Here is a 57671-nt window from a genome sequence, read left to right on the forward strand (position 1 = left end):
TACTTTCCCACAATTCTTTTTCCCTTCCTTATGACCCTTGGATAGTAAGGGGTTTGGGATATAGTAATTCTAGAAGTAGCAAAAGAAGTAATTATAAGTTGTGAATAAAGTGGGTGTTTTACCGCCTTGGCTAGTGTTAGATCCGCTATTGCGTAGCTGGTTGTTAGAAGATATTGGTCGGGGCGATCGCACAACGAATCCCCTCCTTACTTCAAATTTGACACTAGGAACAGCAAAATGGATAGCGAAAGCGCCAGGAATAATTGCTGGTTTACCAATTGCAGCAAGGGTATTTCAGTTGTTAAACGACAAAATTAGCTTTACAACTATTGTCTGTGAAGGTGTCTTCTGTGAACCAGGCGAAGTAATAGCTGAAATTCATGGCTCATTAGATGCACTACTCATGGGAGAACGAGTAGCCCTAAACTTAGCTATGCGGTTGAGTGGGATTGCAACTTTAACTTATAAATATGTAGAGAAAATAGCTGATTTCCCTGTTCAATTTGTTGATACACGTAAAACTACACCAGGCTTAAGACTCTTAGAAAAGTATGCAACTTCTGTGGGAGGTGCTATCAATCACCGTATGGGGTTGGATGATGCAGTGATGATTAAGGACAATCATATTGCTGCTGCTGGTGGGATTGGAGAAGCAATTACCCGAATTCGTTCTCAAATACCTTATCCGTTGACGATTGAAGTAGAAACAGAAACTATAGAACAGGTAAAAGAAGCTTTAGAGTATAAAGCCGACATTATTATGTTGGATAATATGGATCTGGATATGATTCGTGAGGCTGTATCTTTGATTCGCCAGCAGAACAGTCAAGTAAAAATTGAAGCTTCGGGGAATGTAACTTTAGACAATATTTATGATTTGGCTGCCACAGGTGTTGATTATATTTCTAGTAGTGCGCCCATTACTCAGTCAAAGTGGTTAGATTTGAGTATGAAGATTGTTTGATAACAGGACTTACGCAAGTATCACCAGTAATGGTAAGGCGTGATACTTGCGTAAGTCCTGGCTATTGCGAATTATTTTGGTTTTGATTGTTTGTCTTTAAATTAGTAGCGGCTGTATTTAGCCACTATAAAGATGTACTTGGAAATTTATTATTTTTAAGTATTTATAACTATTGCATATTTCTTAAATCAGAATTATTCTGACTTACATGAGCAGAATTTAATTAACCGCCCATAAATAAACTGCTAGAGAGGTAAATATGGCTGTGATCGATAGAGTTCCTGATGTTGTATTTAAAACCCGTGTGCGTGATGAGTCTATACCTGGGCCAAATCCTTACCGTTGGCAAGACAGCACTACGCAAGATATTTTCGGTGGTAAGCGTGTTGTAGTTTTCTCTTTACCTGGTGCTTTTACACCTACTTGTTCTACATCCCATCTGCCACGCTACGAAGAACTATATGATCAATTTAAAGCTTTAGGCGTTGATCAAATAATTTGTATATCTGTAAATGATGCCTTTGTGATGTTCCAATGGGGCAAACAACAAGGCGCAAACAACGTATTTTTACTTCCTGATGGTAATGGCGAGTTTACTCGCAAAATGGGTATGTTAGTAGATAAGTCTAACCTGGGCTTTGGGATGCGCTCTTGGCGCTACTCGATGGTAGTTGATGATGGCAAGATCGAAAAGATTTTCATTGAACCAGGCTTTTTAGATAATTGCCCCACAGATCCTTTTGAAGTTTCAGATGCAGATACAATGTTGGCTTACCTCAAAGAAGCTAAGACAGCTGTACCTGCCTAAATACAATAATTCGGACTTGATAATTCGTAATTCGTAATTAAATTAACAATTACGAATTACGAATTACGCATTAGTAATTATTCATGGGGGAGACATGAAGCACGATTTTGACTTATTAGTAATTGGTGCAGGTTCTGGAGGGATTGCCACTGCTAGAAGAGCCGCAGAATATGGCACTAGAGTGGGAATTGCCGAGTTTGACAGACTAGGTGGAACTTGCGTTAATCGTGGCTGTGTTCCCAAAAAATTGATGGTTTATGCTTCTCATTTTCCTGATGTATTTGAAGAATCTCAAGGATATGGCTGGAGTCCTGTTAAGAGTAATTTAGATTGGGAAAAGATGATTACGGCGGTGAACAATGAAGTGAGTCGCCTGAATGGAATTTACCAACGGATGTTGGATAACTCCAAAGTTGAAGTGTTGCAGGGATATGGTAAGTTTGTCGATTCGCATACTATTATTGTTGGCGATGCCTCTGGCGGCCAAAGCCAACGCCAAGTCACCGCAGACAAAGTACTGATTGCTGTTGGTGGAAAACCTGTCAGACCAAATATTTTAGGAATTGAACACGCTATTACTTCTGATGATATTTTTCACCTGAAAGAACAACCCAAGCGCATCGTCATTTTAGGTGGAGGTTATATTGGTTGTGAATTTGCCTGTATTTTAAACGGGTTAGGTAGTGAAGTTACACAGGTGATTCGTGGAGATAAGATTCTGCGTGGTTTTGATGAAGATATCCGTAGCGAAATTCAGCAGTCCATGATTAACCACGGTATTCGGATTCTCAATAACATTGAATTGATTGCTATTGATAAAACTTCAGAAGGTGTAAAAGTCACAGTCAAAGGTAGCGGTGATACTGAGGAAACAGTAGTTGCTGATGCTGTGAGTTTAGCGGCGGTTGGTCGCAAGCCTAATACCCAAAACCTTGGTTTAGAAAATACCAAAGTTCAGCATCGAGATGGGGCAATTCTTGTAGATGAGTACAGTCGCACTCATGAAGAAAATATCTATGCGGTGGGAGATTGTACAGATAGAATTAATTTAACTCCTGTTGCGATTAATGAAGGTCGGGCATTGGCAGATACGGTATTTGGTGGTAAGTCCAGAATTATGAGTTATGCCAATGTACCGACAGCAATTTTTACCACACCAGAAGCTGCAACTGTTGGGCTAACTGAAGCTGAAGCACGAGAAAAATATGGTGATGCAGTAAAAATCTATCGATCGCGCTTTCGCCCAATGTATTACACTCTAGCGGGTAAAGATGAAAAAACCTTGATGAAACTGATCGTTGATAGTAATACTGATAAAATTTTGGGAGCGCACATGGTCGGGAATAGTGCTGCCGAGATTATTCAAGGAGTAGCGATCGCTGTTAAGATGGGTGCTACCAAAGCTGATTTTGATGCAACTGTCGGCATTCATCCAACTTCAGCCGAAGAATTTGTAACAATGCGATAAAAATGAATCACTAGGGTTAAGCAAGCGTTCGCCTGTAACACATACCAAGCTTGCTCAACCCAGTTTGATTTTGGGCAAGTTGGGGGTCAAGTATGATTCGGAGGCGTTAACTTATGACCCAAACCCAAGCTGAACCAAAAATATACACCTTCGATGAGTTTATCGAATGGTATCCCGAACAATCAGAAGTTCGTTACGAATTGCATGATGGGGTGATTGTCGAAGTGCCTAAACCTACGGGCGAACATTCTGATTTAGCTTGTTTTTTGATTGAATAATTACTCATCACAATTAGAGCTATGGGTAAGCTGAAAAGACAATATACTGATTTTACGATCGCTTGATTTCCCTAAATGCGATCGCTACTCTTGCAGTAAAAATATTTTGATGTTTGTTTGTGAGAAAAGACTTAAGGCGATCGCTAAATGCTGTTTGGCGATCGCTCATGCTTATTTTAAAGTCCAGCTAAGAATAAGTTGCACATCGCGTCATATTTTAGGTACTGCAATACGATAATTGGGTACTCAAATACAATAACTGGGTACTGCAATACGATAACTGGGTACTCAAATACAATAACTGGGTACTGCAATACGATAATTAGGTACTCAAATACGATAACTGGGTACTCAAATACAATAACTGGGTACTGCAATACGATAATTAGGTACTCAAATACGATAACTGGGTACTGCAATATGATAATTGGGTACTGCAATATGATAATTGGGTACTGAAAAATGATACTTGCAGGCTTGCTAACGCAAGATGTTGAGTTTTGCTATAGCTTCTGTCAATCTAAGCCTGATGTCGCTTTAGATTACAGGTGTGAATGCTACATTAAATAAGCGTGTTTTCCCAGTGCAAAATAAAATTAATATAATGCTCCCATTATGAGCATCTACCAATCCCTAAAAAAATCTTACAGAAGAGACCGTTGGCGTAGCAATGACTGGCGATTGTTTTCGCGTTTAGTTCCCTATGCCCGTCGTCATCTCAAATTGCTGACTTTGGCAATGCTACTGCTTGTACCGATCGCTCTCTCTAATGCCATACAACCATTACTGATTGGACAGGCTATCTCATTAATTCGTAATGAACCCAGTACTTACGAGTTTCTCAGGAATCTTCCCTTATGGCAAGGGATAAATATCCTGGAAGGATTTATATTGGTGGCAATTGTTACCCGAATGTTCTTCACAAGTATTCAGGGTTATCTGCTACAGAAATTAGGACAAAATATCACAGCAGGTATTCGCCAAGACTTGTTTAAGCATGTCACATCTTTGGCAGTCCGCTTTTTTGACCGCACACCTGTAGGTAAATTAATTACCAGACTCACCAGCGATGTAGAAATTTTGGGCGATGTGTTTTCCACTGGGGCGATCGGCATAATCTCCGATATATTTTCTATGGTGGTGATTATTGGGATTATGTTGTCTATTCAGTGGCAACTTGCTTGTTTGCTGCTGTTAATATTGTTACCCATTACTTGGTTGATTATTCACTTTCAACAACAGTACCGTAAAGCTAATTATAAAGCGCGGGAAGAACTGTCTTTGTTAAATTCCCAGCTACAAGAAAATATTGTTGGTATTAACGTCGTACAGTTGTTTAGGCGAGAAAAAATTAATGCAGAGTTGTTCCGCAGCGTTAACAACCGCTACATTGCCCAAATGGATCAAACCATTTTTTATGATTCGGCTGTGTCGGCTACTTTGGAATGGATTGGTTTAGTAGCGATCGCAGGTGTATTGTGGATGGGTGGTTGGTTACTGTTGGAACAAAACCTGACATTTGGTGTATTATCGGCCTTTGTTTTGTACGCCCAGCGATTATTTGACCCATTGCGAGATTTTGCTGAAAAATTTACCGTGATTCAAGCTGGCTTTACTGCCATTGAACGAATTAACGATATTTTAGATGAACCAATAGAAATTCGCGATCGCAACAATCAACGCTTCTCAGTTTTTGATCATACTTTTGGTTACATAGATGAAATCATTGCTGAGATGGAATCACAACATTTCAACTCCACACCAGAATTAGGCGAAATTCGCTTTGAACACGTCTGGTTTGCATATAAAGACGATGATTTTGTCATCAAAGATTTAGACTTTGTGATTCGTCCTGGCGAAAAAGTCGCATTAGTCGGCCCTACAGGTGCAGGTAAAAGTTCCATTATTCGGCTTTTATGCCGCCTTTATGAACCCACCCAAGGACGAATTTTAATCGATGGTGTCGATATTCGAGAAGTGCCACAAGCCGAATTACGCCGCTATATGGCTGTCATTTTACAAGAAGGCTTTTTATTTGCTGGCGATGTCAAAAGTAATATCACCCTTGGAGACAGGTACACATTCGACGAAATCGAGTTAGCTGCACAAAATACTAATATTGCTCAGTTTATTGAAGAATTGCCCCAAGGCTACAATACTCAATTGCGAGAGCGTGGCACAAATCTTTCTAGTGGTCAAAAACAACTGTTAGCTTTTGCTCGTGCGGCTATTCGTAACCCCCAAATTCTCGTATTAGATGAAGCTACGGCCAGTTTAGATGTAAATACAGAAGCTTTAGTTCAACAGGCGCTAGATCAGCTATTAATAAAACGTACTGCCATTGTAATTGCTCACCGCTTATCAACAATTCGTAATGTAGATCGCATTTTTGTTCTCAAGCGTGGTGAATTAATCGAACAAGGTAGTCATGAGGAATTATTACAACAAGGAGGTATGTATGCAACCTTACACAACTTACAAATGTTAGGAACTTAATCGTTTGATTCTGTAGGATGGACATGAGCATGACTATCCTACATTCTTGATTTTTTCTTTTGCAGTTTTGACACAAGAATACTATTAATTGAATTTTTTATAAACCAACAAAAATATTGGTAGATGATTAACCCTAAAATCACTATTTACTCAAAGTTACCACCTTTGTTGATGTCAGCCAGACATTAGCAATAGTATATTTCACTAATACTGAAGTTTGATGAGCATTGCAAGCACTTTTAAGTTGAACAGACTTAGTATTATCCTTGATAATTTGAGCCTGATAAGTATATAAAGAACCATCAGGACTTTCACAGTTGATTTCACCCAGAAATGTCTGATTATCTAAACTTTGTTCCAGGATTTTGCCAGCAACTTTGTAATTAAACCAATCCCATCCATAATGGAAAATTAGTTCTCGTTCCAAAACTTGTAACTGACTTGGTAAAATTCCCCAGCCACGATAAACTTTTTCCAAGGATTGAATATCGCCAGCCCGTGTTATTATCGCCTTCAATGTTTCTTGGTCAAGAACACCATAATACCTTCCTTCTGGTAAGTCTATGGCTGTAGGTGCAAAACGATGTCCACCAAAATGACTTGACTTCCAAAGCCTAACATGAGCTAATTCCAAATCATTAATAGTATTAGCAGCATGGAAGTAAAAAGGATTACCATATCTAGCACAGCATTTATCATGACTACCGTGAGTACACACTAAAATATCTCTTGTTGCGTCTGTGTATACTGGATAATCAGCAGTTCTATTGGCTAACCATTTTTTGACAACACCTGCTACTTGCTCAATATTTGGCAAGTGAAATTCATACTTGCAATATCCATGACTTAAACCCTGTTTTTTCTGATAAATTAACAGTGTTGTTTGGTCAGCTTTATGTGATACATCATTAGCAATTAAAAGAAATCTAACTGGTAATTTTGCACGGGTGATTTCCTGTTCTAAACTTTGTAAGTTCTTAGGAACCCATCGAGAATTAAAAGCTTCTGTCGTCCAAGGTGGCGGACACTCGACTAAAATATATGTTTCATAATTGGTAGCACTACCAATTAAATCTTCTCCTACTTGTCGCGCATAATCAGAACAAAAAAAGGTACTCATCGAACTTATCTCATTTGTTGGCTTTACAGATAAAGGAGGCGTGAATAACAATTGTGTTTTTGACTACAATTTCTGCATCTCATCAAGATAAACAGAAATAACTTGCATTTATGGCTTAAAAGCAAACTGCCACTTTATAACATCATTTCTAGAGAAAAACTGTCTAATTAATAAAGTCTCCACAATATTGTCAGCCAAACTCCAACAAGTTATTGCTATACTTTTCCGGAAAAATTTTAAATTTTTGATTAAATTATGACTATCGCAGACGTAGATGTTTAGTGGCTTGTCGCTAGACATCACTGCTGTATGTATTTTGAACAGTTGTTTAAAGTTAAGGGCTTGTAAGCTCCCAATTCTTCTAGCCATATTTGCAAATATTTCTCAATATAAATATAAAAAAAGAGATTAAAAAATCCCTGAAAGTAAAATAATATACAATTTATGCCTCAAAATTTAACTTGAGCAGCATAATTCAACTCCAGGGAATATGTCTTGACTGTAGCTGAAGCCAATAAACAATGCAAGCTTTTGAGATGATTTATTACTTTTCCCTCCATTGATCAGTGTACGGCAGCAAGTTAATTTCATATTCCTAAACTGTCCACCACAGTCATCAAGATTTTAAATCTAATTGATAAAGATTTTCAACTGTTAGCTGTCAGAGATGTTGAATCTACTTCCCAACGAAATAGTCTAGGTAGTTGTGATACATCTATGGCGTAGTTGACAATCCATAGCACCAGTTCAAAAATCAATAAATATCGCACCCACAGCAGTTCAGGTTCTGAACCCAACAGTGTCGAACCTTCGTAAAGTTGCCAGAAACGATAAGGTAAGTAAATATAAGGCACTAGTACCCACACTACATTTTGTAGTTTTCTTAGGGTTACAACTTCAAACAAAATTTGCAAACCCAAGATAATAAAGTACCAACCCAGAACAGCTAATACGGTGCTATGTTTCCACCATACGCCCCACAACAACATAATTGGTAGTGGTAGTAGTACAGTACACCTAGTAGTTGGATTGATAAAAACCACCACTTGTACCACCAAGGGAATGGTAAAGGCAAAGTATATGGATTGGTATGTTTCCATACCTGACTTAAAATACCAGTCAAAGATGTAGCAACTGTCAAAAAAAAGAGATTTTCTAGAAGGAGATAGAGATTGATGTTCACACCGTTCATATCTTTATTCTGACTCTCTGGCGTTTCTAGTTCATTCTCCTAAAGAAAGAAATTTTAGCTAACGACCTAACCAAGCTCTGATTAAATCAAGAATACAGTAACCACACCAAGTCAGTGCAATTAAAATTGAAGTAGTCAAAATTGCTCCCACCAGACTCAGAACTAAACTACCTAAACTAATAGCAGCATCATCTTCATAACAGACCAAAACCAGTTACAAAAATACCCATTGCTGGTAATATGTTTGTCCCAGGAATGGGAATCATCATCGAAATTGACATTAAAGCGATCGCTATACCAATGGTCACTCTACCTGGGGTTGTTGTACAAACGAAAGTGGGACGAGAAGGTAAAGCCTGAAATTGCTTATCATAATGAACTGCACAAAAACTCTAATTTACTAGTTTTTGGCTTTGTTTTCTTGAATTAAATGCACAATAGAAGGCACTAAAGAAATAACAATAATTCCACCGATAATTGGCAATAAATATTTATCTATTTGTTCCGCTGGTAAAGTTTTTCCTAAAAAGAAACCTAACATCGTCATCCCGACAGTCCAAACAAACCCACCGATGAGGTTGTAAAACATAAAAGTCTGGTAGTGCATAGCACCTAACCCAGCAACAATGGGCGCAAAAGTCCGTACTATCGGCACAAACCTAGCTAAAACAATAGTTTTTTTGCCATGTTTTTGATAAAATTTTTGCGTTTTCACGACATGTTTTTTATGAAAAAATAATGAATCTTCTTTCTGAAATAACCTTCTACCAAATCTATGCCCGGTAATATAGCCAATATTGTCACCTAAAACCGCACAAACAAACGCGCCGATAATTAAAATCCAAATATTCAGCAAATGCTGAGAGGCAACAAATCCTGCGGTAAACAGTAAACTATCACCTGGTAGGAAAAACCCGATAAGTAATCCTGATTCAGCAAAAATTATTGCCCATACTCCGAAGTAACCGATTGATTTAATTAACTCTGGTAAGTCAAAATGCATAAAATCTCACTTTCTCAAGAATAAGCATTAAATATCTTAGCGTTCAGCAATATTGCTGCATGATGAATATTATGAAGTTTGCGTAAGTTGATCAATTATTTATGTAATGGAGTTTCAGGCAAAAATGAGCAGATATTGGAAATTAATCCGGTTATTTTGGGCTACTTCCATTGCAGCAGAGATGGAGTATCGGCTTAACTTTGTCGTCGCTACCCTTACCAGCTTGGGTAATTTAGTTGGCAGTATTTTTGGTCTGTTCTTGTTTTATCGCACTGGCTATACTTTTGCTGGCTGGTCATGGGAGGCCGCTTTAGTTGTGTTGGGTATTTTTACCATACTGCAAGGCTTTTCGGCGACATTTTTGGCTCCTAACTTAAATAAAATTGTTAGTCATGTCCAGATAGGCACTTTAGATTTTGTACTCCTCAAACCTATCCGTAGTCAATTTTGGTTATCTACTCATACTCTTTCGCCTTGGGGATTACCGGACATAATTTTCGGCATCATGATCATTGGTTATGCAGGTAAACGCCTGGGCTTGGGAATTCAGAACTATCTGCTGAGTGCTGTACCTTTATTATTTGGTTTAGTCATTTTTTATAGCCTGTGGTTTATGCTGGGAGCCACTAGTATCTGGTTTGTGAAAATTAATAACGCCACTGAAGTATTGCGGGGTTTGTTGGAAGCTGGTAGATATCCAATGGTGGCTTACCCCGCAGCTTACCGCTTTTTCTTTACCTTTGTTGTACCAGTCACATTTTTGACTACTATTCCCGCAGAAGCAATGCTGGGTCGAGTTCAGTTGAGTTGGGTGATAGGTGCGATGGTGTTAGCAATTGTTTTATTTTGGCTTTCTACTAAATTTTGGCGGTTTGCTTTGCGTTTTTATACGAGTGCTTCAAGTTAGCACTGTGAGCAAATAGCCCAATTTGAATTGCGATCGCCAACCTGTAACTACAGAAGGATGTCAAACTTAGCACAAACTATCCAAGCTAGAATTAAAAGTTAACTTTAGAAAGGAAAAATGCCCCATATTTTACTCGTAGATGATGAAGCAGCCCTGTGTGACAGTCTCACCTACACATTACAAAAAGAAGGCTACACGGTGACGACAGCTGCCGATGGGCATAGTGCGATAAAACAGTTTCATAAACAAGTACCTGATGTAATCTTGCTCGATATCATGCTACCGGAAGTTAGCGGTATGGAGGTTTGCTGGCGAATTCGAGCTTTTTCTGATGTACCAATTGTCATGCTTACTGCGAAAGATCAAGATATAGATAAAATTTGGGGTTTAGAAGCAGGGGCGGATGATTATGTGACTAAACCATTCAACACCCGCGAACTACTAGCACGAATTAAAGCAGTGTTACGCCGTCGTTCTGGAGAAAAGCCTTCATGACAGGCTGGAGACCACAGATTAAATTAAATACAATTCATGCCAAGCTGTTAGCCACCTATCTCATGCTGACGGCTTTTGGTACATCACTGATGGCTGGTTATATTTTGTGGTCGTTCCATGCGTACTTTATGCAGACACGACAGACGGATTTAGAAAACTGGACAAGTGCATTGAGTGAAAGCGTTGCAGATGCGCTGGAAGAAAAGGATATTTCACGGGTAAAACTACTGGTACAACGCTATGGCGCACCACAGACAGTAACGTTGCGTGTTTTTAATAAAAAAGGTAGTCTCATCGCCACTTCTGACCCCAAATTAGATCAAAAAGTGACAAATTGGTACAAAGTGCCAGGAATGCAGCAAGCTTTCCAAAATTATGCGGCGCAAGGAGTGGCTAAAGGAGTTTTAAGCAATGAAGATCGCCTTTTTATTGCGAGACCAATTCAGCGTCGAGGTCAATTATTGGGTGTCTTGCGAATGTCCATCACCCTGAAACAATTTCAGCGTCAGTTTTTAACTGTAATTTGGAGTGTTTTAGGAACTCTCGCAGTGACAATCTTGTTATGTGCATTAATTAGCAGTCGCTTTGCACGCAGTCTGTCAAAACCGATTGAAATTATGCGTAACTTTGCGATTCGCTTGGGTAGTGGTCATTTTGGTGACAAATTAATTATCCAGCAAAATAATGAGTTAGATCAGTTAGCCGCAGAACTTAACCGGATGAGTGAAAGGTTAGCTTCTTTAGACCAAGAACGGCGGGTATTTTTAGCCAATGTCTCCCATGAATTACGCACACCTATTAGTAATGTCCAGGTAACAGTTGACGCACTCAAAAGTGGTGCTTACGAAGAAGCAGAATTACGCGATCGCTTTTTCCATACTATCGAAAGTGAAACTAAACGTTTATCACGTTTAATTCATGACTTGCTAGATTTAGGACGCTTAGAAGCAGGAGTCACAGAATTAGAAAAGCAATTAATTTCTTTGCGGGGGTTGATTAACCGTGCGGTGAATGCAGTAGAACCACGAATGCAGGCTGTAGGCGTAACTGTGCAAATCAATATTGCAGAACTACAACTGCAAGGTGATCCAGAAAGATTATTACAGGCGATTCTTAACTTATTAGATAATGCCATCAAACACTCACATCCAGATTCTCAAGTGTTGATATCTGGGTACAGTGAAGGAAAAAAAGCAATTATTCAAATTCAAGACCAGGGTAGGGGCATTAATGACAATGATTTACCCCGGATTTTTGAGCAATTTTATACCACAGACCCTTCACGTAAAGGTAGTGGTAATGGATTAGGACTGGCGATCGCTAAACGCATTATCGAAGCTCATAAAGGTAGTATCACCGCCAGCAGTACCTTGAATCAAGGGGCAACCTTTACCATTAGCTTACCTCTGCAAGGATAATCTCATATTAATTCTCAAAATCAAATCACAAAATAGAATGCTTTTTTAGGGAAAATTACAGCAATTACTATTGGGCAATATGCAAGTACTGAGTAAGTACGGTTATTGCGATCACTCCTTGTTATAAAACCGAACCTCTAAGATTTCAATTTTGATATAACTTGTAATTAAGAAGCTTGAGATTAAGCTTTAATCATTTCAAAAATTCAACTATTACGGAATCAATAAAAAGCTTAAATTTAAGCTTCAATATCCCAAATGTTGCATCTTAGAGGTGACAGATATGGCACTTATTCGCTGGGAACCATTTCGTGATATTGAACGCCTAGAACCATTCCGCGAAATAGAAACTCTACAACGGCGAATGAATCGTCTGTTTGATAGATTAGCTCCTACAGATGGTGGTGAAACAACAGCATTTAATTTTGTCCCTGCTGCTGAATTAGAAGAAACAGATGAAGCAATTCATCTGCGTCTAGAAGTACCTGGTTTAGAAGCAAAAGATATGAATGTAGAAGTTACACCAGAAGCCGTTTCGATTAGTGGTGAACGTAAGTCGGAAACTAAAACAGAAGACAAAGGCATAAGTCGTTCTGAATTCCGTTATGGCAGATTTCAAAGGATTATTCCGTTACCTTCTTTAGTTCAAAACGACAAAGTACAAGCTGAATATAAAGATGGGATTCTCCGTTTAACTTTGCCAAAATCTGAAGCGGAAAAACAAAAAGTTGTTAAGGTAAATCTCGGTTAATCTGCTAAAGAAACAAGCAGAAATGACCCATAAAGATTAGGGTGTAATGGTATAGGGTCTGAGGTAAAATTCACACCCCATACCTTACACCCTTTGTTTAAACCTAAGAGTTATGTAGTATTATATATTTCTCAAGGCTGAAATTGTTCATATTTTTAGCTTTAAGGGGTAGATTGTGACAAATTTCGCTTTTTTCAGGAAAAAATATCAAAAATTAAATCTCAAGGTAGATAGACGATTTAGTAATTCATATAACAATAAAGTATGTAGTGCTTTTTCTGCTCATCCAAGGTAAATGCAGTATGTTATTCAAGCAGTGAAATTAAGCAAGACCGCATTGCTTAGGCTAACAAAAGCCAGTAAACTGATGCGTGAATTGTGGAAGTTTACTCCTAAGCAACTATTAACTGTGTTCATATTTGCATCTCTTATCGGCAATTGTAGAAAAAATCAGCATCAGCCATCAGATTTATTAGCGATCGCATCTACCCTCAAACTAATTACAGAAAAATATTGCCCCAACTTATACCAGCAATATTTTGCAACAGTGGAGGCACAACCGTGACTCATCTAAGGAACACAGAAATTTCTGAAGATGTGTTTGCGGACGGTGGAGAGATGGGTTCACTGATGCGATCGCTTGATTGGTCGCAAACGCTCTTAGGTTCCGCATCAACATGGGCGCAAAGTTTAAAGACGGCGGTAAGTATTATTTTGAATTCTCGTTACCCGATGTTTATTTGGTGGGGTGAAGAGTATGCTAATCTCTACAACGATGCTTATCGTCCGATTCTTGGTGCTAGTAAGCATCCGCAATTTTTAGGACAGTCGGCTCAAGATTGCTGGGCAGAAATTTGGGATGTGGTCGGGCCGTTAGCTAATAGCGTGATGAATACGGGTCAGTCTACCTGGTCAGATAATTTGCAACTGATGATGGATCGCTACGGCTACCTCGAAGAAACTTACTTTACTTTCTCCTATAGCCCAATTCGAGATGAAACGGGGGGCGTGGGTGGAGTTTTTTGTGCGGTGATTGAAACCACTGAACGGGTAATTAGTGAACGTCGTCTCCGTACACTCAGAGAACTGGCCGCTAACACAGCAGCGACCAAAACAGTAGCCGCAGCTTACACCATTTTGACAGAAACACTAGCCCAAAATTTGGCTGATATTCCCTTTGCTGTATTGTATCGAGTGGAATCACAGGGTACACAAGCACGGTTGGTAGGTATATCTGGGATCACACCCGGAACTGGTGCAACTCCTGAGCAAATTGACTTAACCCAAGCTCATGATCCTTGGGATTTAATCCAAGTTAAACAGACAAAGCAAGCCCAATTAATTCAGAATTTGCCTCCAGAAATTGGCATTAATTCTGCATCATCGGCTGTAGTTATGCCTATTGCCCAATCAGGTAAGTCAGAATTAGCCGCCATAGTTATATTAGGCATTAGTCGGCAACGAGCATTTGATGATGAATATGAAGGATTTTTTGATTTAGTCGCTAATAATATTGCCACAGCGATCGCCAATGCTGATGCTTACGAAGCAGAACGTCAACGTGCCGAAGCATTAGCAGAATTAGACAGGGCAAAAACAACATTTTTTAGTAATATTACTCATGAGTTTCGCACCCCCCTAGCCTTGATGCTAGGGCCATTAGAAGAAACTTTAGCAAATCCTGGCGGGCCTTTGCCGAGCGATCGCCAAAAACTCGAAATTGCCCATCGTAATTCTCTCCGTTTACTCAAGCTAGTCAATACTCTACTAGATTTTTCCCGCATTGAAGCTGGGCGAATACAAGCCCAATACCAGCCAACTGACCTGGCAATCTTAACCGCTGATTTGGCTGCGGTATTTCGGTCAGCAATTGAACAAGCCGGCATCCGTTATTTAGTCAACTGTTCCCCTTTGCCAGAAGCAATTTATGTTGACCACCAAATGTGGGAAAAAATAGTCCTGAACTTGCTATCCAATGCTTTTAAATTTACCTTTACCGGGGAAATTTATCTGGACTTGCGCTATTGCCAAGATCATATTGAACTGGAAGTGCGAGACACAGGTATAGGTATTCCCGCTGAAGAATTACCCCGCATATTTGAGCGATTTCATCGAGTTCCCACCGCTAAAGGACGTACCTATGAAGGTTCTGGGATTGGGCTATCTTTAATTCAAGAACTAGTCAAACTGCATCAAGGCACAATTACAGTTACTAGTATTGTTGATCGCGGCACCAGCTTTATTATCTCCATTCCTACAGGATGTGATCACTTACCAAGCGATCGCATCTCTGGTATGACAAACACATCCATACTATCCCCAACAATTCAAGCCAGCGCCACCTATATTGCCGAAGCACTACGCTGGCTACCAGAAGAAAGCAACAGAGACGAAGAATCAAGTCTATTACCTGTCACCTGTCACTTATCACCTTCATCTCTCCGCATTCTCTTAGTTGACGATAATGCAGATATGCGCGATTACGTGCAGCGTTTATTAAGTCTGCAATATGAAGTTGAGACAGTAGGGGATGGAATAGCCGCTTTAGCATCTATTCGCCAAAAAATGCCTGATATTGTGCTGACAGACATTATGATGCCAAAACTCGACGGTTTTGGTTTGTTACAAGAGCTAAGAGCCAATCCTGAAACTCAAACTTTGCCAGTAATTCTGCTTTCGGCCCGAGCCGAAGAAGAATCTTGTGTGGCCGGATTAAACATTGGGGCAGACGATTATTTAATTAAACCTTTCTCTGTCAAGGAGCTATTAGCACGGGTTGATGCTAACCTGAAAATGGCAAAAATCCGCCAAGAACTTGCTCACTACGAGCAGCGATTACGCCTGGAAGCGGAGACAGCCCGCAATCAAATTGCTACCATTCTCGAAAGTATTACTGATGCTTTTGTAGCTTTTGACCACGAATGGCGTTACACCTACGTCAATGAGCAAGCTACAAGGTTATTGCAGAAAACCCGCGAACAATTATTAGGTAAGCACGTTTGGCAAGAAGTATTTCCTGAAATAGTCGGAATGCTAAGTTACCAAGAACTTCACCGTGCTATTAATCAACAAGTTGCTGTTGTCTTAGAGGAATTTATTGAGCCTATAGGTAAGTGGCTAGAAATTCATGCCTATCCTTCACCTGATGGACTGGCTGTTTATTTCCGAAACATTACAGAACGTAAGCAATCAGAGTCAGCTTTGCGCCAAAGTGAGGAACGTTATCGTTCACTAGTGGCTGCAACATCAGCAGTCGTTTGGATGACTAATCCTTTCGGTGAATTTATTGATCTCCAGCCGTCTTGGGAAGAATACACAGGTCAAAGTTGGAATGATTATGCTGGCTGGGGTTGGCTGCAAATGATTCACCCAGAGGATCAAGAACAAGTTCAAAAACAATGGCAACAAGCACTGGCTGAGAAAACATTCTACGAAATAGAATCACGATTGTGGCATCATTCCACTGGTGAATATCGTTATATGATTACTCGTGCTGTTCCCATCCTCAATGGCGATGGTTTAATCCGAGAATGGATTGGCACAAACACAGATATCAACGATGCCTATCAGCAAGCTACACAACGCAAACAAGTTGAAGAAGAACGCAATAACTTACTTTATCGTGAGCAAGTCGCACGCGCCCAAGCAGAAGAAGCAAACCGAGTTAAGGATGAATTTTTAGCCATTCTGTCTCACGAACTGCGTTCACCGCTGAACCCTATCTTAGGTTGGTCAAGATTGCTGCAAACTCAAAAATTAAATGCTGCCAAAACTGCCGAGGCTCTAGCAACAATTGAGCGTAATGCTAAATTACAAACTCAACTTATAGACGATTTGTTAGATGTCTCGCGGATATTACGCGGTAAACTCAACTTGAATGTAGCGCCAGTTGATTTATCATTCATTATTGAGTCGGCAATAGAAACGATGCGAACTGCTGCTGTTGCTAAATCAATTGTGGTTCAAACTCAGTTAGAACATTTAGGACAAGTTGCTGGCGACTCGGCGCGGTTACAACAGATAGTTTGGAATTTACTTTCCAATGCGATTAAGTTCACCCCAGATAATGGACTTGTGTCAATTCAGTTACAACAAGTTGGCAAATATGCTCAAATTACTGTGCGTGATACTGGCAAAGGTATCGAGCCAGAGTTTTTACCGTTCGTTTTTGACTATTTTCGCCAAGCTGATGCTTCCATCACACGCAAATTTGGTGGTTTAGGTCTAGGACTGGCGATCGTGCTGCACTTAGTCGAATTGCATGGAGGAACAGTGAATGTGACTAGTCCTGGTGAAGGATTAGGGTCAACTTTCACAGTAATGTTGCCCTTATTGCCTGTGCAGTCACAAAAACAGCCGGAAACTCAATCTAGTAATCTGGTATTAGATTTGACGGGAGTGCGCGTTTTAGTTGTTGAGGATGATGAGGACTCCCGCGACTTTTTAGTGTTTACATTAGAAGAATATGGTGCGACAGTTATGGCTGCTGCAAATGCAGCCACAGGCTTTGAAATATTGCCAGAATTTCAGCCAGATGTGTTAATCAGTGATATTGGGATGCCTTTGGAAGATGGCTACAGTTTGATTCGCAGAATCCGAAGATGGGAAGCCACACAGGGCAGAAAAATTCCGGCGATCGCACTTACCGCCTACGCTAAAAATGAAGACACCCAACAAGCCTTAGCCGCAGGTTTTCACAAGCATCTTGCTAAACCAATAGAACCAGTACAGTTAGCCACGGCTGTTGTCAGTCTGCTGGGATAAATCTTCTATATCTCTGTGGTTCGTTTGAGCCAGAAAATCTGAACTATATCCAATTATAGTGCATTGCTCTAGGCTACAACACACCCTACCGAATGAAGTTCATGCAAGAGCATCCCGCGTATGTAAAAAAGTAAAAACTTACCCCCTACATACGCGTGAAACTGAAAAATTACACTGCTAACATTTCTGGTTCTGGCTGTGTTACAGATAAATTACCAAAAAAGTCGTAGTGATCTAAGGCTTCTAAAATCCCCCAAGCATAGCGTCCTTGAGCAAAGTAAATCTGGGGATAACCGCGTAACTTGTGGATTTCTTTGCTGTAATTCCCCACGACAACTGCCAAGGTATTCCCAGCCAGCATAGATTCATCATTACCTGATGCGCCTGCTACTAAGAAACGCTTTACAGGTAATACCCATTTTAAAGCTACGTAGCGCAGAGCATCTCCCTTAGAAGCCCGGAATGGTAATAAGTCAAGGTACATATTATGGCTAAAAATGCCTTTGACGGGGAGTTGTTGCTGGCGCAGGTGGCGGATGATTTCGCGGAAATTGGGTGCTTTATCAGCATCAACAAAGTAGCTAATTTTAAACTTACCTTGGGTGTCTGGGGGCTGTAATTCTATTCCTGGAATAGCTTTCATCGCTTCTCGAATTGCCCCAGGTTGCCAATTATAGCTGATGTGTTTTTGCCAACTTGTATCTGTTACGATTTGCGGGCCGTAGTAGATTTCGCTCCCGGCTGAGGTAATCAGCAAATCTGGCATGGGAAATTCCCATTCCTCTAACATACTTAAAGTACTTTGGAGGTTGCGGCCTGTAGCAATACCAACACCAGTTGTATGTCCTTCGGCACGAATCCGCTGAATTAACTTGTGTAGTGCTTCTTGGTCGCCTAATAAAGTGTTATCAATTTCCGTAATCAGAAAGCGATCGGCGGTTGGTAAGTGGTTGGTTTCGGGGATTTTCCAGTCTGGGCGATCGCGTGTGGGAAATTCTCGCACTGGACTGAGTAAAGATTGAATCTTTTGTTGGGGAAATAGGCGGACTTTCTCTAGATATTGTTTTACATGACTTTCCCAAGAGAAATGCTTGCGGACATTACTCAAGCCATTGCTAGACCAACGTTGCCATTGTTCGCTATTTTTCAAAGCATCACGCAGGGCATTTTGAATGTCTTCAATATTCAGCGGGTCAATCAACACACCATTTTCACAAGCGCCAATAATATCTTGTGGCCCGCCATCAGATGTGGCAATAATTGGTACACCACAAGCAGAGGCTTCAATCAAAGTTAACCCAAACGGTTCTGTCAGTGCGGGATTAATAAACACGCCGCCAGTTTTCGCTGTCAAGCGATATAAATCAGGCACATCATCAGAATTATGGTGTTTGGGATAGGCTATGTGACCATAAAGATCATAGCGATCGATTAATTGAAAGATTTCTGTAAAAACTTGTCTTGGCCCAGATTCCATTGTCGAGATGTCGTCTCGTTGTCCTAGCACAACTACAAGATTAGCTAGATGACGCAGTTCGGAATCTTCTCCAAAAGCTTTAATCAGACGATTGACGTTTTTCCGCATTGCTGGCCGGGAAATTGCCATGATCATGGGCTTTTCCGGGTCTTTGAGGAATCGCTGTAATTGCTTATATATCGGCGGATTTGGCCAATTTTCTGGTGCAGGATAAAAATTTTCTAAAGTTACTCCAGGCGGGATGACCACCATTCTTTCTGGTTGATATTGGTCGTAAACGCTGTACTGTTCATCAATTTCTTGATGAGTACTGGCGATGACTAAGGCTGCACCGCCAAGGGTAATTTCTTCGGCTTCAATGCGAGTACTAATATGAAAGTGATCTTCAATCGCTTCGAGTTTGGTTCCTTGTTCTAATAATCTTTGCTGTTTGACTCGGCCGAGGGAATGACCTGTATGTACAAGGGGTGTTCCTAGCCAACCAGCAACTCGACAACCGACATATCCCGCATCGGCGTAGTGAGTATGAATAACATTGGGAATTCTGCCAACTTTGCGAATATGTCTGAGTAATTCATCCGCAAAGGTATCTAAATGCGGCCAGAGAACTTCTTTGCGGAGATAGCGGCGTGGCCCACAAGCCAGGCGAATAATTTGGGCTTTGTCTGACAGCATTTCTACGGGTTTGGCGTAGTCTGAACTGACTTTTGGGTCGTCTACTAAACGCGTCACCAAGTCTACTCTTTCTACTTGGGGATTTTTTGCTAGTGTACAAGCAAGTTCGACTACATATTTTGTTTGTCCACCAGTGTCAGCATCTCTGCCTAATTCCAGGTTTTTACCCCTAATCAAACCGTGAACACTGACTAGTAGAATATACAACCCTGAATTATTTGATACCATGTCTTCCTCTGTGGTTGATTGTAGATAGGTAATGCTATAGTTCGCCTGATGAGTGTTGAATTTGTAGGGAGAGTTAAAGACAGAACATCTATCATTAGCATTAGTTAGCCTTAATCAAAGATGTCATACTTATTTTCCCTGAGTGTGGACTGATAATTAAAAAATTAACTACCAAAAGAAAGGGATTTTGTTACTTTGCCGAAATTGTCGCCAAATGACTTGCCAAAAATGAGAATTAGTGTCTAATTTTATGGATAATTTAGTATGAATGATGACAAAATTAGGCAGTGAAATATGCTCTGTCATGGTTAAATCGACAAATGGGATTATGTCTCAGAAAATAATTAACTTCCTGAACGATCGCTAAAAATTTACGGCGTAAAAACAGTATGGTACTTTGTATTTTTCTCACACAGATCATACGATGAGAAAATTTTGTTGTCTTCTCCTTTATGGACGATTTAGTTAAGAAAACAGATAATCATTTTTGATAAAAATCATCCCAAAATATCTATGTCTTGGTCTTCTACCCTATCCCAACTGCTGCAAGTGATCTCGGCGCAATCTAGCAACTTATCGGCAACTGCTTTAGCTCAAGTTAGCAGTGGTATCCAAACTGATACGCGAATTATTCAGCCAGGAGAGGTATTTCTGGCTTTACGTGGGGAAAATTTTGATGGACATGATTTTATTCCCACAGCGATCGCGAAAGGTGCGTTAGCAGCAATTGTGGATTTTGACTACGAAAATTCAGGCTTTCCTGTGTTGCAGGTGAAAAACACTCTCGCAGCTTATCAACAAATTGCCAGATGGTGGCGCGATCGCTCTGATATCCCAGTGATTGGCGTAACGGGTTCTGTGGGCAAAACTACAACCAAAGAATTAATCACGGCGGTTTTATCTACACAAGGGAGAGTTCACAAGACTTACGGAAATTTCAATAATGAAATAGGTGTACCGAAAACTCTGCTGGAACTGGATGCAGAACATAATTTTGCTGTGATTGAAATGGCGATGCGGGGTAGAGGACAAATTGCTGAACTAACACACATTGTTCGGCCGACTATTGGTGTAATTACTAACGTGGGGACGGCGCATATTGAGTTGTTAGGTTCAGAAACAGCGATCGCTGAGGCAAAATGTGAATTATTAGCTGAAATGCCTCAAGATGGTGTAGCAATTCTCAATCACGACAATCCTTTATTAATCGCCACAGCTAAACAGGTTTGGTCAGGTGAAGTTTTAACTTATGGTTTATCTGGTGGCGATATCTCAGGTACTTTGATTGATAGTGAAACAATAGAAGTTGCAAGTATAAAACTACCTTTACCGCTGGCTGGTCGTCATAATGCGACGAATTTTTTAGCCGCTTTAGCTGTCGCCAAGGTATTGAGAATTGATTGGTCAACTTTAACTGATGGTGTCACAGTGGATATGCCCACCGGGCGATCGCAACGTTATGCTTTACCCAATGATGTTGTATTGTTAGATGAAACTTATAATGCTGCACCAGAAGCAATGTTAGCCGCCTTGCAGTTATTGGCTGATACTCCCGGAAAACGCAAAATTGCCGTATTGGGAGCCATGAAAGAATTAGGAGAGAGATCGCCACAATTACACCAAAAAGTCGGTGAAACCGTCCGCCACTTGAATTTGGACGGGTTGCTAGTTTTGGTAGACGGACAAGATGCAGTAGCGATCGCTCAAAGTGCTGAAGGTGTACCCTCAGAGTGCTTTGCTAGTCACGGCGATTTAGTAGCGCGACTCAAAACATTTATTCAAGCAGGCGATCGGATTTTATTTAAAGCGGCTCATTCTGTAGGTTTAGATCGCGTTGTCAATCAATTGCGAGCAGAATTTACGGCAAAATGCTGAGTCAATCAATTTTAGATATTAGATGAGAATAATATTGCCATCTAATATCTCCTATTTTCTAATTGAATTGAAATAACTTAAAAGGAGTAGGTCTACCAACACCATAACCTTGGGCATAATTTACCCCAAGGTTTTGAATTACTTTTAAAATGTCGTTGTTTTCCACAAACTCGGCAATAGTTTGAATTCCCATAACTTGACCAATTTTATTGATAGCATCTACCATTGCTAAATCAATTGGTTCTTCTACAATATGCTTTACAAAACTGCCGTCAATTTTTAAATAATCGACTGGTAAATTTTTGAGATAAGCAAAAGAAGACATCCCACTACCAAAATCATCCAAGGCAAAGCAACAACCAAAGTCTTTGAGTGCGCGAATAAATCCCGCTGCTTTACCTAAGTTTTTGATAGCCACAGTTTCGGTAATTTCAAAGCAAATAGCTGCGGGTGGAATTTGGTGTAATGTGAACTGGTCGCAGATAAAATCAATAAATTGCTCATCGTTAATACTAGCGCCAGAAAGATTGATGGTGTATAAACAACCACGAGAGTATTTTAGTAATGGACAATAATGTTGTTGAAAATCTACACATTGACCTAGATGAGTAAAAAAGGTGTGAATTACCCAACGGTCAATAGTTTGCATCAAATTATAGCGTTCAGCCGCAGGAATAAACGCCATTGGTGAGACTAACTTACCCGTTTCATCAATCAGTCTTAAGAGAATTTCGTAATGTTCTGTTTCGCAGTGGTTTCTAGTAACGGGAACAATGGACTGGTAATAAAGCCGAAAACGATTGTCTTCTAATGCTTGGGTAATTCTGCCTACCCATTGCATTTCACCATACTGTCTTGCCAATTCCAGATCATCAGCTTGATAAATATGTACACGATTACGTCCTTGATTTTTTGCCACATAACAAGCTGCATCAGCAGCACTTAAGGCACTATTCATATTTGGCGTATCAGCGTTGATAGCAACTAAGCCAATGCTGATGCTGATATTGAAAACTTTATCCTGTTTCCAGACAAAGCGAAACTTTTGCGTGTTTTCTCGGATGATATTAGCCCTGACTACAGCTGCTTCTAAAGAACAGTTATTGAATATAATGCCAAATTCATCTCCACCCAGACGTGCAAGGGTGTCACCAGAAGGGACATAGCTTTGAAACAAATTAGCAATTTCAGACAATAGTTCATCGCCAGCAACGTGACCGCAGGTATCATTGATAACTTTGAATTGGTCTAAATCTAAATAGCACAATGCGTGTTGTTCTGTACCTGTATGAGCGTTGGTGACGGCCTGTGCTAAATGATGTTCAAACTCTCTTCGGTTTACCAGTCCTGTCAAACTATCGTGCTTGGCTTGCCAGGATAGTAAACGTGCCATGTTGCGGCTTTGGGTAACGTCGTGAAACACCAGCACTACACCAACAATATCGCCGTCTCTGGTACGAATTGGCGCAGCGGAGTCTTCAATCGATAATTCTCTACCATTGCGGGTAATCAGCACTGTATGATTGGCTAAAGCAACAATCATGCCAGAATCTAAGACTTGTTCGACTGGATTTTCTGCGGCTTCGCGGGTATTTTCATGAATAATTTGAAAAACTTGTGTTAATGGCATACCCATTGCCTCACTTAGACTCCAACCAGTGAGTATCTCGGCAACTGGGTTGATATATTTAATCAAACCTCTAGCATCAGTTGTAATTACTCCATCCCCAATTGATTGCAATGTCACTAAAGCTAGTTCTTTTTCTTGAAAAAGAGCTTGTTCGATCATTTGGCGTTCGCCAATTTCTGTTTGTAATTGTTCTAGCGCCTTTAATAACTCGCTTGTGCGAAGCATCACTCTTTTTTCGAGTTCTTCATTGGCTTTTTGCAGTGCTATTTGCGATCGCCTTCGCTGATGATCAATAACGTTAAGCGATCGGGCATTCCGCCAAATCAACACCGCAAAGACAATAATATTCAAAACACTTAAAATACACAGTCCAAATTCCGCCGTATAAATCTCCATTCGATACCCACAGAGAACTAGCCAGCAGATGGCTGGCGGAAAGATAATTGCTGCTGGTAATAAATTCCTCGCCATCATCCCACCTGCATGTTTACTAGTGACTACAATCATTAACCCACGGTTTGGACAGGCAAACAAAATGCCACAGATGAGTAAAATCAATGCAACGGCTGTATGTATCGCTATTGATGTTAAGGAACCAAATTTATAGAAATAAGCATTACCATATACGTAGCCTAATAGCCCCATACTGGCAATAAAAAATGCCACTAGTGCAAATGACTGCGCTAAAAAATACTTGGGTTGCGCCAGACTCAACAGCAGTAGGCTCAAGCCCAACAACAAAAAAATAACGGCTGTATGAACAGCCATCCGACCAGGCGCAACATCACCTAAAGGGTCAATGCTGGTTTTAAATAAAATTTGATCAATCCCAAAGTCTAAGTTGAAGGCATATTGCATCAGTGTTAACAAACTAATTACTAACACTAAGAAGGCGCAGACTTGAGCCGCAGAACGCGTTATGTAAGGTTTCCATTGCCAATGCCACAGCCATAAAGATGTTCCGCCTAAAATTAAACAGATAGCAGTGTTGACTTTCATTGCTACCCATCCCGGCACAACGCTCTTAAGAACTGTAATATCTTTCATCCATCCCATAAGGACTACACAGCCGATCAAAACGACGGCAATACTAGTTTTTTGTGAATAAAATTGGCATAAAGCATGAAGAGAAGAAGACTGATAACGAGACTGAAGATGATGAATAGTCATAGCTTATGACTCATAAGTAGCAAGTATCATGATATTTGCTAGTTTTACATGAAATTATATACATAAAAGTATAAAAATCTTGAAGCTAATATGAGCCTTTACTTCAAAAAATTGGTGTTTTTTGAGATTCTATTTAATAGAGAGTATTAAATCGTGTGAACTCTATTCAAAAATAAAATCCGCTTTAGCGAACTAACTATTTAACAATAAAGGCTAATTATTGCTTGTCTGGACAATAAATGGTCATATCAAGTCCGACCAAACACTTGTCATTACGAGCGCAGCGTAGAGTCCAGACGATTGCGTCGTTCCACTTGGTTGCACTTGCTGCGGACATATCACAAGTAATTTGCCGGATATGATATCAAACGACGTTTTACTATTTCTAAATTGAGCCGCAAAAGCAATATTTATCAATTATTTTCAGACATAATTAATGTAATATTTTCGGTTCTTATATGTGTTGAAAACAATAACAATTTATTTCAAAAAAAAGTCCGCTAATGCGGACTTCGGACATTGGATAAGGTTAGGTTTTCACCAAGATCGCTTACTCTTTATGAGAGTTATATTTATTCTTATCTACGTCATCTGAAAAATCAAGGCTGATCCAGCAACTCTTTAGACATAAGTCCTGAGATTTGGTCTGCGGATAATTTGCCAAAACTTAGACATCTCTCAACTGGGCATTCACTTCTATGTTCTAGTTTAATTGCGATTTTGGCTGAAAATGCCCACTCTACATATAGTTTATCAATGAAATTTAAGTACTATAGTTGAGCATTAATTAATCAATAATTTTCTGCATTTTGCTGGTGAATTTATGTGATTATCTACCGCGATCGCGTTCTAAATCTTCAATCACTTTTTGTAGATACCATTCATCTGGTTTTCCTGGATAATAATCTTGTTTTTGGTCAATTAATCGTTGAGCAATTTCCCAATAACCGCCAACTAAGCGCAAAAGTTTTTGGCGTAATAAGTTATACTTTTGCTTTTTCGATTCAGGATAAGTTGTCTGGATTTTTTGTAGGCTATTTAAAACTTGTTGGTAATTATCCCAATCTTCTTGTTCGCAAAAAATACTAGCTGCACGTTGATAATCTTCAACAGCGCTTTGCATTTCTTCAAGTAATGTATAAGCAATGCCACGATTGTAGTAAGCTTGGGCATCATCAAATTTAATTTGTAGCGCTTGCGTATAATCTTGAATTGCACCAAGATAATTACCCATTGCTCGATAGACATTGCCTCTAGCAACATATATCAAAGTATCTTGGGGCTGCATTTGCAGTGCTTGGTTAAAATCGGCGATCGCACCTTGATGATCTCCCAACAAAGCACGGGCTTTACCTCGGTTGCGATAGACGATAGCATCTTGAAATTTGAGTAACAGTGCTTGGTTAAAGTCTGCGATCGCCTCACGGTAATTTCCCATTTTGCAACGCACTACACCCCGACAACAATAAGCTTGGGCATCTTGAGGATCTGCTTGTAAGACCCAGTTTAAATCTGCGATCGCTTCTCGTGTATCTCCCTTTTCGGCTTTGTCTAATAGTTGCGTAAAATAATCTTTGGTGGAGATGATGGGTGTAGTTATAGAATTTTGTGGTTGTACGGCTACTTTAGCTGGAGGTTGTAACTGTTTAATCTGTTCTAGACAGAGACGACAATTTTCCTTATCTTTTTGTTGTAAATATAATTCTGCGGCTTGTTTCAAACTAGCGATCGCATCTTGAATGAATCCCTGTTTGCGGCGTACGATTCCCCGCAAATTATAAGCTGCTGCATAATTACCACGCAGATTAATCGCCCGTTCCACATCATCCAACGCGCCAGATAAATTTTTCAGCGCCACTCGTGCCAATGCACGACTATAGTAAGCTTCAACAAATTTAGCATCAATTTTTAGTGCTTCGGTATAATCAGAAACTGCCGAAAGAATTTGTCCTGAATCATAATACGCCAATCCTCTTTGCAAATACGCCTCAGCATCGAATGGCATTAGCTGTATTACTTGGCTAAAATTTGCGATCGCCCCAGCATAATCTTTTTGTTTAGCTTTTTCTAACCCCTGTAAGTAGAGTTCGTGATTACTCATAATTGATAATTTATAGGTGTATGTTGCAATCTGCCCACCGTAACTTCTATCTTGCACCATATTCAAAGCTGCGTTGCGGATAAATGATGAATTTAAATATCAAAGTGCTGGTACAAAAGAAATGCAGCAGAAAACATCTCTGTCTGTCTGCTGCTACCAAATATGAGGCTGAGTCACTTTTTACATCCGAGTCATAACGGCTACTTTGGTCAACTTATCTTTTTCCAGTCCCTGTAGTTCATCAAGATGCAGCCAACCCTCTTTGATCAACCTAGCAAAGACAAAGATGAGGACTGAATATCTGTATTCGTATTTACCATCTATTTCATGCCTTCTGGCACTTAAGAAATCGTGTAACTGCCACATTTCATCAGCCTGTGTCATCTTACTGGATCTTTGCCGGACTTCTTGGATTACCGCTTCAATTTCTCGCTGATATGCTTTTTCAAAAGCGTGTTTAGCTATTTCTTCCTCGGTCTTAGACCATTCAACTTCACTCACGTGCATTCCGAACCTTAAAATTTATACGTTTAATTGTTTTATCAATGGGCGATTTGCTGCAAAAAATAGGAGCGCCCTTGACTAGAGAGCGCTCACACAATCATTCAAGGTATAGCTATTAGCTGGTACTTCTTCTAGCGAACTAAATTTAATAGTTCTTTAGGAGATGCCAGCAAATCAATTGCCACAAAGAAAATTTTACCTTTAGGATTAATTAAAAATCGCCAAGCCATATTCATTCCAACACCAGCACCAAACCAAGGAGTTTGGACTTTACCTGTAACTTTTATTTGGGTGTAACCTTCTTCTGCTGGTTCAGAAACGCCTCTTTCTGGAAGCAATTTGAGGTTTTGGCATTCTTCATTAAAAAATCGTAGAATAGCGTCTCTGCCCACGATGGGTCTTTGGAAAGGTGGTTGCAAAGCTGCATCAGGCGCGAATAGATCAATTAATGCCCCAAAATCATTGGCATTAAGGTTGTCCATATAACTCAGCACCGTTTCATTTGTAATGCCTTCAATGGTGACTTGAGTGCGTTGTGACACATCTTTAGGTGCAACAACAGGTTCAGAGACTCTGGTATAGTCGCCCAGCTTGTTGGGATCAAATCCCATATCAACTACAGAATTACGTAAGACGGTAATTTGTTGTCCCTGATCCAGTTCTCTAACTGCTTGCAGTACTGCTGAAGCATTGGCAGAAAGCTGATAACCAGCAGGAATTGGAGCGACAATACCTTGATCCATCCATACTCCAAGTTGATACCAGAACCCTAGTTTGATGTTTGCCGACCAAGTAGCATAGGTACGACAAATAGGTGTATCAGCATTGTTGGCTAGATCGCACATCACCTGACTTTGCTCAGGAAAAGTCATTTCCCGAATTTGATTGAGAGTTGCTTCGGCAAACTGCATACGAGCAGCGCCTGGAGCAGCAACAGTGATTGTTTTACCCATTTCTAAATAAGCAAACCAAGTCCATGCCAACTGATCTTCCGCGCTGAGTTGCTTAAATCTAGCAATTGTGGCTGGTACTGCATCGGCAGATAGGGTTTCTGGGAAAATACCACGAGCCGAGTCAATTGTAATTGGCATATCACACCTAACTTTAAATTGTATTTAGAACTAGCAAAAGGACGTGGGCGAGAGCGTTTAGACGTTCAAGCTTCTGTGACCTGTTAAAAAAATATCACATAATTTAACAAAAGTTAATAATTTTTAACCGGATGGCAAAATATACCTCCTTAATGTTTTGGAGATAGTCAAGTAGAACTTATGTAGTGACAACTAATACAAATAGGGTGTAAGGCTATTAATCAGCTACATCCCTACCCTCATACCAATTCTTTATGAAGCTCTACCAAATTAAGCTTCAAGGATAAAATCGTCAGAAGTGAGAGAGGCAATCATGGAAATACCATTTTTGCGGGATAATGAATGAAAAATTGCTGACAAATAATTCTTGATTATTTGTAAATAATTTAGCAAATCTGCAAGCTTGACAAGTAAGGACGTACGCAAGTTGGCGAATATGCTCAACTACTCAATTAATCATTGCAGATTGTCCTTGATGTGCCAGCCGAAATTAAAAAATTGCAAAAGCCTTAACTATCCCACACAACCGTTGCGCTGCTGACTCTCATGAGTAATAAACCAAAAATAATTGTTTTAGATGATGACCCTACAGGTTCGCAAACAGTCCACAGTTGCTTGCTGCTAATGCGCTGGGATGTGGATACTTTACGCATCGGGTTGCGTGATGATTCACCGATTTTTTTTGTCCTGACTAATACCCGTGCATTACCGCCAGAGTCAGCCGCAGCTGTAACTAAAGAAGTTTGTCAAAATTTAAAACAAGCAATAGCGGGTGAAGGAATGAGCGATTTTTTAGTTGTGAGTCGTTCTGATTCTACATTACGTGGGCATTATCCCATTGAAACGGATGCGATCGCCACTGAACTCGGCTCTTTTGATGCTCATTTCCTCGTCCCCGCGTTTTTTGAAGGTGGACGCATCACCCGCGACAGCATCCATTACTTAATTATTGATGGTGTACCAACCCCAGTAGAGAAAACTGAGTTTGCCCGTGATTCCGTATTTGGATATCATCACAGTTACTTACCCAAATACGTCGAAGAAAAAACTCAAGGTCGCATTAGTGAGGAGTCTGTCACCAGATTTTTATTGTCTGATATTCGTGCTGGTAGCTTAGAAAGATTACTCAAACTCACAGGTAATCAATGTGCTGTGGTTGATGGCGAAACTCAAGCCGACCTCGATATTTTCGCCAAAGATTTATTAACCGCAGCCAGCCAAGGTAAACGCTTTTTATTTCGTAGTGCCGCCAGCATCTTAACAGCTTTAGCAGCATTACCGCCCCAACCAATTCCTGCCGAAAACATGGCAAAATATGTGCGGCAAGGCAAACCTGGCGCAGTTATTGTCGGTTCCCATGTCAAAAAGACAACGCAGCAGTTAAACGCATTGTTGGAAACAGAAGGGACAGCGGGAATTGAAGTTGATGTTCAGCGATTACTCAATCAAGAAGAAAATTCAGCTACTATACTGCTCACCGAAACATTAGCAAACATTCAGACTGTTTATAACGCTGGTAAAACGCCAGTTATTTATACTAGCCGTCAAGAACTCACTTTTAATGATGTGAAAACACGGCTTGATTTTGGCATTCAAGTTTCCAGTTTATTGATGGATATTGTGCAGGGTTTACCTGCTGATATTGGCTTTTTAATTAGCAAAGGTGGGATTACATCAAATGATGTCTTGAGTACAGGCTTGGCTTTAACAACAGCGCGATTATTAGGACAAATTTTAGCTGGTTGTTCGATGGTAATTACACCTGCTAACCATCCCCAATTTCCCAATTTACCAGTAGTACTATTTCCCGGTAATGTTGGTGATGCTCATGCTTTAGCAACAGTTTACCAACGATTAACTAAACAATTATGAAGTGTAAAGTCTGAAGTCTGAAAGTTTGGAGAGTTTTCCGCCTGCAAATATCATTTGTTATTGAATGTTGATAAAAACTATTGACCATTGACTGACCCTTGACTAATGACAATCCGCAAAAAAAAGTGCAATATGTATGCCTAATAGCTGTCTAGGTCACTAGTTAAGAATAATAAATCAGGGTTGATACAAAATGTTTGTTCTGAAATACTTCAGAAACATGAGTTCAGTGAAATCCTCAAAAGTTCTGAGCCGCAGTTGTTGGTGCATCCCACGGGAGGTAACAGAAGCGTTTACAGCACTTAGTTCTCATAACTTTCTTGGGTGAAAATGTTGTTCCGTTGTGTAACTAATTTAAGATAAGTAATTACCCGGAGTTTCCATTGTGTTTATGGCTGGTGCTGCATGACTTCTGATTTTGCTATCCCTAATCCAGAGTCAAATTCTGCACTTCCTGATGCAGAGTCTATCTCTCATCTATCTGATGTAGATGTAAATTCCAATGTTTTTCATATTGAGTCGAATTCCACCGTTTCTGAGCCAGATCCTCATTCTGTCATTCCAGATACGGAGTTATCATCTGTTCTCCTTTATTTAAAATCAAATTCTCCGCCTTTAGTGTTAAATCCAGATTCTGTCCCACAAGAATTAGAGTCAACTGCTCCGCTTCAGGATGTAGAGTTAAATTCTGCTTCTAGAGAATTGGAGTTAAATTTGGCTAAGGACTTAGAACCCAATCTTGAAGCCTCAAATACAGAAGCGAGTTCCACTCTTTGGGATGTGACAGAAGCCGAAGTAGATAATCGACTCAAAAATATCCAAGTTCAGTTCAAACATGAAGCTGGAAAACTGTTAGTCATCTTACCGACAGAATCTCAATTGCCAGCATCAGAAATAGCTTGGGCTGATATTTGGCAACAGTTGAAGTTGCGATTAAATGCAGGCGATCGCTTAAGGATACCAAATACACCTGTACATTTGATAGCCTATGACCGCTTGTTAGACAGCAGACAACTGCAAGATTTAGCCGATAGCTTTAGCGAAGTGCAACTCCAGCTAAAATGTGTCGCTACGAGTCGGCGACAAACTGCGATCGCCGCTGTCACATCAGGGTATTCTGTAGAACAACTCCAACCACAAACCTCCCTCAGTTCCGAAGCTCAAATAACTACAACAAGCCAAGCAGACGCACTCTATCTCGAAATGACTGTCCGTTCAGGAGTCGAAATTCGTCATCCCGGAACAGTAATTTTGCTAGGAGATGTCAATCCAGGTGGTATCGTAGTGGCAGAAGGAGATATTTTAGTCTGGGGGCGTTTACGTGGAATTGCTCATGCTGGCGCTGGGGGGAACCGCGAGTGCTTAATTATGGCTTTGCAAATGGAACCTACTCAATTGCGAATCGCCGATGCTGTAGCCAGAGCGCCTGAAAAGCTACCATCGCAATTTTCTCCCGAAGTGGCACATATCACGCCCCAAGGAATTCGCATCGCTAGGGCTACTGATTTTTCTAGAAATCAATTAGCTAGGATAAATCAAGTACCATAAATAACTATTATAATTCCTGAACCCTCATCGCTCGCAACTCTGAACATGACTCGCATTATTGTGATTACCTCCGGTAAAGGAGGGGTGGGTAAAACTACAGTGTCAGCAAACCTAGGTATGGCCCTCGCTAAATTGGGTCGTCAAATTGCCTTGGTTGATGCAGATTTTGGTTTAAGAAATTTGGACTTGCTGTTAGGACTCGAAAACCGTATTGTCTATACAGCCGTAGAAGTTCTCTCCAGAGAGTGTCGGTTAGAACAAGCATTAGTCAAAGACAAACGCCAAACTAACCTCGTACTTCTACCAGCAGCCCAAAATCGTTCCAAAGATGCAGTCACCCCCGAACAAATGAAATTATTGGTGAATGCACTGGCGCAAAAATATCAGTACGTCATTATTGATAGTCCAGCGGGGATTGAAAACGGATTTAAAAATGCGATCGCCCCAGCCAAAGAAGCCTTAATTGTCACTACTCCAGAAATATCCGCTGTTCGAGATGCTGACCGGGTAGTTGGGTTATTAGAAGCACAAGGTGTTAAGCGTGTACACTTAATAATAAACCGCATCAGACCAGCAATGGTACGGGCAAATGATATGATGTCTGTTCAAGATGTTCAGGAACTGCTTGCAATCCCATTGATTGGCGTGATCCCTGACGATGAGCGTGTAATTGTCTCGACCAATCGCGGCGAACCCTTGGTATTAGGGGATACTCCCTCTTTAGCTGCTATAGCTGTGGAAAATATTGCTCGGAGATTAGAAGGAGAAACAGTCGAATTCTTGGATCTCGACGCGCCCCCAGATAACATCTTCGCCCGTTTGCGGAAGTTGTTGTGGACAAAGATTGTTTAATGTTTCAGTCTCCTGAGATCTATTAACAACAATGATCATTGAACTTATCGAACGACTTTTTTCTCGACCTCCTGAAAACAGTCGCAATCAAGTTAAACGCCGCCTACAAGTAGTCATAGCTCACGATCGCGCTGACTTAGATGCTCAGACGTTAGAAAAAATGCGTCAAGAAATTCTCGATATCGTCTGTCGCTACGTGGAAATCGAAACTGATGGCTTGGAGTTCACATTAGAAAGCAACCAAAGAACAACAGCTTTGATTGCTAATTTACCCATTCGGCGGGTGAAAGATTCTATGTCTCTTTTGGAAAGTGGTGATAAATCACAGTAGTTGACAAAACTATATTTTTTCACGAGTTAGTACTGAGATTGATCTCAATTACTGTAAATTTTTGGTGAGTAAAATCTATTTAAAAAATAAATTTATTTGTCATCAGCAGCCAGAATCAAGAGTGTTGAGAATCCAGATGATGCACTGAAGAAAGACTAGTGACAGATGTGCGTCCATGCTATCTATTTTGGGCAAACTAAACTAGCCAAATACTTAGATAAGTCATGATATCACTGCCATTTGCCAACAAATTATCTTTGAGCTTGCTAGTTTGCACTACTTTACTCACTACTTGTCAAGTGTCTCAAGCATCAACTACATCAAATTCTCAAACACCTGCGGCGAAAGAAAGCAAAATTATCGGGGGTGCAATTGATTGCGACAATGATGGGCGACAAAATGACTCACGCATTGATGATGATGGTAATGGTATTCCTGATAGATGTGTAATTGATACTTCTGCAAACGCACAACAGAAAATTAAGACAGAAAGTACTAAAGAAATTTTTGATACGCTAATGCAGGCTTTAACTGAAATGACTGAAGGTTGTGATGAAGCAACAAAAGTTAGAGCAGGCGTTAGTTATAGAATTTGTACTATCAATAATCAACCTGTCGCCGCTTCTGAAGCACTTTTAGAAGTAGGAGACGGGGTAGGTTTCTGGTTTAAAAATAACAAAGTCGTAGCTATCAGATATTTCCACTCAGGAGAAACTTTGTTCTTCGATGATGAAACATTAATTGCTAAATTTTCTGACGACGAGAAACTACAAAGCAACTTCACCAATGAAGAACGTCGGGAAGCTGAGAATTTAGCAAAAGAAGGCTACCAAACAATTTTTCAAGTTTTTGCAGAGTCAGCTAAATAATTTCTCTGAGAAATTATTCTGTTGAATTTTCACAGTAGGCGTTGCTGATTTTAGAGACAAAAAAACCTCTGAAAGTTTAACTTTCGGATGTTGTTTATCACACTTTCAGCAACGCTGACTATTTGGCCTATAATTTAGACGCGATCGCTCGCGCCTCTATTCAGCCTTATACTGCTTCTGTATTCTTTTCTCCAGTCCGAATCCGCACAACTTGTTCAACAGGAGAGATGAAGATTTTACCATCCCCAATTTCCCCTGTGCGGGCAGCAGAAATAATTTTGTCTACCACCATATCAACCTGATTATCTTCAACGACAATTTCTACTTTCAGTTTTTGCAGAAACTCCACAGTGTATTCAGAACCACGATAGCGTTCTGTTTGTCCCTTCTGCCGTCCAAAACCGCGCACTTCCGAAACCGTCATTCCCACGATACCAGCATTAACCAAAGCAATCTTCACTTCGTCAAGCTTAAATGGGCGAATAATTGCTTCTACTTTTTTCATGTATTTGACTCCTAAATTTTAATAGGTTTGTTTATCTATCTAACCAGATCAACCGTGTGACATTATTACCAATAACGCGATTACAAAAACATAATGTAATAATTGCAACTTTTTTTAAAGTGTTTAGTTTTTGTCTATGCAGTTTTGGCATCACAGATTGATGACTCAAAGAGGTAAGAGAGAAACATACTTTATTTAACTTAAAAATAGAAAGCTTCTATATTTAAGTATATTTGTTAACAATTTACAGCAAAATTAGTTACTCTGATGTGCAAACAGGGGACGCACAATTAAATACCCAGCACCAAAAGCAGTCAACATAACTAATAAAATCGTAATCACTAACCCCCAACCATTGATTTCCTTCTTTTTTGCTTCCATAGAAGGATAATAATTAACAGCCTGCTCTTCTATAAAGATTGTTTCTGGGATGTGAGAACTTATTTCTACTACAGGTACAGAAAAATCTGGGCGGCGCTTAGTTTTAGGTGTTTCCGGTGGACGCGTCCGCGCTGAGGGCGAACGAGGACGTGCTTCTTTTTTGGGCTGTTTGGCAATATTTTTCACTTCGCCACTAGCACGGGGATGAAAGTTACTATCCTTGCTTTCGGGACTACGGAAATCAACTAGCTTTTGCAAGTTGGCGACAGACTGTAAAACTTTGGTAATTTCTTGTCGCAAAAATTGATTTTCTTGCGTTAATTGCTGATTTTTTGCGGTGAGTGCATCTACTTTTGCCTGAGTCGCTTCTAACTCTGCTGCCAATTCCCGATATACGTACAGTGGCACAGAGGAAGGATGATTTTGAGAAGCGGGCCTTGTTGCAGAGTGGCTATGAACAGCTGCTGTGGTTGTTCGCATCGGTGAATTGGTATCAAAAGTTAAGGTAATGGAATTTTACAGAGAGGCTATGAAAAATTGCTATATCTGAAACTATGCCCAAGAATAATAGATAAATGCCGAGATAGCAAAGATTTTTTTTGGTCGAGTTAATACCTAAAAATTGCTAAAATCAGCAACTAATAACTTACAATATTCCACTAAGCACAGGTCAATTTCGTAACAAAGGAAAAAAGTGTCCTACAGGGCCTTGACCTTTGCCAATACTGAGTGAGTAAGCCAGAGCAGTTGTAACATACTCTTTTGCTTGTTTGACAGATGTTAACAAATCCTTGCCGATCGCCAGATTAGCGGCGATCGCAGCTGATAATGTACAACCAGTACCGTGGGTATTTTGCGTGTCTACTTGCTGTGTTGTCAAGATTTCCAAACGGTTGCCATCAAACCAAATATCAACACCACGGGCATTTCCCTGCATCCCGCCACCTTTGACTAAAACAGTCTTTGCCTTTAAATTGCGGTGAATCATTTGGGCAGCAGCCCTCATATCATCCAGAGAATTAATCGGGAAACCACTTAAAATCTGTGCTTCATAGCGGTTAGGAGTGATAATAGCCGCCTGGGGAATTAACTGCTGGCGTAGCGTCTTAATCGCATCATCATCAATTAACTGCGCCCCTGTGCGGGATACCATCACCGGGTCAACCACTAAATTATCTATTTCTAAAGTCTCCACTTGCTGGGCTACCGCAGCAATAATTTCTGGATTCAGCAACATTCCCGTTTTTGCTGCTTGTACGCCAATATCCTCCACAACCGCTTGCATTTGGGCTACAACTGCCTCTGATGGCATTGCATCAACTCGCACCACTCCCAAGGTATTTTGTGCCGTCACGCAGGTTACAGCGCTAGTACCGTGGACGCAGTGAAAAGCAAAGGTACGTAAATCAGCTTGTATTCCCGCACCACCACCACTATCAGAACCAGCAATAGTTAAAGCTACAGGGATTTTTGATCTTGTTTCAGCGTTCATAAGGGAGTGGGGGAAGAAAAAAGTCTGAAGTCGGAAATTTTATTTTCTGCCTTTTGACTATTGACCTTTCAACAAAGGATTTGGTTGAGGGTTTTGAGGTCTTGTTTGCGGCACAACTGTAAGATAAGGTTGCAGTTTTTCGGAGTCAACCCAACCAGAGTAATATTTTACGCTGGTGGATTTAGGAGAAATATCAATTAACTCTAAATCACCGCGTATTGCATTCCAATTCATGGGCAATTCTGGTTTAAATTCTCCAGAACCGATACCTTGAGGGCCACCCCCAACTAAATTAAGTCCAACTTCATCCAACGCACGAACAAAGCGTTGTCCATTCCAGTGCCATTCAAAACCCGGCCATTCCACAGGTGGTTTTTCTGGCGGTAAAGAACGTCCAAACTCATACTTACTGGCACCTTCATTAATTTTAGTGGTGAAGCCTTGAGGGTATGTCACTTCATAACGTCCTTTGTTGGTTTGGAAGTTAACCGGACTCCACCACAAAACTTCTACAGTATTATTACCAGACAAAGATACAGCAGGCTTTTTATTAGTTGATGCACTGTAAAGTGGTAATTTTTCTGGCAGTTTAGCCATTGCAGTAAAGCGCCAACAAGCCCAACTGTCTGGGTTATCAGCGGCTTGCCATTTCACTTGGCAAACGCCGTTAGTGCCACTCACCCAAAGGATGTTATTTTCTAATCTGAGTTTGTCAGGAATTGCCCCAACTAATGGACTGTTATGTGTGGTGTAAGTACTTAAAGAACCATCCGGACGGTAAGCAACTAATCCTTTAGCGGGAAGGTAGAGATTTCCTTCACCACCCACATTAGTACCCATCCAAAAAGTAGGCTTATTAACATCACCCGTGATGGCTAAATCTGTAATTTGTGTAAATGCAAGTGCTTTTGGTTGAATCAGGCTAAATTTATCAGTTTTTGGGTCATAACTAATAATGGTAGCAATACCATTGTTACCTTCACCTTGCTCAAAAGCGATCGCCCACCAAATGCGATCGCCATAAACTAAACTAGATGTTACTCTCGGCACGCCCAACTGATTTCCTTCAGCAGAAAATCCGGCTTTTACTGCTGCATTCTGCAAATCCTTGAGAGTATACACAGTTTGCCGTTGAGGATTTTTACTATTAGGGGTAATTAGTTCAAAAACAATTTTATCTTTAGTTGGATCTGGGACTTCTGGTCTGGAGATATTATTATCTGAGCTTAAAGAATACTTTGGCTCTTGAACGACCCGATACTGATAAGTTGTACCCTGAAAATTGATATTCTTGAATTTTGGATTTACCCAATCCTGTGCCAAGGCTGCATAATTTTTTGGTGGTTGCAACTCCTTGGGTAAGGTTCCTGATTGTACTGTCCAAGTATTATTAGCTCGGCAGAAAACAAAATCCTGTTTTAGAGTTTGAAACTGAACAGTGTCATCATTCGCTACAATATTGCGAATATGCCAATCAAACCTTTCATAAAAACCTTCATTTTTATTTGGTACTGTTAAAGAAACTACCTCAGCTTTTGGACAGTTTTCTACATTCGCTTTTGCTGTGTTAGTTGCCTGAGAGATGCTGTCAATACTAGAACTGCAAGCACCAACAAGTAAAAATACACCCAAAACCGCAATATTTTTCCCCATATCAACTCTCATCTATTGGCAAAAATTCATTGATTTTTAACTTCTAATATTGACTACAGTTCGTAGAGATAATATTTCTGAATTTTTGATAAAAAATAAATTGATTTAGCTAAGATTATTTTTGGATCAATTCTCAGAAAATTAGATTCCCTATTTCTTACAGAATTGGGGAATCTAAAGTTTCTTAACTCCTAAATATACCTAGCAATTTTCTATAATTTTTGACTGTTCTACGACAGAGTTTGTTCCCCTGGTAAATTTTGTAATGCACCTTGTAAATATTCAGCCCATTTCACAGCTAAAGGGATTTCTGTAAAGGGTACATGTATAGAAGCATTAGCGGATTCAGCAATAATGAACTCTAACTCAATAACACGACCTTTTGTTGGGGGCGCTTTTAGATTTACAATTTTGCCATCTACCAAAAGATGAATTTCTTTAACATCAAGTAAAGAAAAAGTTCCTAAATTAATTATTCCTTTTGGTGTGGGTTTACCCCAAGTAAGATTGTTGTCTTTTTGACCTAATACCGCATAGATATCATATTTGGCTCGGTCAAATTGTTCTGCCCAAATCTTATAAGCCTCGACCTTTTGATATTCTTTTGAGCCTTGCCAAGCTAACCAAAAAAACGCTATCAACAAAGGCAACCATAAAAGACCACGTTCCATCGTTTAAACAATCCTGAGTCGTAAGTGAAAGTTTAACTAACTAAAGTGACAATTACACCAATGAGGGATGCAGATAAGTTATGTTAGTGAGCAAACTGGCAAAAGCGGTGACGAGTTAATATGAGAAGGCTAATATTATTGTGCCTGTTTATTATTGGGTTAGGCGCTGCTGTTTTTGGATTTTTAAATTTTCAGGGACTAGCAGCGAAAGGTGATTTTGAAACGATTGTGCTTGATTTTCGGGAAGATATTGCAAAAGCTGAAATAGACCGAGATTTGCAAGCGATCGCTCAACAATACAACGTTACACCCCAATTAGATAATAAATTTTCTGCACAAGACAATGTGTATATTATCAGAGGCGATCGCCAAAGGCTCAAAGAACTGAAAAAATCTCAGTTTGCCAAAGCCACAGAATTTATTGAACCGAATTACATCTATAGAATTCCCCCAGAACCTAAAACCACCGTTCTTGGAGAACTCACACCACCCCAAAATAACGAGGCCAAACCTTCCTTAATCGGCCCCAACGACCCATATTACAGCAAGCAATGGAACCTGCACAAAATCGGCATTGAAGGTGCATGGACTGAAACGAAAGGTAGTGGTATTACGGTTGCTGTCATTGATACTGGTGTAACCCAGGTACGCGACTTAAAAGAGACAAAATTTGTCAAAGGCTACGATTTTGTTAATGACCGAGAACAAGCCACAGACGATTATGGTCACGGTACACACGTTGCAGGTACAGTCGCCCAAGCTACTAATAATCAATATGGTGTTGCGGGTGTTGCTTACGAAGCCAGCCTTATGCCACTCAAAGTCTTAAATGAGTATGGTGGTGGTACTGTAGCCGATATTGCCGAAGCAATTAAATTTGCCGCCGATAAAGGCGCAGATGTGATTAATATGAGCTTGGGTGGTGGCGGTGAAAGCCAGTTAATGAAAGATGCCATTGATTATGCTTACAAAAAAGGTGTCGTTATCATAGCGGCCGCTGGCAATGAAAGTGCCAATGGTGCAAGCTATCCAGCCCGTTACCCTCACGTTATTGGCGTTTCTGCTTTCGGCCCAGAGGGTGAAAAAGCTGACTACTCTAACTATGGTGCTGGCGTAGATATCTCAGCCCCTGGTGGTAGTGAAACTGGTAAGATTTTGCAAGAAACCATTAACGAAAATGGTGAAAGTGAATTCTTGGGACTCCAAGGTACAAGTATGGCTGCACCTCACGTTGCGGGTGTAGCAGCTTTAATCAAAGCCAAAGGTATAGAAAATCCCGATGACATTTTAAAAGTTCTCAAACAATCAGCCAGAGTCATTCAAGATGATGGTTTGAATTATTACGGTGCTGGACAACTCAACGCCGAAGCCGCAGTTAAATTAGCAGCCCAAGGACAAATCAGTTTCCCAGATTTCTTTCGTTGGCTGCGAGATAACGGTTACATTAACCCAGGATTTTGGATAGATGGCGGTGTAGTGGCACTGTTACCAAAAATTTTAATGGTAGTCGGTTCTTATTTACTGGCTTGGTTTTTACGGGTTTACTTCCCCTTTACCTGGAGTTGGGCTTTATTTAGTGGCTTAACTTTTGGTAGTTCGGGATTATTCTTCCTCAAAGGCATCTATATATTTGACCTACCCCAGTGGCCTTTCCGTGTTTTAGGTAGTTCTTTACCTGAATTAGGTAATGCGCTACAAGGTACAGATGCTTTTAATCCTGTATTTGCCAGTGTTTTAATTCCGCTGGTTCTAGTTGTATTCCTCCTAGGACATCCTAGTTGGAAATGGTTTGCTGTTGGTTCTACTTTAGGTGTAGCCGCTTGTTTGACAGTCAGCGTAATTTACGACCCAGCCGTTTGGGGCTTGGGTAGCGGTAACTTAGCAAGAATATTCCTCATTGTTAATGCCCTACTTTGCTACGGACTAGCTCGTTTGGCAGTTAACAACGATAAACAAGTCGCATAAAATAAGCAGGCAATAGTGAGTGGGGATTTTTGACTCATCCCCACTTTCTACTCACCAACGCCACTTGTACAACGGAGGGAATCTCCGCAACGTAGTGGCTACTCAACACTCAGTACTTAATTATGAGCATTACAGTTAAAGGCACTATTGAACGTCGTGAGATTGGTATGGGCGCTTGGGCGTTAGTTACCGATGAAGGTGTAACTTACGAAATTCTCAAAGGCGCTGATAAAAGCTTACTCAAAGCTGGGCAGCAAGCCAAAGTTAAAGGACAGGTGCGTGAAGACATCATGACAGCAGCTATGATTGGCCCAGTTTTAGAAGTAAAATCTTTTGAAGTAATTAATTCTGACTAGCGGCAGGATTTACAACTGCTTGCAGGCGACTTCTAAATTCTCCTTTGGGATGTCCGCCTTTAACCTCACCAATAATCTGAAATTCGCCTTCGGGAGAATCACAAATAATATAAGTAGGCCATCCCATTTCCGATTTATCAGGATACTGGGTGAGCAAAATTTTCCGATATTTGCGATAAGTAGCTGTGTCTTGCATTTTCACATCAATAAACTGCAAGCCCAGTTCTTCTGCTACTTTTTGATCATAAAAAGCCATTTTATGACAAATGCCGCACTCTTCAGAAGAAAATTTAATTACAGCTAAACTCATGATGATCTTGCGCCTCCCTGGAAATCGGGAATAAATCTTACCATAGTTTTAATAAATAAGCATCTTACTTATGGATGATCAAGGTGCAATCATACAGTTAATGAGAATTTAAGTAAAAATTTATCTAAAAAAATATTTTACAGGAAATAGTTATAGCGAGGAAATGCTGTTGACTAGTACACGGAATTTAGCCAAAACCTAAGCTAGGACTATATTACAGATGTGGAAATCAACCCTAAAAAATTAATTTTTAGCAATCTGTAATCTGGCTTTGACAAATCAGTAGATATCTGACTATAAACTATGATAGGATGTACAAACTTACGATTCTCATCCAGGGTAGCTTCTGCAAAGCAACTGAGCGATCGCAAAAAAATTTCCACAATCCATCTGCTGCTTATAGATAGTAGAAGGTTAATAGTTGAGTTTAATGTGATAAACACAAAAAGTGTTTAATTAGCTCTATCGGTGGCATGATACCTGCGAAGATTCAGAGTTAAGTTAAGTCAATAAATGCTGACACTGATAGTCAAAAAATACTATTTGCACTAGTATATTGTCTGAAACTTGCGCTAGAATATACGCCTAAGCAACTACCAACATTTCGCAAAAATCTCCAAGAAAGTGTTAGCTAATTCAGGGAGTTAAGTATCAGGGTACATCTACCAATTAATTGTTCCAAGGTCTAGCAAAGTCTTCCGGAACAATTGTTCTAAAGGTTATAAGGTGCTTCAAAATCGCAAAACAGTTGTATCTACCAAATCAGAAAGTTAGTTATCTTAGTACAACTACCAATAATCTGTTTCTAGGATTTAGAAGTATGTTCCGGATAAAAATTCCAAAAGCTAATATGCTGTTAAACCAGCATAAAAAAATCTACCAGTTGTGGCCAGTGCATAGGGGAGTTAGTTATTAGGGCGCGTCGATTAATAATTTATTTATTCGAGAAGTTATCAATATCTTCCGAATAAATTTTAAAAAATCATGGTTGCTATTTACCAAACATAAAAAAATCTCCCAGTGGTTGCAGATAACTAGGAGATTTATTTATCAGGGTGCATTTATAACAATTATTTTGTTCGAGTTTCAATTAGCATCTTCCAGAGACAATCTATAATCACTAGCATTACTTCTGCTGAAGTTTTGCTAGAAAAAAATCCCCCAGCCAGTATTAGCCAGCTAGGGAAGAAAGTTATCAGGGTGCATCTACCAATTAATTGTTCTACTACTACAGCGCATCTCCCGGAAAAATTTGCATCGACAAGCTTTCATCTACCAAAAAAAATCCCCCAGCCAGTACTAGCCAGCTAGGGAAGAAAGTTATCAGGGTGCATCTACCAATTAATTGTTCTACTACTACAGCGCATCTCCCGGAAAAATTTGCATCGACAAGCTTTCATCTACCAAAAAAAATCCCCCAGCCAGTATTAGCCAGCTAGGGAAGAAAGTTATCAGGGTGCATCTACCAATTAATTGTTCTACTACTACAGTGCATCTCCCGGAAAAATTTGCATCGACAAGCTTTCATCTACCAAAAAAAATCCCCCAGCCAGTGTTAGCCAGCTAGGGAAGAAAGTTATCAGGGTGCATCTACCAATTAATTGTTCTGCGACTACAGCGCATCTCCCGGAAAAATTTGCATCGATAAGCTTTCATCTACCAAAAAAATCCCCCAGCTAGGGAAGAAAGTTATCTGTTAAGTTAAATATACTCAAAGCTAAAGGCGCAAGGCTTTGCGCCTTTATTTATTTACTACACTTTATCTATCGGTAACTGTTATATTTTTTTGGGTAAATTACATCTTACGCCACGCCACCTGCTTGATAGGGATTAAAGTCAGGTGAGCAATACTGCAAGGTATCGGGTAAGCAAGATTGCTTACCCTCTAGGAAAAATACAATAGAAATAAATACTCTAAAATGAACCAGGTAGACTATCTCCGCATTAGTTTAATCGATCGCTGTAATTTTCGCTGTCAATACTGTATGCCGGAGGGTGCAGAACTAGAATATGCCCTCAAACAACAGCTTCTCACTGACGCAGAACTACTGACTCTGATTCAAGAGGTGTTTATCCCTGTTGGTTTTACGCAGTTTCGCTTAACTGGGGGAGAGCCTCTACTGCGTCCTGGGGTAGTAAATTTAGTAAAAGCGATCGCATCATTACCCGAAACCAAAGACTTGTCGATGACAACCAACGGTTTTTTACTTGCACCCATCGCCAAAAATCTTTACGATGTCGGTTTACGCCGAATTAATATCAGCCTAGATTCCCTTGATCCCGATATCTTCGATCAAATTATCGGCAATCACGGACGTTCTCGCTGGGAACAGGTTTGGAACGGGATTCAAGCAGCCTACAAGGTAGGATTTGACCCTTTGAAGCTCAATGTAGTTGTGATCCCAGGTGTTAACGACCACGAAGTTCTGGACTTAGCCGCCCTCACAATTGACAAACAGTGGCACGTCCGATTTATTGAATTTATGCCTATCGGCAATTGGCAATTATTTGGCGATCGCGGTTGGGTATCTTCTGCTGATTTACGCCAACGTATCCGCCAGCAATGGGGATTGGCAGAATCACAAATACGTGGTAGTGGGCCTGCTGATGTTTTTCAAATTCCGGGAGCAAAGGGGACACTGGGATTTATTAGCCAGATGTCAGAATGTTTTTGCGATCGTTGTAACCGAATGCGTCTGAGCGCTGATGGCTGGTTACGTCCTTGTTTATTAAATGAAACTGGTCAATTAGACTTAAAAACTGCTCTACGCTCTGGTGTGAGCATCCATTACTTACGAGAGCAAGTCAGAGACTTATTAGCTATTAAGCCAGAAATTAACTTTAAAGGCCGCGACTCTGGTACAAGCGGCACATACAGCCGCACGATGTCGCAAATTGGTGGTTAGTCAATAGTCCAAAGTCAATAGTCTAAAGTCTTTTGACTCTTGACTGTTGACTTTTGACTCTTGACTACGCTTGGCGTGAATAGTATTCCACAACCAGCAGTTCGTTAACTTGTAGAGCCACCCACTCGCGCTCAATAACACTGTTAACTTTACCAACCAGCTTATTTTTGTCAAATTCCAAATGGCTGGGAAGGTTAGCTAAACCAGGATATTGCAAGTTAGTTTCGACCAACTTCCGTGATTGTTCTTTATCTCTAACAGCAATTACCTCACCAGGACGGCACTGGTAACTGGCAATATTTACTACACGACCGTTGACTGTGACATGGCCGTGATTTACCAGCTGACGCGCTGCTGGAATTGTAGGAGCCATCCCCAAGCGGAAAACGGTATTATCTAAGCGCATTTCTAGCAATTGCAACAGTACTTGTCCTGTAGAACCAGTAACGCGTCTAGCTTTACGGACATAGCGTAGCAGTTGCTTTTCTGTGAGACCGTAGTTCATACGGAGCTTTTGCTTTTCTTCTAGACGGATAGCATACTCAGAGCGCTTTTTGCGGTTCTGACCATGCTGACCCGGTGGATAGGCGCGTCTTGCGCTTTTACGAGTTAAACCTGGTAATTCGCCTAAGCGACGTACAATTCTGAGGCGTGGCCCTCTGTATCGGGACATGAGTTTCCTTAATCTAATCCTGTTTAAATTTTACCCAGACATACTATTATAAATATCTGTAAATGAAAAATGCCAAAAATCCAAAATTTAATCATCAAAAATTCATAAATAGAAGAATTCAACAGCCAAGTGTCAGAATCCTGAAGATCAATCAGAGTTATCGTACATTTGAGTTAGCAGAACTGATGGGTTTTTGGAAAATGGCAATGGAAACACAAAAGGTTAGTAAAGCTAGAAAACCTCAAAGCAAGTATATTTCTGGGATACTCAAGACTCAGACCATTCGTTGGGCTACACCAGTTTTGGCTATAGCCGGACTATGGACATCTAGCCTTCCCAGTACGGCTTTGACATTATTTTCTGATGACCACGATAGTTACCGTGTTTGTGCGGCGCAACTTTTAAAAGCCGGTGTAGCACAACCAGCAGCAGCCCAAGGTTGTGCTACAGCAATACGTCCCAGAGATTTATCTGCTTGTGTGGCGACAATTAAACAGAGAACAAAAATTGACCCAACAGATGCGCTGGCTTACTGTACAAGGGCGCGTCGTCCAAAGGAATTAGCTAGTTGTGTTGTAGATGTTAGCCTCAATACCAAAGAAGAAATTAACCCAGCCGTTTTAAATTACTGTGGTCGCAGTTTACAGCCTGTCACTTTTGCTGATTGTGTTGTTGGCTTGCGTAAAGAAATTTCTTTAACACCAGTACAAGCGTTAGATACTTGTATTGATGCTAGTGAAACAGCGAATGGACTCACGGTTTCACCGACATTGCCATAAATTTAAGATTACAGAACTTAGGCACAAAGCTTAGTTGTTGAAATTGGGTATAAGAATTTAGGGTGTAAGGGTTTTGCTCATTTACATCCTAAATTCCTATACCTATTGATTGTTGCGTTTGACTGCCTAAGTTTTAATATGACTATAGTGACTTATTTTTTAATGACAGATGGTTGACTAAAAATAACCCTGTTTATTTATATAAAGCTCAAAAATACTAATCATCCAACTTTTAAAAGTGGATGGCAACGGAAGCATCCTGCTATAAGAGACAAAAAATTCACAATGTCTCTGGTTTTGCAGCAGGAGCCTAACCGTCGTGATGATGATACATTTGATCTCAAATTGTCGGTTGCTGAGTTTGAGGATGCTTATTTGATTAGCCGGAAGTTTTCAGAGAAACTTTGTTAGTCTTCTTTTCTACCAAAAACCATCTGTAAAATCATAGGAATACCACCACTTTGGTGATATTTATCTGCCCAAGCGCGGATAACTTCATCAAGTTCCTCCATTGCTTGATCCCACTTTTCTGGGGGAATATCCAGTTCTTCTAAAGCACGCATGGAGTTTGGTCGTTTCTCTGCCCAGTTTCTCATCATCCGAAAATACCGCGCCGTATCTTCTAGCATGATATAAGTACGTTCTTGATCGTCGGCTGGTGCATAGAAAGGACGAGTCAGTGCATAGAAGGGCATTCCCCAAGGCGAATCAATTCTAGTTACTGTACCTGAGTAAAGCAGCCGACGCTTGATGTGTTCTGCCAAGGCTTCACTCAAGGGCATTTGATGCTCTGGTGGGAGAACTTCTTGCGATCGCTTGTGCAGAAATTCAATCAGTTCCAGAAACTCAAAAGAGCTAACTAATTGCGCGTCTGGCAAATTTCCAGGTAGCTTCTGCTCAATTTGTCTTTTTTCCTCACTGGTCAAACTAGTCCCAGGAACACGGGAACGCCCTGGTTGCCAAGGAAATTTTTCCATCCAAACGTAAGGCAGTTGAATTAAATAGCGTGGTTCTTGAGAACCCAGCATTTTCAGCAGTTTGCCTTCTGTCAGTGCTTGCCGAACTTCTTCAACAATAATCTTGACTCGCTTGGGTTCCAGGTGGTGCAAATGACCCGTCATTCTCAGGTTTTGTCCCTGTTCGAGATAGGTCATATAAATTGCACACTTAGCTGCCGTGGCTGCTGCATCTAAGAATGCTCCATGCCTGTGTCCACTCGTACGCATGGCACTAAAAGCCAGATAAAGCATGATCTGATCCATCGCACTAGGGCCAAGACGTTTGATCAGATCTATGTCGTTACTCATATTACAGACAGTTAAATAGCACGTTTACAGATTTATAGTCAGAGGAAAGTAAGTAGTATACACCCAACTTGAGGCGATGTCGTTACTTTAGACTTTTTAGGATGCTGTGACTCTTATGTTACTAGTAGTCGAAACTGCCAATGGCTCCGAATTATATAGCAAATGACTATTAAAAAGAAGCTGCTTTATTTGGCTATTGTTATCTTTTCCTGACAGACTCTGAAAATAACCGTTTATTTTCTCTACTTGTCATCCCCATTACAAAAGCATCTATTTTCCCGGTTTAATCTATAAAGATTGTCTTCAGGTTCAAGACTTTTGCATCCTTTACTAGTGACAACAGGAAATTCTTCCTAATTGTGGTAACAAACCTTATTGCTGAAATAGCAGTAACTAGCTGATGGATTTTATGGTAAGCACCTTTCCCAAGAATGACTAATTTCTTTGGGTTTGTAGAGAACTTCAGTTACCCGGTGATTTCCTGTTGAGGAGTAATCTCAGAGTCAATCGCCTACTGAACTTGCAACAAATTTCAGGTTGAGTAGATAACTAGTAGACTACCATAGATACTCACATCTTTTGACAATTTGTTGGCATCTTTCGGTGGTTAATACATAGGAAAATTAAATTCCTCAAAGCAGGTAGATAATTCCTAGTCCTAAATACCTTTTATTGCCTTCAATTATGATATTCTATTCTGTCAGATTTTTTATCAAGTTTGTGTAAATTAACCCAATCTTAATATTAAATAGATGTTCAATCTGTCCTAGCTTAGATACTAGTAATTATTAAGGATTCCTGATATTTCAATGAATACGAAAAAGAGATTTTTAATCATTTATGATTTAACAAGTTAATTGATACTTTAGCTACAAAAATGATGGTTTAAGAGTGTATCAAAAATAGATATTGTCTAAATATTCACAGCAGTTTGATGGCAATTTACTGATAAGAATCGAACTTTTAGTAATTGTTTTATCCTAAATACTTGGGTGTTAAACTCTTGTGAAGTCAGTGAAAGTAATTTTATATTTTATTATTTATGAAATATACAATTATCTGGTGTCGAAATGCAATTACCAGATTCAAGACTATATATTTCCTGAAATTGTTGTTATATTGCTAAGGCAATTGTGCTATTAGGGAAGGCTTATACAAAATTATTAAAACAAAATAAAGAATTGAAAAGTTAAAAATCAAAGTTGAGATAATGTCTAGTCCATTTAACATTAGATTTTTAACTTTCCTGGCTGTCAGATGCCTGCTTTTCGACATTTAAGTTTCAGCACTAGAAGATTTAACTTGATGACGCATTTTCTCGAAACTGAAAGCAGCAGCACCAAAAGTGACAAATAAAACGCCTAAAATCTGAATAATTTCTAAATTTTCCTGAATTAACAAACCTGCAAAAACTACGGTTAAGATAGGTACACCTGCGCCAATAATGCCCGATCGCAATGCTCCTAATTGGCGAATACCAACATTGTTGAGAACGTAGCTCAAAAGTGTCAGTACCCCCAAAATAAAAGCACTTAAAATAATCTCTAGTAACTTAGAACCATCAATGTCCAGGCTTAAATTGCTTGGTAGGGGCAACATTAAACCGATAAAACTCAAAACAAACATGGTGGTGAAACTAATTAAAGTAAAAGACACAGGATGCAGTTTCGCTGCACAGATCCGGGTCAAAATTACATAACAGGCAAAAGCAACACCACCAAAAATGGCAGCAGTGCTACCAACAGAAAAATCGCTGATCCCCGCAGTTGCAGCGCCGCCTAACACGAATAATTCACCCAAGAAAATTGCCCCAATTGCCGCAGCGCGGACTTTGCTGGGTTTATCGCGGAATAACAACCAAGACAGTAAACCGCTAACACTGGGATAGATAAAGAACAGTGCGATCGCCATACCTGTCGTTACTTGGCCGATCGCCATATAAATTAGCACTTGAGATAAAAACAAAAAGCAACCACTAGCAATTGATAGTTGCAAAACTCTCTGTGCTTTGACCTTAGCTGCTGAAGGTTTACCTTGAAATGATTCCATCAAGTTTTTGATATCTTGCCAAACTTGGGGGTGCATCATTGGCGCTAACAGCAACGTTAGCGGTACTACGATTGCCAAGCGCAGCAACAAAATTAAGAAAATATTTCCCAAAGTGGGTAATAACAACCGTTCTACAGCCAGACTACCAACCACCGCAGAATTTTGGTGGAACATCATCTTCACCGCTACGTTATACAGTGAAGACACGACTGTAGACAACACAACCAGTAAAAACCCAATTTGCACTGGGGATAAACTTTGAGATTTGCCTAACCTTCTTGATTTAGGTTCTGATGCAGCAGGTGGAGATATTGTTTCATCTGCAACTACATCTGGGTTGAGAACAGAAACTGGCTCACTAGCCTTAATTGAGGAAAATTTTATTTGAGTTTCTGGCACATCTAGGCGGAGTGCAGAATTTTGTTCACTCGCCTTAACGTTGCTAGGTGAAGAGAAGGTTTCACTTTCCGCAATATCTTTGCTGGGTAAAACAATTGGCTCAGGTGGTTTCTCTTTAGGGGGAAAATCCTTGGGAGCAATGGAAATTGGCTGGGTAGGGGTTTCTTGAGTCGGTGGAATAATAACTGCTGAGGATGTTACTGGTGCAGAAGATGTAGTCTGGTTGTCATCCGATTTGTTGGTGACTTCTGACAACAATGGGTAAGTTATCGCTGTACTCGCTGATGATGGCTCATCTGGTTGTAAAACCGTGGATGAAGCTACTTTGAAAGAAGTATTAGGCGATCGCTCACTTGATTGTAAAACTGTTGGTGGCGATTGTTTTACAGAACTACCCGACGGTGGCTCATCCGGTGGTTGTAAAACTGTTGGCGGTGATGGTTTAGTTACTTGGGTCGTTTCTTGAATAACTTTGGTTAATTCACCGCGCAGGTGATTAACTAATTCCTCAACAATAACTTCGCCTTGCTGTTGCTGGCTTTGCATCCGAGACAATTGCCCAGAAAGATTACCTTGATAATTTTTTAGTTCCTGTTGCAGCGAGTTAAAAGTAATGGTGAGAGTATCATCCAAAGTGCCTAGCATTTGTTTAATCTGCTCATTACTTTCAGCTGATTTGAGTACTGCTTGTTCGTCAGCACCACTCATCTTCAGTTCACTAGCTAAATTCTTGAGCGATGATTGCAGCTGCGAAGAAATATGTTTGGCTAAAACTTCTGCCAACTGACGAATTAACACTTGCTGTTCGGTAATTTGTCGCACTTGCTGTAAGTGTTCTTTTTCCTCTAACAGCTTTTGAATGTCATCGTACAGTCGTTCTTTTTCTGTTTGTAGCCGTTTTATTTCTTCTTGCAATGATCTCAGCACGTTTTGTTGGAGATTTTCTAAATCCTCCACAACAGCCCAGAGTGCTGTTTCGGCTGATCTCGATAGTTCGCCTCTAACTCGCGGGTTGTCTGGCCGTTTCTCAATTCGCCCCATTAGCTTCTAACCTCTAACACCTTGAAGATAAAGCTGTTTCCCGTAAATTTGCTTGGCGCTCATACTAATTTTCAGTATTTTGTCAGATAGACCAAAAAATTTAACAAGATTTGCACGTATCAAAGTAATTTTGTCACGCTGAACACAGCTTGGCAAAGTATGTAGTTTTTGGGTTTACCGCTGCACATACTTTGTGCTACGTATCAGCCAGAAAATTCAATCCTTTAAAAGTGAGATTTTGATAGAGAAAATATGTCACTCAATATAAATACTTGTTATTTTGATAGCAACCGTAAGTTTTAAATACTTGTAAATAAATGCCTTGTGATCATTAACAATGGACAACTTGTAAAAGTTAGATGTAAATTCGCGCAAAATGTAACTTTAGCGACAGTTTACATTTCTCTTATAGACTGATTTATATGTCTGGGAAATTATCAAATATTATTCACTCCTAGAAAATATTTTAGCTAATTTCAGTATTTCCAGGCAGTGGACAATAGGCAGTCAGACAATTTTGAATTTGGGATTGACCTCAGATGGTCAGGATAATTTAAATATTTATTTTTCGATTTTTGCTCCTAGTATTTTTCAAGTTAGCCATTCATCAGTAAATTTTTTTAGCAAACACAAACACTTCGGCCTATTTCGAGTTAGTACCAAAAAAACCGAGCAATACTAAAGATACTTGCGCTGAGAACCGCACTTAATGGAACCGTAATTAACCATGCAGCAGCGATTCCTTGCAAAGTTTGGAATTTAATTGAGTTCAGGCTTTGCACCATACCGATTCCAACTACACCGCCAACAAGTGCGTGAGAAGTAGAAACGGGTAAACCTAACCGAGAAGCTAGGAGAATAGTAGTCGCGGTTGCCAGTTCTGCACAAAATCCACTACTAGGTTGCAAAGCAATGATGTTTTCACCAATGGTAGTAATGACGTTTTTTCCCCAAATTGCTAAACCTGTAACAATCCCTGCGCCACCTACAACCAGAATCCACAAGGGGATAGTAATGCCATTTATCGGTACGTTACCAGTAGTGTTGATATAAACGATCGCCGCTAAGGGTGCGATCGCATTTCCCACATCATTAGAACCATGTGCAAAAGCCACAAAGCAAGCACTCAGTAGCTGGAATCGACCGAATAATCTTTCAACGGGAGTGGAAAGAGGAAACGGGGTAGGGGGCAGGGGGCAGGGAGGAAATTCATCTCCCCTCTGCTTCCTGCTCTTTGTCTCCCCTGCCTCTTGCTCCAGTTGTCGCCAACTAATTAAAGCGAGTCCAACTGCGGCTAATGCACCTGTGAATAAGGGAATATCGTAAGCAGGTAGATCAACACCAACTTGTTCGATCAAATAGTTAGTCAGAGGTTGCATTAGAGAAGGTAAGACAATTACACCAAATACACTCAATAAAACGGTACTTAACCAAGGAATCCACTCTCTTAGCTGGGTAACTTGATTTGGTTGATCTAAAATCCAGTGCTTGATTTGGCTGTAAAACAACGCAGCAATACTACCGCTAATTATTGGTGTGACAATCCAACCAATGGTAATCATCCCAATTGATGACCAATCGATTGCACCTATACCCATTGCTACAGCACTAAATCCAGCGATCGCACCTACGACTGCGTGAGACGATGACACCGGTAAACCTCTAGCAGTAGCAATTTGCAACCATACACCGCAAGATATTAATACTGTCACCATTCCCGTAACTAATAATTGAGGTGTAGCCACAAATAAGCTAGGATTGGCAACTTTTGTCGCTAAAGTTTCTGATACTTCATGCCCAAACAAGACTGCGCCAGTAAACTCTAAAACTCCTGCAATGATGATTGCTTGTTTGAGAGTCACAGCTTTGGAACCAACAGAAGTTCCCATTGCGTTGGCAACATCGTTGGCACCAAGATTACAAGCGACATAAAAGGCTAGGATAGCAACTATAACTAATGTCATGGGCATGGATTGGGGTAGATGAATAGGAGCTAGGGAACAAAGATTAGGCAATGTGCGTTTTCATAGTTAATATCTCTCCTCAGTTTGACTCCCACAATGGGAGTCAATGACAAAATTAGCTATAAGTATTTTCTACGAGTAAGCTTCTTTGCCCGGATCAAGGATAGATTAATATTTTGTATGTATCGGCAGAAGGCGCGATCGCTTGTTCTACGGCTGTGGATAAATCTTTTAACTGATAGCGATCGCTAATTAAAGCTGGTACATCAATCCGCCGATTAAATACAATATCAGCCGAAAGTGCCTGAAGACGGTAGGAAGAACTGTAACTCCCCATCAAGTCAATTTCTCGGCGGTAAAGAATATTTGGATTGATAGGAATTTCTAATTCATCGGGAAACTCAGCGAAAAACAGTATTTTCCCGCCTTTACGAGTGCAGTCTAGTGCTTGAAAGAACGCTTTCTCACTAGGTACAGCCAGTAAGGTCACATCCACACCTAATCCATCTGTGACAGCATAAATTTTTGCTGCTAAATCAGGATCACGAGCATCAAAAGCTGCTTCAGCCCCCACATTCAAGGCTTTTTCAATTCTAGAAGGTAGTAAGTCAGTAGCGATCGCTTTTGCCCCAAAATGCTTCACTAACATCACAAACATTAACCCAATTGGCCCGGCTCCGGTAATTAATACAGTTTGCCCTGGTGCAATTTGAGCTTTTTTTACAGCCTTGAGACAGCAGTTAGTTGGTTCAACAAAACTCGCTTCTTCAAAAGAAATATCATCGGGGATCGCAATTAAGCCTCCATTCTGCACAATGTGTCCTGGTACTTTCACATACTCCGCAAAACCCCCACCACTAGCGTTAAACCCAGCTGTGGTAGAAATATTTTTGTAGACATTGCACATTGAGAAATTTTCATTTAAACAGTAGGCGCAACGCATACATGGGATATGGTGCATCACCGCTACCCTTTGTCCCACCTGCCAACCTTTGACTTCAGAACCGACTGCGGCTATTATTCCCGCAGTTTCATGGCCAAATATGCGCGGCGGCTCATATAGTGGATAACGAATTTTTTTAATATCTGACTGACACAACCCTACAACTTGTACCTTTACCAGCACCTCATCTGTTAAGAGTGTGGGTACGGGGATATCTTCGTAGGACAGTTGATTTACGCCTCTAAATACCTGTGCTTTCACGTTGATTTTCTCATCGTTCAACGATCTTAGATGTAACATTTGCGGTCAACGTTGAGCTATAAACTTAGATATTTTTGTGTTTCCACTAAATTTTAGATAAATTCACAAAATAAAAATCTCGGTAACTATTGTCACAAGCTTTTACGCATCATCTTCATACAAACCAGCGTCTTCTGTATTTCATCAACGCAATATCCAAAACAGAGTGTGATTGCCTGAGTTCGGAAGTGATATATAAAAACCGCTAAACTCATCGGGAATAAGCATTATTTATTTTAAACATCGGTAAGTCGATAGATTAACCGTATATTACAAATAGAGCAATAAAATTATCAAAACAAAAAGACAAATTTAGCGTTAATCAGCCGATTAATTGTATTTTTGTCCAATTTCGCTGTGCATTTTTAAATAGCTGCTCACAGCATATTTGCAAGTCAATTTAGAAGGAGTGAATGTGAACAACGCCATATTAATCAATGAAAGCTTAACAACAACAGGACAAATCTCAGTAAAACAGCTTGAGCAAGCTATCCAAGAAGGTTATAAGTCGGTGTTAAATTTGCGATCGCCTGATGAACTAGGATTTTTTCAAGATGAGCAAAAACTGGCTGAAAAATTGGGGTTGTATTACGTTAACGTACCTGTAAGGTTAGAAGCGTTGAATGAAGAATTGATTACCAAAGCCCTGAAAATACTAGAACAGTTACCAAAACCAGTTCTTATACACTGTGCCGCTGGGATGCGTTCAACAGGTATTGCCTTGTTGAGTATAGCTATCCAAGAAGGATTAACATCAGAGCAAACCTTAGCCAAAGCCAAGAGTTTAGGCTTTGGCTTCTTAGAAGACTTTAATGGCTTTAGTGTGAGTCCCCGGCTGAAGCAACTATTTGTGAACTATGTTAATCAAAATGCAAAAATAGCCATGCTGTCTCGCTAGGTAAATTGCAATGTGAATAAACAATACAAATTATTTCCCATCCGACAACAGATTTAAAATTAGAATCACTGTTGTCGGAATTGCTTAATCAAGATATTGATACCAGAAGTCTAGTGATATAGCAGTAGTCAGATATGTTAGGACAATTTAAAAGCTAGAATGCCAGGAATAATAAGACTTTTCCTCCTGCCTCCTGCCTTCTGCTATAAAAGAGCGATAATTACATCTGAAATGATGCTGTCAAAGCTACAGCCAGAGCATCGGCTGCATCGTCTGGTTTGGGAATAGTTTCTAAATTCAACTCTCGCGCTACAGCTGCTTGCACATCAGATTTATCTGCATTGCCATATCCAGTCAGGGCTTGTTTAATTTGTGCTGGAGTAAATTCTAGATATGGTAAGCGATGTTGTCCCAAAACTAACATCAATACACCTCTAGCTTGTGCAACAAGAATAGTACTTGACATACGATAGAAGAACAGCTTTTCGATCGCAACCAAGTCTGGTTGTAATTCCTGAATCAGGGTGTGCAAATCGTCAAACAACGTACACAGGCGCTGACCCATTTCAGCATCTGACGAAGTACTAATTACCCCAAAGTCCACCATATTTACCGTTGTATCCTGTATCTTGCTAGGGCTTTGTTTGCAAGTAATTACGCCAAATCCTAAAATGGCTAATCCAGGATCTAAACCTAAAATTCGTTTTTCCATTAAACTAACTTTGACCCAGCCAGGGTATTGTTTTACTGAGCAGGACTCACGTACAAAGGTTATTTGTTGAGACTGGGGTATCAGGGATTAAGAGTGTAGGGTTATCAGGGTTTTGCTCACTTACAACCCCACACCCCCATAACCCTTGTCCAGACTGGCAACTTTGATGACTTATTGTAAGTCTCAAAGCATTGAAATATTTAATAAAGACACACTTGGTGTTACAACCAGGTAGTGTAGATGTTCTTTTATTCATTAGTTTGTAGCACTGCTTTAAATCAGGTATGTCAATTGGTTTTCTCAGACAAGCCCTCAACGCCCTGCAACAGCAGTCGCGCAGCCGCACATCTCATCGGGTTAACCAGTGGTTTAAGTGGTTATCTCCTGGACTCTCAGTCAAACGCTGGTTACTTATCAGTGTTGGCGGTGTATTTTTGGCAAGTCTGGGGTTAGCGATATGGGTGAAGTTGACCCCAATTTTTTGGCTGTTGGAGTTGTTGAGAGGTTTTCTGGGAGTCATTACCAACATCTTACCCAACTATATCAGTGGCCCTTTGGTACTGCTGGGCGGCTTACTTTTACTGTTGTGGGGACAAACTCGCACAGTCGGTTCAATTACTCAGGCGTTTCAAAAAGAAGGCGAAGCAGAACTGATTGATGTTCTGTTAGCTCATCGCCGCTTGTACCGTGGGCCAAAAATTGTAGTCATTGGCGGTGGTACAGGACTTTCTACCTTGCTGCGGGGACTGAAAACTTATAGTGCTAATATTAGTGCGATCGTTACCGTCGCTGATGATGGCGGGTCTTCTGGGCGTTTGCGTCAAGAATTTGGCGTGTTACCACCAGGAGATATTCGCAATTGTTTAGCAGCATTAGCAGATGAAGAAAAGCTATTAACTGAGTTGTTCCAATACCGCTTTCGGGCTGGCGATGGCTTGACTGGTCACAGTTTTGGCAATTTGTTTTTAACTGCTATGAGTGATATTACTGGGGATTTGGAACGGGCTGTGGCGGCTAGTTCCAAAGTATTAGCAGTACGGGGACAAGTTTTGCCAGCAACTCTCAGCGATGTTCGCTTGTGGGCAGAATTAGCAGATGGCCGCCGTATAGATGGGGAATCGAGCATTCCCAAAGCTGGTGGTAAAATAGTCAAAATTGGCTGTACACCAGCTAATCCGCCAGCTTTACCCGCGGCCATTAAAGCAATTAAAGACGCTGACTACATTATTATTGGGCCGGGTAGCCTTTATACCAGCTTGATTCCTAATTTACTAGTACCAGAAATTGCTAATGCGATCGCTCAAACTAAAGCCCCGCGCATCTACGTCTGCAATATTATGACCCAACCAGGAGAAACTGAGGGATATACTGTTGCTGACCATATCAGAGCAATTGACGCTGCTTGTGGTCAAAGACGGTTATTTGATGCTGTCTTAGTACACAAAAAATCTCCTTCGCCTCAATCACTCATTCGCTATGCCCAACAAAATTCTCATCCAGTTTTTTTAGATAGAGAAGATATATCTTTATTAGGGCGACGGATTGTTTTAGCTAATGTATTGTATGAAGATGAAACTGGTGTTGTACGTCATAATCCCCAAAAACTCGCAAAAGTTTTGTTGCGGTGGTACAGTGGCACACATCATGGAAAATGATAAATAGTCCCAAGTGAATAGTCAAAAGTCCATAGTGAGTTAACAATTGACTATTGACCATTGACTCGTGACAAACAATGAAAATTTTTCTTGCAGATGTACAAGCAACCCTAGATTTGGGTATAAAACTAGGTCAAACTTTGACTCCAGGTAGCGTTATTTTACTAGAAGGAGACTTAGGCGCTGGTAAAACTACATTGGTGCAAGGTGTTGGTCAAGGTTTAGGAATTACAGAATCAATTGTTAGTCCTACTTTTACTCTGATTAATGAATACATTCAAGGGCGTATACCCCTTTATCACCTAGACTTATATCGCCTAGAACCACAAGAAGTTGCTGCTTTAAACTTAGAAAGCTATTGGGAAGCTAGTGAAATAGAACCAGGAATTGTCGCGATAGAGTGGGCCCAAAAAATACCTTACCAGCCAGATACTTATCTGCGTGTGCAATTAACAAATGAAGACAATGGTAATCGTCAAGCCAAGATTACAGCACTACATTGCAACATCAATGAATTAATTGCTAAAATTTGAGTAATTTATTTACATATAGCTAAAATACTATACAATCCTTCAGGATTATCCAGCGTCATATGAAAAGCTTTTGGGTAGGTAGAAGTTGTGTAGATTATCCCACCCAAAAGAAGTGTGAGCGGCAAAACTTGCCGCTCAAAATTCATACTTCATTGCTGTAGGTTGAGAGGATTTTTGGGATGCTGTTCGATTAACTGAACTACAAGGACAAGTGTCCTAGCCAAATCAGCCTCACATTTTGATGACACTACAAGATTTTGCCGATAGCCGAGGGTGGATAATACACTCGTTC

General features: G+C 40.3%; 45 protein-coding genes and 2 pseudogenes (1 of these 47 running past the window's edge). 25 read left to right on the top strand and 22 right to left on the bottom strand.

The features are described from left to right. Window positions 1-100: 100 nt before the first annotated feature. The 6 genes and pseudogenes from nadC (at window position 101) to NCWK1_RS00025 (ending at window position 6014) form a co-directional block, all read left to right on the top strand. Window positions 101-964, top strand: coding sequence for a carboxylating nicotinate-nucleotide diphosphorylase (gene nadC / locus NCWK1_RS00005; RefSeq protein ID WP_096582532.1), 864 nt, complete (start codon window positions 101-103; stop codon window positions 962-964). Between the two features lie 259 nt (window positions 965-1223). Continuing rightward, window positions 1224-1772, top strand: coding sequence for a peroxiredoxin (locus tag NCWK1_RS00010; RefSeq protein WP_103123284.1), 549 nt, complete (start codon window positions 1224-1226; stop codon window positions 1770-1772). Window positions 1773-1866: 94 nt separating this feature from the next. After that, complete coding sequence (gene gor, locus NCWK1_RS00015) at window positions 1867-3240, top strand: glutathione-disulfide reductase (RefSeq protein ID WP_103123285.1); 1374 nt, start codon at window positions 1867-1869, stop codon at window positions 3238-3240. Between the two features lie 113 nt (window positions 3241-3353). Continuing rightward, a pseudogene (locus tag NCWK1_RS00020) lies at window positions 3354-3515 on the top strand (Uma2 family endonuclease); the annotation flags it as partial. A gap of 201 nt (window positions 3516-3716) precedes the next feature. After that, complete coding sequence (locus NCWK1_RS30550; RefSeq protein WP_422730827.1) at window positions 3717-3977, top strand: hypothetical protein; 261 nt, start codon at window positions 3717-3719, stop codon at window positions 3975-3977. A 156-nt stretch (window positions 3978-4133) separates the two neighbouring features. Further along, window positions 4134-6014 (top strand): ABC transporter ATP-binding protein, encoded by a 1881-nt coding sequence (locus NCWK1_RS00025; protein WP_103123287.1) that lies wholly within the window; start codon window positions 4134-4136, stop codon window positions 6012-6014. Between the two features lie 142 nt (window positions 6015-6156). On the opposite strand, the gene NCWK1_RS00030 is transcribed toward NCWK1_RS00025, so the two are convergent. The 4 genes and pseudogenes from NCWK1_RS00030 to NCWK1_RS00050 all read right to left on the bottom strand — a co-directional run bounded on the left by NCWK1_RS00030 (window position 6157) and on the right by NCWK1_RS00050 (window position 9329). Beyond that, window positions 6157-7134 (bottom strand): sucrase ferredoxin, encoded by a 978-nt coding sequence (locus NCWK1_RS00030; RefSeq protein ID WP_103123288.1) that lies wholly within the window; start codon window positions 7132-7134, stop codon window positions 6157-6159. A 647-nt stretch (window positions 7135-7781) separates the two neighbouring features. Next, window positions 7782-8234 (bottom strand): hypothetical protein, encoded by a 453-nt coding sequence (locus NCWK1_RS00040; RefSeq protein ID WP_245894792.1) that lies wholly within the window; start codon window positions 8232-8234, stop codon window positions 7782-7784. A gap of 150 nt (window positions 8235-8384) precedes the next feature. Further along, window positions 8385-8670: pseudogene (locus NCWK1_RS30490) on the bottom strand (exopolysaccharide biosynthesis protein); the annotation flags it as partial. A 56-nt stretch (window positions 8671-8726) separates the two neighbouring features. Further along, window positions 8727-9329 carry a DedA family protein gene (locus NCWK1_RS00050; protein WP_096582518.1) on the bottom strand — a complete coding sequence of 201 codons (603 nt, stop codon included), beginning with the start codon at window positions 9327-9329 and terminating at the stop codon, window positions 8727-8729. 124 nt (window positions 9330-9453) lie between these two features. Between NCWK1_RS00050 and NCWK1_RS00055 the strand changes: the two genes are divergently transcribed. The 6 genes from NCWK1_RS00055 (at window position 9454) to NCWK1_RS00080 (ending at window position 17664) form a co-directional block, all read left to right on the top strand. After that, window positions 9454-10236, top strand: a complete 783-nt coding sequence (locus NCWK1_RS00055; RefSeq protein ID WP_096585550.1) for an ABC transporter permease — start codon at window positions 9454-9456, stop codon at window positions 10234-10236. A 117-nt stretch (window positions 10237-10353) separates the two neighbouring features. Continuing rightward, window positions 10354-10731 (top strand): response regulator transcription factor, encoded by a 378-nt coding sequence (locus tag NCWK1_RS00060; RefSeq protein ID WP_103123289.1) that lies wholly within the window; start codon window positions 10354-10356, stop codon window positions 10729-10731. Further along, a complete protein-coding gene (locus NCWK1_RS00065; RefSeq protein ID WP_103123290.1) occupies window positions 10728-12149 on the top strand; it encodes an ATP-binding protein in 1422 nt (473 codons plus the stop codon). Before NCWK1_RS00060 ends, NCWK1_RS00065 begins: the two co-directional genes overlap by 4 nt. A gap of 283 nt (window positions 12150-12432) precedes the next feature. Beyond that, window positions 12433-12900, top strand: coding sequence for an Hsp20/alpha crystallin family protein (locus NCWK1_RS00070; protein WP_096582512.1), 468 nt, complete (start codon window positions 12433-12435; stop codon window positions 12898-12900). Window positions 12901-13237: 337 nt separating this feature from the next. Continuing rightward, window positions 13238-13465, top strand: a complete 228-nt coding sequence (locus NCWK1_RS00075) for a hypothetical protein (RefSeq protein WP_146033921.1) — start codon at window positions 13238-13240, stop codon at window positions 13463-13465. Between the two features lie 53 nt (window positions 13466-13518). Beyond that, window positions 13519-17664: an ATP-binding protein gene (locus NCWK1_RS00080; protein WP_103123543.1), complete on the top strand. Its 4146-nt coding sequence runs from the start codon at window positions 13519-13521 to the stop codon at window positions 17662-17664. Between the two features lie 169 nt (window positions 17665-17833). On the opposite strand, the gene NCWK1_RS00085 is transcribed toward NCWK1_RS00080, so the two are convergent. Then, entirely contained in the window at window positions 17834-20044 is a 2211-nt protein-coding gene (locus NCWK1_RS00085) for an HAD-IIB family hydrolase (RefSeq protein WP_103123292.1), read from the bottom strand. Window positions 20045-20557: 513 nt separating this feature from the next. Between NCWK1_RS00085 and NCWK1_RS00090 the strand changes: the two genes are divergently transcribed. Next, the gene (locus NCWK1_RS00090; RefSeq protein WP_103123293.1) at window positions 20558-21919 is read left to right on the top strand and encodes a UDP-N-acetylmuramoyl-tripeptide--D-alanyl-D-alanine ligase; all 1362 of its coding nucleotides are present in this window, start codon (window positions 20558-20560) and stop codon (window positions 21917-21919) included. 58 nt (window positions 21920-21977) lie between these two features. Here NCWK1_RS00090 and NCWK1_RS00095 read toward each other — a convergent pair whose 3' ends face one another. From NCWK1_RS00095 to NCWK1_RS00110, 4 genes are all read right to left on the bottom strand, one after another. Next, window positions 21978-24719, bottom strand: coding sequence for an EAL domain-containing protein (locus tag NCWK1_RS00095; RefSeq protein ID WP_245894794.1), 2742 nt, complete (start codon window positions 24717-24719; stop codon window positions 21978-21980). Window positions 24720-25548: 829 nt separating this feature from the next. Continuing rightward, entirely contained in the window at window positions 25549-26820 is a 1272-nt protein-coding gene (locus tag NCWK1_RS00100; RefSeq protein ID WP_103123545.1) for a tetratricopeptide repeat protein, read from the bottom strand. Window positions 26821-27000: 180 nt separating this feature from the next. Further along, the gene (locus NCWK1_RS00105) at window positions 27001-27327 is read right to left on the bottom strand and encodes a hypothetical protein (RefSeq protein ID WP_103123294.1); all 327 of its coding nucleotides are present in this window, start codon (window positions 27325-27327) and stop codon (window positions 27001-27003) included. A 128-nt stretch (window positions 27328-27455) separates the two neighbouring features. Beyond that, a complete protein-coding gene (locus NCWK1_RS00110; RefSeq protein WP_103123295.1) occupies window positions 27456-28415 on the bottom strand; it encodes an orange carotenoid-binding protein in 960 nt (319 codons plus the stop codon). A gap of 546 nt (window positions 28416-28961) precedes the next feature. On the opposite strand from NCWK1_RS00110, the gene NCWK1_RS00115 reads away from it, so the two are divergent. The 5 genes from NCWK1_RS00115 (at window position 28962) to NCWK1_RS00135 (ending at window position 33887) form a co-directional block, all read left to right on the top strand. Continuing rightward, window positions 28962-30287 carry a four-carbon acid sugar kinase family protein gene (locus NCWK1_RS00115; protein ID WP_103123296.1) on the top strand — a complete coding sequence of 442 codons (1326 nt, stop codon included), beginning with the start codon at window positions 28962-28964 and terminating at the stop codon, window positions 30285-30287. Window positions 30288-30692: 405 nt separating this feature from the next. Continuing rightward, a complete protein-coding gene (gene minC / locus NCWK1_RS00120) occupies window positions 30693-31835 on the top strand; it encodes a septum site-determining protein MinC (RefSeq protein WP_103123297.1) in 1143 nt (380 codons plus the stop codon). A 45-nt stretch (window positions 31836-31880) separates the two neighbouring features. Continuing rightward, window positions 31881-32687: a septum site-determining protein MinD gene (gene minD / locus NCWK1_RS00125; protein WP_015111215.1), complete on the top strand. Its 807-nt coding sequence runs from the start codon at window positions 31881-31883 to the stop codon at window positions 32685-32687. Between the two features lie 31 nt (window positions 32688-32718). Continuing rightward, entirely contained in the window at window positions 32719-33018 is a 300-nt protein-coding gene (gene minE, locus NCWK1_RS00130; protein ID WP_015111216.1) for a cell division topological specificity factor MinE, read from the top strand. Between the two features lie 299 nt (window positions 33019-33317). After that, entirely contained in the window at window positions 33318-33887 is a 570-nt protein-coding gene (locus NCWK1_RS00135) for a hypothetical protein (protein ID WP_222838756.1), read from the top strand. Between the two features lie 166 nt (window positions 33888-34053). On the opposite strand, the gene NCWK1_RS00140 is transcribed toward NCWK1_RS00135, so the two are convergent. The 5 genes from NCWK1_RS00140 to NCWK1_RS00160 form a co-directional block, all read right to left on the bottom strand. Further along, a complete protein-coding gene (locus NCWK1_RS00140) occupies window positions 34054-34392 on the bottom strand; it encodes a P-II family nitrogen regulator (protein ID WP_015111218.1) in 339 nt (112 codons plus the stop codon). 255 nt (window positions 34393-34647) lie between these two features. Further along, window positions 34648-35253, bottom strand: coding sequence for a hypothetical protein (locus NCWK1_RS00145; protein ID WP_103123299.1), 606 nt, complete (start codon window positions 35251-35253; stop codon window positions 34648-34650). A 190-nt stretch (window positions 35254-35443) separates the two neighbouring features. Continuing rightward, window positions 35444-36265: a bifunctional hydroxymethylpyrimidine kinase/phosphomethylpyrimidine kinase gene (thiD, locus tag NCWK1_RS00150; RefSeq protein WP_103123300.1), complete on the bottom strand. Its 822-nt coding sequence runs from the start codon at window positions 36263-36265 to the stop codon at window positions 35444-35446. 57 nt (window positions 36266-36322) lie between these two features. Further along, window positions 36323-37918, bottom strand: coding sequence for a hypothetical protein (locus NCWK1_RS00155; RefSeq protein ID WP_103123546.1), 1596 nt, complete (start codon window positions 37916-37918; stop codon window positions 36323-36325). A gap of 230 nt (window positions 37919-38148) precedes the next feature. Beyond that, window positions 38149-38589, bottom strand: coding sequence for a hypothetical protein (locus NCWK1_RS00160; protein ID WP_103123301.1), 441 nt, complete (start codon window positions 38587-38589; stop codon window positions 38149-38151). A 120-nt stretch (window positions 38590-38709) separates the two neighbouring features. Between NCWK1_RS00160 and NCWK1_RS00165 the strand changes: the two genes are divergently transcribed. Together NCWK1_RS00165 and NCWK1_RS00170 are read left to right on the top strand one after the other, a co-directional pair. Further along, window positions 38710-40554 carry a S8 family peptidase gene (locus NCWK1_RS00165; protein ID WP_103123302.1) on the top strand — a complete coding sequence of 615 codons (1845 nt, stop codon included), beginning with the start codon at window positions 38710-38712 and terminating at the stop codon, window positions 40552-40554. A 122-nt stretch (window positions 40555-40676) separates the two neighbouring features. Then, window positions 40677-40910, top strand: coding sequence for a hypothetical protein (locus tag NCWK1_RS00170; RefSeq protein ID WP_096582484.1), 234 nt, complete (start codon window positions 40677-40679; stop codon window positions 40908-40910). Here the strand turns inward: NCWK1_RS00170 and NCWK1_RS00175 are convergent. After that, complete coding sequence (locus NCWK1_RS00175; RefSeq protein ID WP_096582482.1) at window positions 40897-41220, bottom strand: thioredoxin family protein; 324 nt, start codon at window positions 41218-41220, stop codon at window positions 40897-40899. The two genes, NCWK1_RS00170 and NCWK1_RS00175, sit on opposite strands and share 14 nt — an antisense overlap. A 1919-nt stretch (window positions 41221-43139) precedes the next feature. Between NCWK1_RS00175 and moaA the strand changes: the two genes are divergently transcribed. Next, window positions 43140-44126, top strand: a complete 987-nt coding sequence (gene moaA / locus NCWK1_RS00180; RefSeq protein WP_103123303.1) for a GTP 3',8-cyclase MoaA — start codon at window positions 43140-43142, stop codon at window positions 44124-44126. Window positions 44127-44190: 64 nt separating this feature from the next. Here the strand turns inward: moaA and rpsD are convergent, their stop codons facing one another. After that, window positions 44191-44799 (bottom strand): 30S ribosomal protein S4, encoded by a 609-nt coding sequence (rpsD, locus tag NCWK1_RS00185; protein ID WP_096582478.1) that lies wholly within the window; start codon window positions 44797-44799, stop codon window positions 44191-44193. Between the two features lie 62 nt (window positions 44800-44861). On the opposite strand from rpsD, the gene NCWK1_RS00190 reads away from it, so the two are divergent. After that, a complete protein-coding gene (locus tag NCWK1_RS00190) occupies window positions 44862-45578 on the top strand; it encodes a hypothetical protein (RefSeq protein ID WP_245894795.1) in 717 nt (238 codons plus the stop codon). A gap of 407 nt (window positions 45579-45985) precedes the next feature. On the opposite strand, the gene hetR is transcribed toward NCWK1_RS00190, so the two are convergent. The 4 genes from hetR to NCWK1_RS00210 form a co-directional block, all read right to left on the bottom strand. Then, window positions 45986-46885: a heterocyst differentiation master regulator HetR gene (gene hetR / locus NCWK1_RS00195; RefSeq protein ID WP_096582476.1), complete on the bottom strand. Its 900-nt coding sequence runs from the start codon at window positions 46883-46885 to the stop codon at window positions 45986-45988. A 1275-nt stretch (window positions 46886-48160) separates the two neighbouring features. Further along, on the bottom strand, window positions 48161-50374 hold the full coding sequence (locus NCWK1_RS00200; RefSeq protein ID WP_103123304.1) for a DMT family transporter: 2214 nt from the start codon (window positions 50372-50374) through the stop codon (window positions 48161-48163). A 653-nt stretch (window positions 50375-51027) separates the two neighbouring features. Then, window positions 51028-52344, bottom strand: coding sequence for an inorganic phosphate transporter (locus tag NCWK1_RS00205; protein ID WP_103123305.1), 1317 nt, complete (start codon window positions 52342-52344; stop codon window positions 51028-51030). Window positions 52345-52495: 151 nt separating this feature from the next. Continuing rightward, window positions 52496-53542: a zinc-dependent dehydrogenase gene (locus NCWK1_RS00210; RefSeq protein ID WP_103123306.1), complete on the bottom strand. Its 1047-nt coding sequence runs from the start codon at window positions 53540-53542 to the stop codon at window positions 52496-52498. A gap of 454 nt (window positions 53543-53996) precedes the next feature. On the opposite strand from NCWK1_RS00210, the gene NCWK1_RS00215 reads away from it, so the two are divergent. Further along, window positions 53997-54479, top strand: a complete 483-nt coding sequence (locus NCWK1_RS00215) for a protein tyrosine phosphatase family protein (protein ID WP_103123547.1) — start codon at window positions 53997-53999, stop codon at window positions 54477-54479. Between the two features lie 220 nt (window positions 54480-54699). On the opposite strand, the gene ruvC is transcribed toward NCWK1_RS00215, so the two are convergent. Continuing rightward, window positions 54700-55191 (bottom strand): crossover junction endodeoxyribonuclease RuvC, encoded by a 492-nt coding sequence (gene ruvC / locus NCWK1_RS00220; RefSeq protein WP_103123307.1) that lies wholly within the window; start codon window positions 55189-55191, stop codon window positions 54700-54702. A gap of 284 nt (window positions 55192-55475) precedes the next feature. On the opposite strand from ruvC, the gene NCWK1_RS00225 reads away from it, so the two are divergent. Both NCWK1_RS00225 and tsaE read left to right on the top strand, forming a co-directional pair. After that, window positions 55476-56846: a gluconeogenesis factor YvcK family protein gene (locus tag NCWK1_RS00225; protein ID WP_096582466.1), complete on the top strand. Its 1371-nt coding sequence runs from the start codon at window positions 55476-55478 to the stop codon at window positions 56844-56846. 77 nt (window positions 56847-56923) lie between these two features. Beyond that, entirely contained in the window at window positions 56924-57379 is a 456-nt protein-coding gene (tsaE, locus tag NCWK1_RS00230) for a tRNA (adenosine(37)-N6)-threonylcarbamoyltransferase complex ATPase subunit type 1 TsaE (protein ID WP_103123308.1), read from the top strand. A gap of 291 nt (window positions 57380-57670) precedes the next feature. On the opposite strand, the gene patS is transcribed toward tsaE, so the two are convergent. Beyond that, window position 57671 carries a 1-nt sliver of a heterocyst-inhibiting signaling peptide PatS gene (patS, locus tag NCWK1_RS30555; RefSeq protein ID WP_397334138.1) on the bottom strand. It continues 53 nt past the right edge of the window, so a 1-nt sliver of its 54-nt coding sequence is all that appears in the window; its start codon lies beyond the right edge, outside the window — the gene reads right to left on this strand; only part of the stop codon is in view: it crosses the right edge, with 1 base visible at window position 57671.

This window comes from Nostoc cycadae WK-1, assembly GCF_002897135.1.
Classification (GTDB): Bacteria; Cyanobacteriota; Cyanobacteriia; order Cyanobacteriales; family Nostocaceae; genus Nostoc_B.

Coding starts and splice junctions, on each gene's coding strand:
- NCWK1_RS00010 (WP_103123284.1), top strand. CDS start 1,224: ATGGCTGTGATCGATAGAGTTCCTGATGTTGTATTTAAAACCCGTGTG.
- gor (WP_103123285.1), top strand. CDS start 1,867: ATGAAGCACGATTTTGACTTATTAGTAATTGGTGCAGGTTCTGGAGGG.
- NCWK1_RS00025 (WP_103123287.1), top strand. CDS start 4,134: ATGAGCATCTACCAATCCCTAAAAAAATCTTACAGAAGAGACCGTTGG.
- NCWK1_RS00030 (WP_103123288.1), bottom strand. CDS start 7,134: ATGAGTACCTTTTTTTGTTCTGATTATGCGCGACAAGTAGGAGAAGAT.
- NCWK1_RS00040 (WP_245894792.1), bottom strand. CDS start 8,234: ATGGAAACATACCAATCCATATACTTTGCCTTTACCATTCCCTTGGTG.
- NCWK1_RS00050 (WP_096582518.1), bottom strand. CDS start 9,329: ATGCATTTTGACTTACCAGAGTTAATTAAATCAATCGGTTACTTCGGA.
- NCWK1_RS00055 (WP_096585550.1), top strand. CDS start 9,454: ATGAGCAGATATTGGAAATTAATCCGGTTATTTTGGGCTACTTCCATT.
- NCWK1_RS00060 (WP_103123289.1), top strand. CDS start 10,354: ATGCCCCATATTTTACTCGTAGATGATGAAGCAGCCCTGTGTGACAGT.
- NCWK1_RS00065 (WP_103123290.1), top strand. CDS start 10,728: ATGACAGGCTGGAGACCACAGATTAAATTAAATACAATTCATGCCAAG.
- NCWK1_RS00070 (WP_096582512.1), top strand. CDS start 12,433: ATGGCACTTATTCGCTGGGAACCATTTCGTGATATTGAACGCCTAGAA.
- NCWK1_RS00080 (WP_103123543.1), top strand. CDS start 13,519: ATGGGTTCACTGATGCGATCGCTTGATTGGTCGCAAACGCTCTTAGGT.
- NCWK1_RS00085 (WP_103123292.1), bottom strand. CDS start 20,044: ATGGTATCAAATAATTCAGGGTTGTATATTCTACTAGTCAGTGTTCAC.
- NCWK1_RS00090 (WP_103123293.1), top strand. CDS start 20,558: ATGTCTTGGTCTTCTACCCTATCCCAACTGCTGCAAGTGATCTCGGCG.
- NCWK1_RS00095 (WP_245894794.1), bottom strand. CDS start 24,719: ATGACTATTCATCATCTTCAGTCTCGTTATCAGTCTTCTTCTCTTCAT.
- NCWK1_RS00100 (WP_103123545.1), bottom strand. CDS start 26,820: ATGAGTAATCACGAACTCTACTTACAGGGGTTAGAAAAAGCTAAACAA.
- NCWK1_RS00105 (WP_103123294.1), bottom strand. CDS start 27,327: ATGCACGTGAGTGAAGTTGAATGGTCTAAGACCGAGGAAGAAATAGCT.
- NCWK1_RS00110 (WP_103123295.1), bottom strand. CDS start 28,415: ATGCCAATTACAATTGACTCGGCTCGTGGTATTTTCCCAGAAACCCTA.
- NCWK1_RS00115 (WP_103123296.1), top strand. CDS start 28,962: ATGAGTAATAAACCAAAAATAATTGTTTTAGATGATGACCCTACAGGT.
- minC (WP_103123297.1), top strand. CDS start 30,693: ATGACTTCTGATTTTGCTATCCCTAATCCAGAGTCAAATTCTGCACTT.
- minD (WP_015111215.1), top strand. CDS start 31,881: ATGACTCGCATTATTGTGATTACCTCCGGTAAAGGAGGGGTGGGTAAA.
- minE (WP_015111216.1), top strand. CDS start 32,719: ATGATCATTGAACTTATCGAACGACTTTTTTCTCGACCTCCTGAAAAC.
- NCWK1_RS00140 (WP_015111218.1), bottom strand. CDS start 34,392: ATGAAAAAAGTAGAAGCAATTATTCGCCCATTTAAGCTTGACGAAGTG.
- NCWK1_RS00145 (WP_103123299.1), bottom strand. CDS start 35,253: ATGCGAACAACCACAGCAGCTGTTCATAGCCACTCTGCAACAAGGCCC.
- thiD (WP_103123300.1), bottom strand. CDS start 36,265: ATGAACGCTGAAACAAGATCAAAAATCCCTGTAGCTTTAACTATTGCT.
- NCWK1_RS00155 (WP_103123546.1), bottom strand. CDS start 37,918: ATGGGGAAAAATATTGCGGTTTTGGGTGTATTTTTACTTGTTGGTGCT.
- NCWK1_RS00160 (WP_103123301.1), bottom strand. CDS start 38,589: ATGGAACGTGGTCTTTTATGGTTGCCTTTGTTGATAGCGTTTTTTTGG.
- NCWK1_RS00165 (WP_103123302.1), top strand. CDS start 38,710: ATGAGAAGGCTAATATTATTGTGCCTGTTTATTATTGGGTTAGGCGCT.
- NCWK1_RS00170 (WP_096582484.1), top strand. CDS start 40,677: ATGAGCATTACAGTTAAAGGCACTATTGAACGTCGTGAGATTGGTATG.
- NCWK1_RS00175 (WP_096582482.1), bottom strand. CDS start 41,220: ATGAGTTTAGCTGTAATTAAATTTTCTTCTGAAGAGTGCGGCATTTGT.
- moaA (WP_103123303.1), top strand. CDS start 43,140: ATGAACCAGGTAGACTATCTCCGCATTAGTTTAATCGATCGCTGTAAT.
- rpsD (WP_096582478.1), bottom strand. CDS start 44,799: ATGTCCCGATACAGAGGGCCACGCCTCAGAATTGTACGTCGCTTAGGC.
- NCWK1_RS00190 (WP_245894795.1), top strand. CDS start 44,862: ATGAAAAATGCCAAAAATCCAAAATTTAATCATCAAAAATTCATAAAT.
- hetR (WP_096582476.1), bottom strand. CDS start 46,885: ATGAGTAACGACATAGATCTGATCAAACGTCTTGGCCCTAGTGCGATG.
- NCWK1_RS00200 (WP_103123304.1), bottom strand. CDS start 50,374: ATGGGGCGAATTGAGAAACGGCCAGACAACCCGCGAGTTAGAGGCGAA.
- NCWK1_RS00205 (WP_103123305.1), bottom strand. CDS start 52,344: ATGCCCATGACATTAGTTATAGTTGCTATCCTAGCCTTTTATGTCGCT.
- ruvC (WP_103123307.1), bottom strand. CDS start 55,191: ATGGAAAAACGAATTTTAGGTTTAGATCCTGGATTAGCCATTTTAGGA.
- NCWK1_RS00225 (WP_096582466.1), top strand. CDS start 55,476: ATGTCAATTGGTTTTCTCAGACAAGCCCTCAACGCCCTGCAACAGCAG.
- tsaE (WP_103123308.1), top strand. CDS start 56,924: ATGAAAATTTTTCTTGCAGATGTACAAGCAACCCTAGATTTGGGTATA.